Genomic DNA, 56,600 nt, shown 5'->3' with positions numbered 1-56,600 from the left:
GATGGTCGTCGACATCGGCGGCGGCACCACCGAGGTGGCCGTGCTGTCGCTGGGCGGCATCGTCTATTCGCGCTCGGTCCGTGTCGGCGGCGACAAGATGGATGAAGCCATCATCGCCTACATCCGCCGCAACCATAACCTGCTGGTCGGCGAAAGCTCGGCCGAGCACGTGAAGAAGGCGATCGGATCGGCCTGCCCGCCCGATGAGGGCGACGGCGAAACGCTGGAGATCAAGGGCCGGGACCTGATGAACGGCGTGCCGAAGGAACTGATCATCAGCCAGCGCCAGATCGCCGAAAGCCTTGCCGAGCCTGTCGGACAGATCATCGAGGCCTGCAAGGTCGCCCTGGAACATACCGCGCCGGAACTGGCCGCCGACATCGTCGACAAGGGCATCGTCCTGACAGGCGGCGGCGCGCTGCTGGGCAATCTGGACTATGTGCTGCGTCATGCGACGGGCCTGCCGGTTTCCATTGCCGATGAGCCGCTGTCGTGCGTCGCCATGGGCACGGGCCGCGCGCTGGAAGAGATCAAGGCGCTGAAGCGGGTCCTGCTCAACACCGACTGACCCGCGCGCACCGATCCCCGGGGAGGGAAACGATGAAATTCTATGATCTGGCTGCGGGCTCGAACCCGCGCCGCGTGCGCATCTACATGGCCGAGAAGGGCATCGAAATCCCGATGCACCAGATGGACATGATGAAGAACGAGCATCACACGCCCGATTATCTGAAGATCAATCCGTTCGCGAAAATGCCCGCCCTGGAGCTGGACGACGGCACGATTCTGACGGAGTCCGTCGCCATCTGCCGCTATCTTGAGGCCCTGCATCCGGAACCGCCGATGTTCGGGCGTACCGCCCTTGAGGAGGGCCAGGTCGAGATGTGGAACCGCCGCTCCGAGCTGGAGATCGCGATTCCCAGTGCGCAGTGCTTCCAGCACACGAGCGACTTCTGGAAGGACCGCCTGGAACAGATTCCCGCCTGGGGCGAGGCCTGCCGGAGCAAGGTCCTGAAACAGATGGTGATTTTTGACACGCATCTGCAGGGGCGTGAGTTCCTGGCCACCGACGACTACACGGTCGCCGACATCACGCTGCAATGCGGCGTCCTGCTGGGCAAGGGGATCGGTCTCCGGATTCCGGCTGAACTGGAAAACCTCACCGCCTGGTGGAAACGCGTGTCGGCCCGACCGACCGCCCGCGCCTGACCGCCGACCCACAGCAGTCGTCTTAACCTGCGATTTATCAATTCCTGCAACGCTGGCACCCTCAATCCAGCGGAGCGCGTGCATGAGCAGGTTCAACCAGTTCGCCAGACGGCTGAAACAGATCCATCTCCTGTTCCAGCCTCCCGAAGACCTGCGGCGGGAGCACGAACGCTTCGAGATTGCCGCCGCACTGGATATTCTGGACGCCCACGGCCATGAGAAACCGCACATGACAACGGACATCTCACACGGCGGGATCTTCGTCGAACCCCGGATTGCGGGTGAACCCGGCGACAGCATTCATGTGAGTGTCGGCGCGCTGTTGAGGAACGCGAAGGCGGAAATCGTGATTCACCGCGGCGATGGCACGGCGGTCCGGTTTGCGTCACCCGTTCACGGTGCGGCGCTGACCGCATGGCTCGTCAACCATCCCGCGCGGCCACTCAGACACTGATCACGTTCAGGTCTGGGGCGGGCTGACACGGTTGCCGGCAACCTCCGACTGTTTCTTCTTCTGCTGCTTCACTGCGCGACGGGCTGCGCGGTTTTCCCAGCGCTTGCGGCGCGCCTCGCGAAAGCGGGTGATGAAGCGTGCCGACCAGACATAGCCGATCCAGGCCGTGCCGATCGCCCAGGGCAGCGAGCCGAGAAACAGCGGCAGCCCCCAGATGTCGAACAGGGCGAGCGTACCGACCCACAGACCTTCCAGAAAGCCGACGTCCGCGCTGACAACGGCGGTCAGGCGTTCAGTGAAACTGTCCAGCCCGACGGAACCGAGTTCGTCAAAGCGGCCCAGCATCAACTGTCCCGTCAGCAGGAAGACATAGTAGATCGGCCCGATCGTGAACAGATTGGTCACCCAGACCCACGCCATCGCCGCGACCATGTGAAAATGGAACCGGGGCCCCAGCCATTTCGCCAGCCCCCAGATGGCCAGCACGAGGATGAGTTGAATCCCGACGGTCGGGGTGAAGGCAACCGCCAGCCCCACGGCCACGCCGCGTGCCACGAACTCTGGCGGCATCTGGCCGCGCTGCAACGGCACAATAAGTCTGTGGCGCGTCAAACGGCCGAGATTGCCCCAGAACCCCCGTTCGCCGCTGCTCTTCTCGATCGACATGTCTCTCCAGCTGGCCGGTCTCGTGCTCCGCAGGGGCGGATACTAGTCATCCTGATGCGTTGTTACAGTCCCAAGATGATCAAATAATGACGATGACGCACCTGCGGCGACCAGTTCGGCCACAATTGCCTGCCTGTCGGCTTCCGCACCGAAAGACTCGCGAAGGCTGGCCGCGCCCTTCCGCTTGGAGAGCTTCTCGCCGTCTCCCGCAAACAGCAGGTCGTGATGGTGATAACGCGGCGTGGGAAACCCCAGCAACCGCTGCAGGACCACGTGGATATGCGTCGCCTCGAACAGGTCGCGACCGCGCACAATGTCGGTGATGCCCTGCGCATCGTCATCGACGGTGACCGCGAGGTGGTAGCTTGTGGCGATGTCCTTGCGGGCCAGAACGATATCGCCCCAGCCTTCGCCGTCCCATCGCTGGGTTCCGGAAACGGCGTCGTGCCACACGATATCGCCGGTCTGTTCCAGCGCGTAATCCAGCTTCAGACGCCAGGCGGCAGCCTCGCCACGGGCCAGACGCACCGCCGCTTCGGCCGTGGAAAGCGATCGGCAGGTGCCCGGATAGAGCAGCCCGTCGAAGGTGGTGCCGGTGGCCGCCCGCCGGATATCGCCGCGGGTGCAGAAACAGGGGTAGACAAGCCCCCGCCGCCTGAGGCCGTCCAGTACATTCCGGTAGATGTGCAGCCTCTGCGACTGACGCCAGACCGGACCTTCCGCCTGCAGGCCCAGCCAGCGCAAGTCGTCGAGGATGCCCTGTTCGTATTCCGGCCTGCAGCGTGCGGTGTCGATATCCTCGATCCGCAGCAGCACCCTGCCGCCAGCCCGCCGCGCGACATCCCAGACGACAAGCGCAGACAACGCGTGTCCCAGGTGCAGCCAACCGGTCGGTGACGGGGCAAAGCGTGTGATGAAGGACATGTCACCTCGACAGGAATCAGGAGACCGCGATAATAGCGCGATGTCACAGCCCGCGTTCAAATCCGGAGAATCGCCCGAACTGCACGCCAGCCTTGAAGCGCTGTTCAGGGCAGACCCCGATCTGCGGCGCGCGCGCCAAGTCTGCGGTGCCCTGCCGGACCGGCGCAGGCCCGGCGGGTTCGAGGCCCTGACGATGCTGATCATCGAACAGCAGGTGTCGGTTGCCTCGGCGCGCGCGATCTGGGCGCGGCTGATCTCCGGCATCCAGCCCTTCTCGCCCGAGAACGTACTAGCGCACGATCAGGAGACGCTGCGCGGGTTCGGTCTGAGCAAACCCAAGGCGCGGTACTGTCATTGCCTCGCCGAAGCCGTGGTTTCGGGCCCATTGCGTCTCGACGCGCTGGAAACCATGCCCGATGATCAGGTCATGGCCGCCCTGACCGCCGTGACCGGGATCGGACGCTGGACGGCGGAGGTCTACCTGCTGTTCGCCCTGAACCGGCCCGACGTCTTTCCTGCGGGCGACATCGCGCTCCAGGCCGCTGCGCAGGACGTGAAGGGGCTGAAGGCGCGACCGACCGAGCAGCAACTCGTCGACCTGGCCGAGCGCTGGCGACCGCATCGCGGTGTCGCCGCGCAGTTGCTCTGGCGGTATTACGGCGTCACCCGCAACCGGGCCGATCCCGTCTCAATCTGAGGAGAAACAACGTGGCAGCGAAACTGGATGGACCGCGCGTCCCGCCCGCCGGCGGCGGCAAACCGTCGAAACTGATCGTGCTGGTGCACGGCTATGGTGCCGACGGCAACGATCTGATCGCGCTGGCCCCGTACCTGCAGCGCGTCCTGCCCGATGCGGCCTTCGTCGCACCGGACGGGCCGTCCCCCTGTGACATGTCGCCGATGGGCCGACAGTGGTTTCCGATCAATCTGGACGATCCGTCCCGCATGAGCCGCGACCCCGCCGCAGCGCTGGAGCGGTTCGCATCCATGGCCGGTGCCGCCGACGAGGTGGCACCGGTGCTGAACGGCTTCATCGACGACGAACTGGAACGGCACGGGCTGACCGGACAGGACCTCGCGCTGATCGGGTTCAGTCAGGGCACGATGATGTCGCTGCATATCGGACTTCGCCGGTCGCCGGCACCGGCCGCAATCGTCGGTTTTTCCGGCGCGCTGCTGGGGCCGGACCGGCTGGAGACCGAAGCCGTCAATCCCGTGCCCGTCCAGCTGATTCACGGCGATCAGGACGATCTGGTGCCGCCGCTGGCGATGTTCGGTGCCGCCGCAGCCCTGGGCCGCGCCAACGTGCCGGTGAGCTTCCACATCTCGTCGGGCATCGGGCACGGCATCGCCCCCGACGGTATCGAACTCGCCATCCGCCACGTGCAACGCGGGTTTGCCGACCGGCTCGAAGCGGCATCACAGCGGTCCAGCCGCTGGCCCCGGTCCTGAAACCGGTCGAGCAGCTGACATCTTGTGTCATCTGGCTGTCAAAACCACCGGATATGGCATTCATAGCGGTTGCACTTTGATCGCCAGGTGGCGAAACTTCATTCAGCCATCTGATGACCATGGATTCGTTGCGGGAGCCGGAGGCCAAGGGCCGTGTATCTGAGACCGGAGAAATATCCAGCACTGGTACTGAACGCCGATTTCAGGCCGCTCAGCTATTTCCCCCTGTCGGTCTGGCCCTGGCAGGATGCCGTGAAGTCCGCCTATCTGGATCGGGTCAACATCATCCAGTTCTACGACCGTCAGGTCTCCAGCCCCAGTTGCTCGATGCAATTGCCCAGCGTGATCGCGCTGAAGGAATATGTGAAACCGGCACCCTACCCGGCGTTCACCCGGTTCAACCTGTTCCTGCGCGACCGCTTCAGCTGCCAGTATTGCGGGGCGCACGAGGATCTGACCTTCGATCACGTGATCCCGCGCCGGGCCGGCGGGCGAACCACCTGGGAAAACGTCGTCGCCGCCTGCGCCCCCTGCAATATCCGCAAGGGCGGGCGGATGCCGGAACGGGCGGGCATGCACCCTCGCCGCCGGCCGGAGCGGCCGACGGCCCATCAGCTGAACGAGGTCGGGCGGGGTTTCCCGCCGAACCATCTGCACGAAAGCTGGCGCGACTATCTGTATTGGGATATCGAGCTGGAACCGTGAGGCGCTGCCGTATTTTCGCCCGATTCGTGGCCGAGACGGTAGGTTGATTTAGGACTCGCGGGGATCGGCGCAGATCGATAGAAAGCGGGCACGCAACAGGCTGCGCGACTGAGGGGGGACGGGTCGCGCAATCGGTGCAGGGAGTAGGTCAGAGAGTGCGACGTCCATCCAAACCACTGGCAGCCCGCATGGTCAGCCCTTTCGGTCTGATGCTCAACCGGTTCGCCTTCGCCGCGCTGGCGGCCTTCGCGGTGATGCTGCTGGCGGCGGGCGGGTCCGGTTTTTCGGGCGTCGAGCGGGTTCGCACGGCCATTCTGGATGTCGCCGCGCCGGTCCTGAACGTGCTGTCGCGCCCCGTGGGTGCCGTGAACGATACCATCGCCAGCGTCGAGAACGCCTTCAATGTCTATGACGAGAACGCGCGCCTGAGGGAAGAGAACGCCCGCCTGCTTCACTGGCAGGAAGTGGCCCGCCAGATGGAGCGCGACAATGCCCATTACCGCCGCCTGCTGAACGTCAGGTCGCGGTCGAGCATCCGCTACATCACGGCCCGGGTCGTCGCCGAGACCGGCGGTCCGTTCGTGAAGACCCTGATGCTGTCTGCCGGAGAACGCGATGGCGTCGCCCAGCAGCAAGCCGTCCTCAGCGCCCGCGGCCTGGTCGGCCAGGTCACGGAAGTCGGCAACGACGCCGCGCGCATTCTGCTGATCACCGATCTGAACAGCCGGATTCCGGTGCTGGTGGAACAGAGCCGCCGCCGTGCCATCATGGCCGGAGACAACAGTGGGCAGCCGAGGCTGATGTTCATGGAAGCCGAAGCCGAGATCCGGCCGGGCGACCGGATTGTGACATCGGGGCATGGCGGCGTTTTCCCCGCCGGACTGCCCGTCGGCGTCGTCGCGCAGGACGAGGACGGTGCCCTGCGCGTTCGGCCTTTCGTCCAGTGGAGCCGTCTGGAATCGGTCAGCGTATTGCGCTACCGCGCGCCGACGCTGGATCCCGAAATGGGCGGGCTATGACCGGAGACCGCTGGCATCCGTCGCAGCTGCTGATGGCCCTGCCCGGTCTGCTGACGATTGTACTGGTGCTGATGGGTACGGTCCCGATCGGTGCGCCCCTGCTCGGTCCCGCCCTGCCTTCGTTCGGGCTGATCGCCGTGTTCGTCTGGGCGACACACCGGCCCGATCTGCTGCCGCACTGGCTGGCCTTCGGCATCGGCCTGACCCAGGACCTGGTTCTCGGCGGACCGCTCGGCATGAACGCGCTGATTTTCCTGATCGTTCAGGGCATATGCGCCAGCCAGCGCCGCTTCATCGCCGGCAGGCCGTTTCTGCTTGGCTGGCTCGGGTTTGCGATCATAGCCGTCGCGGTGGCGATCGCGCAGTGGGTCATCGCCTGCGCCTATCTGGTGGCGCTCGTCCCGATCGAGGCGTCGCTGATGCAGGCCACCATCACCATCGCCCTGTTTCCACTGATCGCCGCACCGCTGATGTATCTGGCGATCCGGCTGGGCCGCGAGGACGCGGCATGAAGGAGCGCATCGAAAAGGCGCGCTATCCCGTGTTCACGCGCCGCGCCCTGATGCTGGGGGGCCTGAAGGCGGGATTGCTGACGGTACTGGCCGGACGGCTGTACTACCTGCAGGTGGTCGACGCGGACCAGTACAGCATGCTGGCCGATGAGAACCGCATGAACCTGCGGCTGCTTGCGCCCCCGCGCGGGCGCATCCTGGACCGCCGGGGCGTCCCGGTCGCGACCAACCGGCAGAATTTCCGCGTGGTGATCGTGCCGGAACAGGCACAGTCGGTCGAAGCCACGCTGGCCGCCCTGAACGAGATCGTGCCGGTCAGCGCCCATGACCGGGCGCGGGTACTGAAAGAGGCCGCGCGCAAACGCAGCTTCGTGCCGATCTCGGTGGTCGACAACCTGACCTGGGAAGAATTCGCCCGGATCAACGTGCGAAGCCCCGACTTGCCCGGTATCCAGCTGGACGTCGGCGATACCCGCGACTATCCGTTCCGCTCGCACATGGCGCACGTCATCGGCTACGTCGCACCGGTGTCCGAGAAAGACCTGAAGCAGGGCGAAGGCGATCCCCTGCTGGAGCTGCCGGGCTTCCGGATCGGCAAGCGCGGGCTGGAGCGCAGCCAGGAAGCCTCGTTGCGGGGCGCGGCCGGCAACCAGCGTGTCGAGGTCAATGCCTTCGGTCGGGTCATCCGCGAACTGTCGCGCACCGAAGGCCGTCCGGGACAGGACATCGAGACCACGCTGGACGCGCGGCTGCAACGGTTCGCCATGTCGCGCCTTCAGGGCAACAGTGCGGCATCGGTCGTCATGGACGTCTATTCCGGCGACGTGCTGGCCATGGCGTCAACACCCAGTTTCGATCCCAATGCGTTCAATGTCGGCCTGACCACGACGGAATGGAAGCGCCTGACCACGAATCCGAGGAAGCCGCTGACGAACAAGGCCGTGACGGGCCGCTACCCGCCCGGCTCCACCTTCAAGATGGTGGTGGCGCTGGCCGCGCTTGAAAGCGGCATCGTCAATACCTCTCACCGTGTCTTCTGCAACGGCAAGCACCAGCTGGGCAATCACACCTTCCATTGCTGGAAGCGCTGGGGTCATGGCTGGATGAACATGATCGACGCGATCACCGAGAGCTGCGACGTCTATTTCTACGACATCGCCCGCAAGGTCGGAATCGACCGGATCGCCGCCATGTCCGAGAAGTTCGGGCTGGGTCAGCAACTGCTGCCCGATCTGCCGGGCGAGAGCGCCGGTGTCGTGCCGACGAAGCTCTGGAAGGAAGGCGCGATCGGTGAACCGTGGCAGATCGGCGAAACGCTGATCGCGGGCATCGGCCAGGGCTACCTGCTGACCACGCCGCTGCAGCTGGCGACCATGACCGCACGGATCGCCAACGGCCTGCAGGCTGTCATGCCGCAGATCGTCAAGCGCCCGGAGCCGGTGCGTCTGAAGCCGCTGGGCGTGTCCGATGACGCGATGGACGTGATCCGTGAAGGCATGCATCTGGTCGTGCATGGCAAGAAGGGCACCGCGCGCAATTCCAAGATGGAAAACAGGGACTGGGAAATGGCCGGCAAGACCGGCACCGCGCAGGTCCGGCGCATCTCGAAAGCCGAGCGCGAATCCGGTGTGCTGAAGAACGAGGACATTGAATGGCGGACCCGCGATCACGCGCTGTTCGTGGGGTATGCACCGTTCGACGCCCCCCGATACGCCATCTCTGTGCTGGTCGAACACGGCGGCAGCGGATCGACGGCAGCCGCGCCGATCGCGCGCGACATTCTGGAACACACGCTGACGCTGGATCCCTCGAAAGCCGAACTGGCGCAGGCCGGTGCCGCGCAGAACGGGGGTTGAGCGATGTCGATGGCCTATCGCCGCAGCGAATCCCACCTCAGCATCGGCCGCAAGCTCCTGCGGCTCGACTGGGGTCTGGTGCTGCTCATCTCGCTGACAGCCAGCATCGGCTTTGCCATGCTCTACTCCGCCGCCAACGGTTCTCTGGAACCCTGGGCGATGCAGCAGATCAAGCGGTTTGCGATGGGCATGGCCCTGATGCTGGCCATCGCCCTGACCGATATCCGGTTCTGGCTGCGCTGGGCCTATGTCATCTATCTCGCGGCGCTGGGCCTGCTGGTGGGGGTCGAGATCGCCGGCACGACGGGCATGGGCGCGACGCGCTGGATCAATCTGGGCTTCATCAACCTGCAGCCCTCGGAAGTCATGAAGATCGCGCTGGTGCTGGCGCTTGCCCGCTATTTTCATGGCCGGTCGCTCGACGAGGTCGGCCGCATCACCTATCTGATCCCGCCGCTGGCGCTGATGGCCGTACCGACCGCGCTGGTTCTGCGCCAGCCCGACCTCGGCACGGCGCTGCTGCTGGTCGCGGGCAGTGCCGTGGTGCTGTTCCTGGCCGGCGTGCGGCTGTGGAAGTTCGGATTCGCCCTGGCAGGACTGCTCGCTGCCCTGCCCGTGGTCTGGTCCCAGTTGCATGACTATCAGAAGGGCCGCGTGCTGACGTTCCTCAACCCCGAGCGCGATCCGCTGGGTGCCGGTTATCACATCATGCAGTCGAAGATCGCGCTGGGATCGGGCGGAGTCTCGGGCAAGGGCTTTCTGGAAGGCACGCAGAGCCACCTGAACTTCCTGCCGGAAATGCGCACCGACTTCATCTTCACGATGCTGGCCGAGGAATTCGGCATGATCGGTGCCGTGCTGCTGCTCGGCCTCTACGCCCTGATCCTGATCTATGCCTATATCATCGGTTTCCGGTCGCGAAATCAGTTCGGGCGGCTGACGGCCATCGGCATTGCGGCGACCTTCTTCCTGTATGTGTTCATCAATGTCGGGATGGTCACCGGACTGCTGCCGGTGGTCGGCGTGCCGCTGCCGCTGATCTCATACGGCGGCACGGCGATGCTCACACTGATGATCGGCTTCGGCCTGATCCTGTCGGTCTCGATACACCGCCACGTCGATATCGCGCGCAATGACAGTTAGAACTGGATTGAAACGGTCCACAACGCTCAGCATGTCACCCCCGCCGCCGTGCGGGGGGGGCAACGGACGACCCAACGACCGCAGCGCATGTCGGGTAGTCAGGAAGGTCCCCCGGATAAACCGGGGATGACAGTCTGAGAACCGGCGATTCAGCAAAAGATGGGACTGGTTTAATTCTTGGCCTTGCCCTGCGCGATCGCCGCGCTGACCAGTGCGACAGCCTCGTCGGTATCCCATTCGGCCGGACCGACCAGACGGCCGAGTTCCTTGCCCTCGGCGTTCAGGATGACCGTCAGCGGCAGGCCGAATGCCTGAAAGGCGGAGCCAAGGCGGGATGTGGGATCGATGTAGAAGTCCATGCTCTCGACCTCGATTTCGCGGAAGAACGCCTTCGCCTTGTCCGCACCGCCACGGTCCACGGAAATTGCGACAACCTCGAAATCGTCACCGTTCAGTTGCTTCGCCAGGCGGTCGATGGACGGCATCTCCCGGCGGCACGGCGCGCACCACGTCGCCCAGAGGTTGACGAGCACCACCTTGCCCCTGAAGGCCTCGAACCCCAGCTTGTCGCCATCCGCGTTCTGGAAAGTCGCCTCACCGATCTCTTTCGGCGTTTCATGCGCGGTGAAATTCTGTACGTGACCGACCGCAAATTGCGACAGCGGGGGTTCCGCTGAGGCGACTTGCAGACTAAGGATCAGACCCAGGGCAACGGCCCCCAACATACGCAGCATTGTTTCACCAACCTCCCGGAAGCTCATGTCCGACACCAACAACAGCAACACCATGTGGGGCGGCCGTTTCGAAGGCGGCCCGGCCAGGGTGATGGAGAAGATCAACGCCTCGATCGGGTATGACCGGCGCTTCTACACGCAGGACATTCGCGGCTCGATCGCCCATGCCACAATGTTGGCGGACCAGGGCATCCTGACAAGGGACGATCTGGACCGGATCGTCGAGGGGCTGAACACGATTCTGCGAGAAATCGAGGAGGGCCGCTTCAAATTCTCGGCGGCCCTGGAAGACATCCACATGAATGTGGAAAGCCGCTTGCGTGAACTGATCGGGGATGCGGCGGGCCGGATGCATACCGCACGCAGCCGCAACGATCAGGTGGCGACTGATTTCAGGCTGTGGATCCGGGACACGATCGACCGCATCGACGCAATGCTGGTGGAACTGATCGAGGCCCTGCTGGGCCAGGCCGAAGCGCACGCTGAAACCGTCATGCCGGGCTTCACCCATCTGCAGGTCGCCCAGCCGGTGACCCTGGGCCATCACATGATGGCCTATGTCGAGATGGCCGGGCGCGACCGGGACCGCTTTGCCGAAACCCGCCGCCGTCTGAACGAGAGCCCGCTGGGGTCGGCGGCGCTGGCCGGCACGTCCTTCCCCATCGACCGGGAAGCGACGGCCAGGGCGCTGGATTTCGACCGCCCGACGGCAAACAGCCTTGATGCCGTGTCCGACCGCGATTTCGCGCTCGATTTCCTGCACGCATCGACAGTCTGTGCGATGCACCTGTCGCGGCTATCGGAAGAACTGGTCATCTGGTCGTCCGCGCAGTTCGGCTTCGTGAAACTGTCGGACGCCTTCTCGACCGGTTCGTCCATCATGCCGCAGAAGCGCAATCCGGACGCCGCGGAACTGGTGAAGGCCAAGATCGGCCGCGTGATGGGGGCCTATGTCGCGCTGATGACGGTCATGAAGGGCCTGCCCATGGCCTACGGCAAGGACATGCAGGAAGACAAGGAGACCGTCTTCGACGCCGCCGACACGATCGAACTGGCGATCACCGCCATGACCGGCATGGTCGCAGACCTGGAACCCAATGTGGCCGCCTTGCGCGATGCCGCATCGTCAGGTTTCGCGACCGCGACGGATTTCGCCGACTGGCTGGTCCAGAACCTGGACATGCCGTTCCGCGACGCACACCACGCCACCGGTGCCGCGGTCAGGATGGCCGAGGATCGGGGCTGTGATCTGGGCGACCTGCCGCTGAGCGACCTGCAGACCATCGAACCCGGACTGACGGAAGCGGTCTTCGAGGCCCTGACGGTCGAGAAGGCCGTGCACGGGCGCAAGTCTTACGGCGGCACTGCACCGGCGCAGGTGCGCGCGCAGATCGCCCGCTGGAAGGAGAAGCTGGCATGAAGATTTTCGTGACGCTGTTGCTCGTGACGCTGCTGGGCCTGTCCGCCTGCGGCAAGAAGGGCGATCCGAAGCCGCCGGCGAATGCGCCGGACGGCGCCCCGGCACCCGCCGAGCAGATGAAGCCGAAGGCATGAACCATTTCGACTACCGGAACGGTCACCTCCACGTCGAGGAGGTGCCGCTGGCGACCATTGCCGCCGAAGTGGGTACCCCGGCCTATGTCTATTCGGCGGCAACGCTGCGACGGCATTACAAGGTGTTCGCCGGCGCACTGGCGAGTGCAAACCCCGGCGTGAACCATACCATCTGCTATTCCATCAAGGCCAACTCGAATCAGGCCGTGATCAAGGTCCTGGCGGATCTGGGATCGGGGGCGGATGTGGTGTCGGGCGGCGAACTGAAGCGTGCGCTGCTGGCGGGCATCCCGCCGGAGAAGATCGTGTTTTCCGGCGTCGGCAAGACGGCGGCGGAAATGCGGGCCGCGCTGGCGGCGGGCATCAGGCAGTTCAACGTCGAAAGCGAACCTGAACTGGCCGTTCTTGCCGAAGTCGCGCTGAGCATGGGTGTGAAGGCGCCCGTCGCGTTCCGCATCAACCCCGACGTCGACGCCGAAACGCACGCGAAGATCTCGACGGGCAAGGCCGAGAACAAGTTCGGCATTCCCTTCGATCATGCGCGCGAGATCTATCGGCTGGCCGCCGCCCTGCCGTCCATCGAGATCGTCGGCGTCGATGTCCACATCGGGTCGCAACTGACCAACCTTGCCCCCTTCGAAAGCGCTTTCGCCCGTGTCGCCGAACTGACATCGGCGCTGCGCGAGGACGGGCACACGATCCGCAACATCGACCTCGGCGGCGGGCTGGGCATTCCCTATGTGCGCAACGCGCCCTGGCCGCAGCCGGACGCCTATGCCGCCATCGTCAACCGGACCGTCGGGCATCTGGGATGCGACCTGATCTTCGAGCCCGGCCGGATGATCGCGGGCAACGCAGGCATGCTGATGACGTCCGTCATCTACGTGAAACAGGGGACCGACCGCCGCTTCCTGATCCTCGACGCGGCGATGAACGACCTGATCCGGCCGGCCATGTATGACGCCCACCACGAGATCCTGCCGGAAAAGCAGCCCGATGACCGCTCCGGCTGGGATCGCGCCGATCTTGTCGGCCCCGTCTGTGAGACCGGCGACACCTTCGCCAGAGATTGTGAAGTGCCGCAGATGGCATCGGGTGATATTCTCTGTCTGGAAAGTGCGGGAGCCTATGGTGCCGTCATGGCATCGACCTACAACACCCGGCCTCTGATCGCCGAAATTCTGGTGGACGGAGATCGTTTTGCCACCGTTCGCCCGCGCGAGGATGTGGACCAGCTTATCGGCCGGGACCGGCTGCCGCCCTGGATGACGGACGACGAGACAGGGTAGCTCGCACCTGGGCAGTGAATGACAGGAGTTCGGATGGCGCAGCGAAAGCCCGACGGAACGGCAGACCTTCTGCAGAGGAAGGCTCAGTCCCGGCTTTGGCGAAAACGCACCGCGACCCGGCTGTCGATCTCCGTCGAGCGGCTTGTGCCCCTGTTCTGGCCGCCGGCAGCGCTCATCCTGCTGATCGTCGCGCTTTCCGTGACCGGGATATGGACTGCCCTGCCCGGGTGGCTGCATGTGGCCGTCCTGGGGGCGCTTGTGATCGCCGCCGCGGGCCTGCTGGTGCGCGGCATCATCCGGTTCCGGCCGGCCAGCGCAGACGAGGCGACCCGACGGCTGGAGGCATATGGCGTCGATCATCGGCCGCTGACCGCGATGAACGACGATCTGGCGCTCGGTCAGCGCGACCCTGCCGCGGAGGCGCTGTGGCAGGCGCACCGGCGGCGGATGGCCGAACGCATCGAGGCGCTGAGGGTCACGCCGCCGAACCCGGACATGGCCCGCCGGGACCCGTACGCCTATCGGTTCGCGGCGGTCTTTCTGCTGGTCCTCGGCCTGGCGATTGGCAGTACCGATCCTGGCGGCAACCTGATGGCCGCCCTCTCCCCCTCCTTCGATGCCGGAAAGGCCGACGAGACCGTTCTGGAAGCCTGGGTCACGCCCCCCGCCTACACCGGGCGCGCGCCGGTTTTCATCACGGCTGGCGCGACCGAAGATCCGCGGACCATCCAGGTGCCCGTGAACAGCCAGCTTCTGGCCCGTTTCCACGGGTCCGGCGACCCGGTTCTCGCATTCGGCGGGAACAGCCAGCCGTTCGACCGTGTCACGGACCGCGACCTTCAGCTTGAAACCGCCCTCACCGGGTCCGGTCTGCTGGAGATCCGTCGTGGCCGCTCGGTGCTGGGTGCCTGGCAGATCGAGATCGTCCCCGACACCGCACCCACGGTCGAGATCACCGAGGCACCCGAGCCGACGCTGCGCGGCGCGCTCCGGATCGCCTATCACGCGACAGACGATTACGGGCTGACCTTGATCGCCGCGCAGATCACCCGTCTGGACACGGATGAGGCGGTGGAGATCGAACTGCCCCTGCCGGGCCGGCGGCAGACGAAGATCACCGACGTCGTGTTCCGCGACCTGACCGATCACCCCTGGGCAGGGCTGCCGGTCGAACTGAACCTGAAGGTACGGGACGATGCGGACCAGATCGGCGTCAGCGCCCCCGTCGCCATGATCATGCCCTCGCGCAACTTCACGCAGCCGGCGGCCCGGGCCGTTATCGAGCAGCGCCGCAAGCTGATCCAGGATGCGGAGGCCAACCGAAGCTGGGTCGTCCGGGCGCTGGAGGCGCTGCAGATCAATCCCGGCACCTACAACGACGACCTGTCGGCCCATCTGATGCTGTCGCTGGCGAAATCGGAACTGCGGGACAGCGGCGATGACGCGACGATCTCGGAGAATGAACGGCTGCTCTGGCGGGCGGCCCTGCGCATTGAGGAAGGCCAGCTTGCGGTCGCGCTGAACAAGCTGCGCGATGTCCAGGAACGCCTGATGGAGGCCCTCGCCAACGGCGCTTCGGAAGAAGAAATCCAGCAACTGATGGACGAACTGCAGCAGGCCATGAACGAATATCTGGACTCCATGCAGCAGCAGGCCATGGAGCGGATGCAGAACGGCGAGGAACTGCCGAACAGCGATCAGGCGCGGCAGGTCGAGCAGCGGGCCCTGTCCGACCTGATCGACAAGGCCAGGGAACTGTCCCGGTCGGGTGCGCGCGATCAGGCGCGCGAAATGCTGTCGCAGCTTCAGAACATGCTGGAGAACCTGCAGATGGGCACACAGTCGCAGACGTCCCAGTCGGAACAGCAGGCGGACCAGATGATGGACGAACTGGGCCGCATGATGGAACAGCAGCAGCAGCTGATGGATCAGACCTACGAACGGCAGCAGCGCAGCCAGCAGCCCCAGGCACAGCGGCCCTCGCAACGCGACCCCTTCGCCTCTCCACGCCGGAACCGGTTTGGCCGCTCCCCCAACACTGATACGCAGAACCCGTCACGCGGCGGACAGCCCGGGGACACGGCGGACGAGGATCTCGCTGATGCCCAGGAACGCATCCGCCGGCAACTGGGCGAACTGATGCAGCAGCTTGGTGAGAACATGGGCCAGATCCCGGATGAACTCGGTCAGGCCGAGCAGTCCATGCGCGATGCCGAGGGCGCGCTGGGTCAGGGCGACAGGCAGGGTGCCATCGGCAGCCAGTCCGACGCCCTCAGCCAGTTGCGGCGCGGTGCGGAATCGGTGCTTGAGGACATGGCCAACAGGGGTCAGAACCCGGGCGACAACAACGAAGGGGCCAGCCAGGCCGGCATGGATGGCGAGCAGACCGATCCGCTGGGCCGGACGCCGACCGAGAGCTGGGGCGACACGAACGGCGATATCGTGCCCGGCGAGGGCACATTGCAGCAGTCGCGCGAAATCCTCGACGAACTGCGCAAACGTTCGGGCCAGCGCCATCGTCCGCCGCTGGAACTGGACTACATCGAGCGGCTGCTGAAACAGTTCTGACGCAGCAAACTTGCGTTCGCGGAACAAAGCTGCGAGGGTCTGCAACCGTTCGGGAGGAAACCGGACACGCGTCAACCAGAACCCTCAAGGGTGGGGGCGCTTCATAAAAGGACAGTCCAACGTGGCTGTCGCAGGGACGGCAAGAGAGTGAATGCATGAATGAGGCTGCCACGGGCGCCACTGACGGAGATCCGTTCGTCAGTTTTCAGGAAGTTCAGAAGAGTTACGATGGCGAAACGCTCGTCGTCAAAAACCTGAATCTGGACATCGCCAAGGGCGAGTTCCTGACCATGCTCGGCCCGTCGGGCTCGGGCAAGACCACCTGCCTGATGATGCTGGCGGGTTTCGAAACCCCCACGCACGGCAAGGTCATTCTGGACGGCGCACCGCTGAACAACGTGCCGCCGCACAAGCGCGACATCGGCATGGTGTTCCAGAACTACGCGCTGTTTCCGCACATGACGGTCGCCGAGAACCTCGCGTTCCCGCTGCATGTCAGGAAGATGAGCAAGGCCGAGGTCGAGCAGCGCGTGAACCGCGCCCTGGACATGGTCCAGCTTGGCGGCTTCGGTCATCGCCGCCCGGCACAGCTTTCGGGCGGGCAGCAGCAGCGCGTGGCCGTCGCCCGCGCCCTGGTCTTCGATCCGAAACTGGTTCTGATGGATGAGCCGCTGGGTGCACTGGACAAGCAGTTGCGCGAGCAGATGCAGTACGAGATCAAGCACATTCACGACAATCTGGGTGTCACGGTGGTCTACGTCACCCATGACCAGTCGGAAGCGCTGACCATGTCCAACCGGATCGCCGTGTTCAACGACGGCATCATCCAGCAGCTTGCGCCGCCCGACGACCTTTACGAGCGCCCGGACAACGCCTTCGTGGCGCAGTTCATCGGCGAGAACAACAAGCTGACCGGCACCGTCGAAGCCATCGAGAACGGCGTCTGCAAGGTACGCCTGGACAGTGGCGAGATCGCGACCGCCATGTCGATCAGCGATGCGGGCGTCGGCGGACAGACCATGCTTTCCATCCGGCCCGAACGGGTCCGGATCGCCGAGGAAGCCGCGAACTGCGATACGCAGGTCAGCGGCACCGTCGAGGAACTGATCTATCTGGGCGATCACATCCGGACCCGCATTTCCGTCTGCGGCCGCGATGATTTCGTCGTGAAAATACCGAATTCGACCGAGCGGGCCGGACTGACACCCGGCAACACGGTCGCACTGGGCTGGCGCACACGCGACTGCCGGGCACTGGATCGCCCGGACGATCTGTGAGCGCCGACCCTCAACAGTCCGAAACCAAGTAGCGAAAAGAAGGAGGCTAAACATGAAAAAATTAGCACTGACAGCCGCAGCGGCGGCGATGGCGGGCGGTATCGGCTTTGCCGGTACGGCATCCGCCGAAACCGAGCTGGTCATCGTCAGCTGGGGCGGCGCCTATTCCGCCAGCCAGCAGGGCGCCTATCACGACCCCTACATGGCCGCGAATCCTGACGTCAAGATCGTCAACGACGATTCCGCCAACGAGGCCGTGGCCAAGCTGCGCGCGATGAACGAAGCCGGCAACGTGACCTGGGATCTGGTCGACGTGGTTGCCGCGGACGCCATCCGTCTCTGCGACGAAGGCCTGGCCAAGGTCATCGACCACGACAAGGTCCTGGCCCCAGCCCCTGATGGCACGCCCGCATCGGAAGATTTCGGCGATCTGATCGTCTCGGAATGCTTCATCCCGCAGATCGTCTATTCGACGACCTTCGGTTATCGCACCGATCTGGTGAAGAAGACGCCGACCGATGTCTGCGATGTGTTCGACGTCGAAGGCATTCCGGGCAAGCGCGCGCTGGAAAAGAACCCGATCAACAACATGGAGTGGGCTCTGATCTGCGACGGCGTCGATCCGGTTCGCGTCTATGACGTGCTGGGCACGCCCGAAGGCCAGGAACGCGCCCTGAAGAAGCTGGGCACGATCAAGGACCATGTTGTCTGGTGGACCAAGGGTGCACAGACCCCGCAGCTGCTGGCTGACGGCGAAGTCGTGATGGGCTCGACCTACAACGGTCGTCTGTTCTCGGTTATCGAGGAAGAGAAGCAGCCGATCGCGATGCTGTGGGACTGGCAGGTGTTCGACCTGGACGGCTGGATCGTCCCGACGGGCACCAAGAACGAGGCCGCGGTGATGGACTACCTGAAGTTCGCCACGGACACGCAGCGTCTGGCGGATCAGGCCAAGTACATCTCCTACGGTCCGGCCCGCAAGTCGTCGGCTCCGCTGGTCGGCAAGCACGCCGAACTGGGCATCGAGATGGCACCGCACATGCCGACCGATCCGAACAACGCGAAGACCACCCTGCTCTACAACTATGAGTTCTGGGCGGACAATCGTGACGACATCGACGAGCGTTTCCAGGCCTGGCTGCTTCAGTAGGCCCGACGTTCGGTTGAGGATTCCGGGGCGGTGGCAAACCGCCGCCCCGGTTGCCTTCCCGACCGGCAGGCGCACGGAAACGATGCTTCATCCCCGAGCGGCGTGGTTCGCCCTTCCGGCATGCAGCACCTGAGAAACAGAATTTGCACGAACAGTGAGGTCCGGCCATGACCGAAGCCACGGTTGTCGAAGGCGGTCTGGTTACCGCTGACGGACGCCCCCTTCGTGCCAGCCTGAACCGCGCCCTGATGCGCAAGAAGCTGATCGCGGTGGGCATGGTGGTGCCGTTGTTCCTGTTCATCATGGTCACCTTCATGATCCCGATCGGGGACATGCTGCTGCGCTCGGTCGACAACGACATCGTCGCCGAGATCCTGCCCCGCTCGGTCGAGGCGCTGGAGGACTGGGACGAGACCTCGGGCGAACTGCCCGACGAGGCCGTCTTCAAGGCGATGGTCGAGGACCTGGTCGAGGCCAAGGCGGCCCGCGAGAACACCAAGGTCGGGCAGCGCCTGAACTATGAACGTCCCGGTATGTCCAGCCTCTTCCGCGGCTCGGCGCGCAAGGCCGGACGGATCAAGGAAGGCCCCTACAAGGAAGCCCTGATCAAGGCCGACAAGGACTGGGGCAAGGTCGAGACCTGGCAGACGATCAAACAGTTTTCCGGCCCCTACACGGCGGGCTATTTCCTGTCCGCGGTCGATGCCAAGCAGACGCCGGACGGTTCGATCGAATTCGTCGACAGCAACAAGGCCGTCTACGGCAAGCTGTTCCTCAGAACGATCATCCTGTCGACGGTGATCACACTGTTGACCCTGCTGCTCGGGTTTCCGATCGCGCTGCTGATCGCAACCCAGCCGGCGCGCATCGGCAACCTGCTGATCATCTGCGTGCTGCTGCCCTTCTGGACCTCGCTGCTGGTCCGGACCACAAGCTGGATCGCCCTGCTGCAGAAACAGGGGGTGATCAACGATATCCTGGTCTTCATCGGCCTGATCGGCGACGACGGCAGACTGGCCATGATCCACAATGCCACCGGCACCGTGATCGCCATGACGCACATCCTGCTGCCGTTCATGGTGCTGCCGCTCTACAGCGTGATGAAGACCATCCCGCCGACCTACATGCGTGCCGCCACGTCGCTGGGGGCGCATCCCTTCCCGGCATTCTGGAAGGTCTATTTCCCGAACACGATTCCGGGCATCGGCGCGGGCGCGATCCTCGTGTTCATTCTGGCCATCGGCTACTACATCACGCCGGAACTGGTGGGTGGCACCGACGGCACGTTCATCTCGAACCGCATCGCCTACAACATCTCGTCGTCATTGAACTGGGGACTGGCCGCCGCGCTGGGCGTGATCCTGCTGGGCATCGTGCTGGTCTTCTACCTGCTGTACGACAAGATCGTCGGCATCGATAACATGAAGCTGGGCTGAGACGATGGCTGCACTGCAACCCTACGCATCCCCGATCGAGCGCATCTGGTATTACGCCTTCCGCGTGATCTGCGGCATGGTCCTGTTCTTCCTGGTGTTCCCGCTGATCGTGATCATCCCGCTGTCGTTCAACGCGGTGCCGTTCTTCACCTTCACGCCGGAAATGCTGGCGCTGGACCCGGCGGGCTATTCCACCGAGTGGTACCGGGACTTCTTCACCAATCCGAACTGGCTGGGTGCGGTGGAGAATTCGCTGATCATCGCGGTATTCGCGACCATCCTGTCGACCTCGTTCGGCACGCTGGCGGCGCTGGGCCTGTCCCGGCCCGTGATGCCCTATCGCACGCTGATCATGTCGATCCTGATCTCGCCGATGATCGTGCCGCTGATCATCTCGGCGGCGGGCATGTTCTTCTTCTACAGCTCGGTCGGCCTGCAGGGCACGCACATCGGCGTCATCCTGGCCCATGCCGCGCTCGGCACGCCGTTCGTCGTCATCACGGTGACGGCAACGCTTGTAGGCTTCGACAACAATCTGATCCGCGCCTCTGCCAGCCTTGGCGCGACGCCGGTCCGGACCTTCTTCAAGGTGATCGTACCGCTGATCACGCCCGGCGTCATCTCCGGCGCGTTGTTCGCCTTCATCACCTCCTTCGACGAGGTCGTTGTGGTGTTGTTCGTCGGCTCGTTCGACCAGCGCACGATCCCGTGGCAGATGTTCTCCGGAATCCGCGAGCAGATCAGCCCGACCATCCTGGCGGTCGCGACGCTGCTGACCATCTTCTCGATGCTGCTGCTGTTCTCGCTGGAACTGCTCCGCCGCCGCAACGAACGCATGCGCGGCATCCAGCAGACGTAGGAAAAGTCACCGGGGCTTCGGATTCCCGCAACGGATAAACGTCAGGACGTCATTCTCCCCCTCATCAACCTGATGAGGAGAGAGCGATGTTCACGCCATTTGCCCTGAACGATCACATCATGCCCAATGGTGCCGCGGACGAGGACGATGTCCTGAAGACCAAGTCGGCCCTGCGCCAGACCGGAGACTACAAGGTGCCGGACTGGGGTCTGACCAACTGACCCGATCAGCCGATGCACGACGGCCTGAAAGCTTTCCAGGAACGTGAGGGGCTCGACCCCGACGGCTGGATTCGGCCCGGTGGCCCGACCGAGCGGACCCTGAATGCGGCGCTTTTCGAGCAATCCGACGACAGCGGGGACGGATTGGCAGGCACCCGCGTGTCGGCTTCGGTCGGTTCCGGCGGCGCGAACCGCCCGGATGACGTGAAGCGCGCCAAGTCCGCGCTGGGTGGCCTGGGTCTGTACCCGGCACCAGGGCCGCGCGCCCGGACGATGACGCCGAGGACGACCCGGATTTCACCTTCGCTGTCAGCGCCTTCGAGCGCGGATACCGGCTGCCGGTGACCGGCCGGATTGATCCCGGCAGCGCTGCAGCCACGCGACTGGAACGCCTCACCCGTCCCTTCGCGGCCCGGCGTCTGGCACAGAACAATCTGCGTGGCGGCACGAACCCCACCACCGCGCGCGCAGCAACCGTTCCGGCATCGCCCCCGGCCCGTTCGAAGCCTGCGGCCAAGCCAGCGCCCGCTCCGAAGCCAAAGGCAGGAACACCGCACCTGCACAAGTCCTTGAACCCCACCGACTTCGACGACCCCGCCTTCGGCGGCTGGTCACATTCCGACGCCATGCGACGCGGTGTCACCAAGAACGCGTCAGCAAATGCCGACGCGGGTCCGAGGCTCCCTGAGATCAACCTTGAGGCAGATCGGAAAAACAACATCCTGGCCAATGATGCGGCGGTCTTTCGGTTTTGGCATAACCCCTCCGCTCAATCTCGTGCGCCATGGTGGGAGGACCAAGACTTCGGTGCGGAAACTGTCGCGAAACACGCCGCCAAGATTGAGGAATTCGCCGAAAAACATCGGGTAGACCCTGACTTGGTCAAATCAATAATGTTCATGGAAAATGCCAGAGGAAATTTCGCAAACATCAACGAACTGGTCGACTACTTGGGGCTATCGAAATCCAAGGCTCCTATGAATATCAAGCCAACACCCTGGGACGAGTTGATGTCAGATCAGAACGCGGATTTCGATGACGAAGCGACCAATATCGAAGCTGGTGTCATCCTGATAAAACGCATTACTGACCGTCTTGAGAATCCGAGCCCGGCTGCCGTAGCCTCCGTCTGGAATTTCCTCGGTCGCGAAAAGACCAACGACATTGGCGCATATGTCGGTCGCATCTACGCTGAGAAACCATGGAACCGAGAATGACAAGCAACCCGAAGTCGCATGACAGTAAGCATCCGATCAGGTGGCTGCTTGTCGAATTTGGTGTTTCCGCGATTCTTGCGATTTCCCTCGTCGTCTACTGGTTCATTGTTCAGGACGCCGATTTCGAGGATTTCTGTGAGATCGTCTACGATGGCAGCGGTTGGGTGCCGATGTCGGATCAGTACGCACCGGATCTGTACTGCAAGCCGCGCTGGAACTTCACCATCTTCGCCGCGGTCTATTACTTCCTGATCGTCTTTGTGCCGCTGACGCTGACCAGACGGCTGATCCAGTTCGGGTATTGGCAGGTGAGACGCCACTCCTGACGCCGCTGCGCCTTGCCCCAACGGCACCGTGGACAGCCGCCTGACCGGCGCGGTAGTTTTGGCCAATCCGGGGAGGGGTGTCGATGGACCTTTCATTTTCAGCCGAGGAACTGGCTTTTCGCGAGGACGTGCGCGCCTTTCTGGCCGAGCACCTGCCCGACGATCTGGCCGAGAAGGTTCGCAGCCGCCGCGAACTGAAGCGCGACGACTACATGCGCTGGCAGAAGATCCTGCACCAGAAGGGCTGGATCGGCGGCTGGTGGCCGAAAGAGTACGGCGGTCAGGGCTGGAGCCCGGCCGAGCGGCATATCTTCGACGAGGAGTGCCACGAGGCCCATGCGCCGCCCCTGCTGCCGTTCGGTATCCAGATGGTCGGCCCCGTCATCTACACCTTCGGGCGGCCCGACCAGAAAGCGCATTTCCTGCCGCGCATCCTGTCGGGCGAGGACTGGTGGTGCCAGGGCTATTCCGAGCCCGGTTCCGGGTCCGATCTTGCCAGCCTGAAGACCACCGCCGTGCGCGACGGCGACGATTACATCGTCAACGGCCAGAAGATCTGGACCTCGCTGGCGCAATATGCCGACTGGATCTTCTGCCTGGTGCGGACCTCGTCCGAGGGCAAGGCGCAGCAGGGCATCAGCTTCCTGCTGATCGACATGAAGACGCCGGGCATTACCGTGCGCCCTCTGAAGCTGATGGATCAGGCGGCCCATGTGAACGAGGTCTTCTTCGAGGATGTGCGCGTGCCCGTCGCGAACCGCATCGGCGAGGAGAACAAGGGCTGGACCTACGCCAAGTTCCTGCTGGGGAACGAACGCGCAGGCATCGCCGAGGTCGCCTGGAACAAGAAGCTGCTGCAGAAGCTGAAGGATATCGCCTTCGCCACGCAGGCCGACGGCAAACCGCTCATCGAGGACAGCAATTTCTCGACACGGGTTGCGGAGACCGAGGTCAAGCTGACCGCGCTGGAATATTCCAACCTGCGCACGCTGGCCGGCATGCAGGACGGCTCGCCGCCGGGCGGGGAGGCTTCCATGCTGAAATTGATCGGGTCAGAAGTGACGCAATCGATTACCGAATTGACTGTCGAGGCGCTCGGGTACTATGCCGCGCCCTACGACACGCGCGACGATGCGCCCGGCAGCAACTGGACACCGGTCGGTCCCGACCATGCCGAGGGCGTGCTGGCGCAGCATCTTTTCATGCGCGCGATCACCATCGCCGGCGGGTCGAGCGAAATTCAGAAAAACATCATCGCAAAGATGGTGTTGGGACTTTAAGTTGACCGTCGGCGCGTGACGCCGGCACGAGCGGGAGGAAGACACATGGATTTCAATCTTTCTGAAGAGCAGCAGCTCCTGAAAGACAGCGTGGATCGTTTCATTCTGGACGATTACGACTTCGAGAAGCGGCGCAAGATCGCCAATTCCGACGACGGCTATTCCGAGGACAACTGGAAGACCTTCGCCGAGCTGGGCTGGCTGGCCGTGGGCCTGCCGGAGGAATATGGCGGCTTCGGCGGTCCGATCGAAACCATGATCGTGATGGAGGCCATCGGCCGCGGTCTGGTTACCGAACCCTACATGCAGACGGTCGTGCTGGGCGGCGGCTTCATCGCCGAGGCCGGGTCCGAGGACCAGAAGAACGAGATCCTGCCCGCCATCGCCGAGGGCAAGTGCAAGATCAGCTTCGCCTATGCCGAGCCGACCTCGCGCTTCAACCTGGCCGATGTCTCGACGAAGGCCGAGAAATCCGGCGACGGCTGGAAGCTGTCCGGTCACAAGTCGGTGGTCTATGGCGCAGCGAGCGCGGACAAGATCATCGTCTCGGCCCGCACCTCGGGCGGTCAGCGCGACCGTGACGGCATCTCGCTGTTCATCGTCGACAACAACACGAACGGCCTGTCGCGCCGCGACTATCCGACCGCCGACGGCCTGCGCGCCTCGGAAGTGATGCTGGAAGGCGTCGAGGTCGGTGCCGACGCGCTGCTGGGCGAGGAAGGCAAGGCCATGGGCGTGATCGAGAAGGTCACCGACGGCGCGCTGGCCGCGCTGTGCGCCGAGGCCGTCGGCTGCATGGAAGTGCTGAAGGACGAGACCAACGAATACCTGAAGACCCGCAAGCAGTTCGGCGTGCCGATCGGCAAGTTCCAGGTGCTGCAGCACCGCATGGTCGACTGCTTCATCGAACTGGAGCAGTCCCGGTCGATGTCCTACATGGTCACGCTGAAGCTGGACGAAAGCGACGAGGAACGCCGCAAGGCCGCCTCCGCCGCCAAGGCCCAGATCGGCAAGGCCGGCACCTTCGTCGGCGCGCAGTCGGTGCAGATGCACGGCGGCATGGGCATGACCGACGAACTGAAGATCAGCCACTACTACAAGCGGCTGATGCAGATCGACACCATGTTCGGCAACCGCGACTGGCAGCTGAAACAGTTCGCCGCCCTGACGCAGTAATCCACCCGCGACAGAGCGCACGGGATCACGGCCCCGGATCATCCGATCCGGGGCCGTTTTCGTCCGGGCGCAGGACGTTCGGAAACACGTAACGCATAATCCCCCGGTCCTCATGATCGTCTCCATTGGCAACAAAGGAGGCTGCAATGTTTGAACTGGAACTGGAAGACGAGGTCGGACCGGATCGCTCGGTCCGAAAGACGGACACGCGCCGCACGAAGTCAGCGCTATCGGAGCTCGGAAAGTATGGCCGGAGCCCGTCGCAGGCGAGCGGGTTTCCGGACAGCGAAATGTTAGGGTTCGTGGACCGATACATATCCAGCAATCTACCAAGACCTTGGGACTGGATGGGGTGCGGTATCATGTATTCTGGCACCCTTTGGACAAGGATGGAGAGCCTGAAGTGCTTGTGAAGCCGCCGTCGGGTCGACCAATTGAGCGCGGTGGTCATGATCTTCCCTTTGTGGATCGGCTCAACCGGCTTGACCCGCCCTACGAGAACGAGCATGGCCGGGAGGTTCGAATCGAGGTGCCGCCGCAGCCGCACTACAATTCGAACTCGGCGTGGTCGGATATCAACTTGTACCTGCCGAAAAGGGAACGTCAGATATCGGAGCCTGATCGCCGATGAGCAGATCCAGTCTGGTGATCGCAGCAACAATGACGATTTTCGCTGCAGTCTCTGCTTCTGTCCTCTTTCTCTTTGGATCGGATGGCGTCTCACCGAAAAGCCCGACTGTTGATTGTCGGGTTGGTGTCAGAGCTTTCGATCAGGAAGGCAGCCGGACTCCCGAAACTGTAGACACATATTCTGAAATGGCGATCGGCACATCGAACGCTCTTCGGTTCGGGATCAAGACCATCCTGCATGAATGGCAGCCGCGGCGAACCACACTCGACTTCCACGCCCCCTGTCCGGATCGCGTGGAGCGTGCCCGGTGGCTCGCGGATATTCATGCATTCAGAACGTCGGACGACGATCGCATCGTTTTCTATACCGCCGACGAGAGCGACCCTCGAGGTTATCGAGCACATGGGGATGAGCCACGATGAGAATCGTCTTGCTGACTGTCGCCATGATCATTCCAGCCCTGCTGTTCGCGGTCCATCTGTTCACGCTCGACAAATGGACACTCGATCCAGAGGTGTGGCGCGTCGCGGATCCGGTTGTGCAGACGCGGGCCGATTGCATGGTTCAGGTGCGGCAGGATTCGCGGTCCGATGCTTCAGTGTCTGAAGTGCGGCAGCGGTCGGCGGATTTCCGGGCCATGATCGACAGGCTCGCCCACGCCCGCGCGCTGCCCGCCGCCGAGGTTGCCATCGAAGAAGACCCCGCGCTGCTGACCCTGACGCTGATTCATGATTGCCCGAGGCGCGCGGAAGCGGTTCGGTTGATGATCGACTTTCACGCCATCGTCCGTCCGGAAGCACCGGCTTTCACCTTGGTCTCCGAGACGGTGAGCCTGTCCGATACGGCGCACCCCGCTACGGGCCCGGCCTGGCGGGACGGCAGGCGATAGTCAGCCGTTGCTGTAGTTCACGCACACCCGGCGCGTCTCGTCGGTGCTCAGCGGCTCGCCGGTGATGCCGCAGCGGGCCGTGTCCGCCGCTTCGCCGCAACCGCTGCCCCGGGGAATGTGACGGCAACAGGCAGCGCAGACACCGAACAGCGGCGCATCCTTGTTGTCCTGAACCGCCGCAAGCAGACGGCTGAGCCCCTGCACCATGGCGGCGGACGCATCGCCGTCCATCGTGGCGACAGCCTGTTCGATCCGCTTCACCGGGTCGCGCAGGATCAGCGATTCACCCTGCGGCGTCAGATCAATCAGGCACACCCGCTTGTCACGGTCGCTGGGACGGCGCGTCAGCAGGCCCTTGTTCTCCAGCGCGGTGATGGTCTGCGAGACGGTGCCCTTGGTCGCGCACAGGAACTGCGCCACCGCGCCCGGCGTGCGCGAATATCTGTTGGCCCGGCTGAGGAAACGCAACGCTTCCCACTGCGCCGGGTTCAGCCCGTCCACATACTGCAGTTCCCGCGTCAGCCTGCCCAACCGGTCGATCAGCTCGGCGACGCGCGGCCCGGCCTCGCCGAAGCCGGGTCGACCCGCTGCATCGTCAACCAAGTTTTCGTATGGTTTCGACTCGAAATTTTTCACTTGAGGGGCTTTTGCCATACCCATAACGTATCGAGGCGAAACCAATTGTCCAGCGTGACCGTGCACAGCGTGACGGTCGGTCGCGTCTGGCCCCCGGTCTACAGGGATCCTTTCGGGTCTGGCAGGCGGGGACAGGACATACAGAAGGACGGTTGCCATGATACACGACGACAGCATCCACTCCGCCCGGAACGAGCAGCGCTTCATCTCGACCGCCATGTCGATGCCGCTGCTCTCCGCGGATCATGAGCAGGATCTGGCCTTTCGCTGGCGCGACGAGGGCGACGAGCGCGCCCTGCACGAACTGGTCTCGGCCTACATGCGTCTGGTGGTATCGACGGCATCGAAATTCCGCGCCTACGGGTTGGCACGCGCCGATCTGGTGCAGGAAGGCTGTGTGGGCCTGATGCAGGCCGCCGCGCGGTTCGAACCGGAACGGGGCGTGCGTTTCTCGACCTACGCGACCTGGTGGATTCGTTCGTCGATGCAGGAATTCGTGCTGCGCAACTGGTCCATCGTCCGCTCAGGCACCAGCGCCTCTCAGAAGGCCCTGTTCTTCAACCTGCGGCGGCTGCGGGCACAGATCGACGGAGCCGGTGCCACCAGCCTGTCGGAGGATGCGCGGACGCAGATTTCGGAGCGGCTGAAGGTGTCGCAGCGCGAGGTCATCGCCATGTCGGACCGCCTGTCGTCGCGGGACCAGTCGATGAACGTGCCGCTGGGCGAGGAAGGCGGCGACGAATGGGGCGATTTCATGGTGGACGACCGGCCCAGCCCGGAAGACGTCACCATGACCAACCGCGACGGCAGCACGCGCGGACGCTGGCTGCGCGCGGCCCTGGCCGACCTGACCGACCGCGAACGCATGATCGTCACCGAGCGGAAGCTGAACGACGAGAAGGTGACGCTGGAGGAACTGGGCGTGCAGCTTGGCGTGACCAAGGAACGTGTCCGGCAGATCGAGCACAAGGCGCTGCAGAAACTTTCAGATGGGGTCCTGCGCCGCGCGCGCGATGCCGCGGAAGGGCTGGAACGGCTTGCCTCACCGGAAGGTGACGATCTGGCGGCTTGATCGCCGCGCGTCCCGGGCCACGTAATCGCCCGGATAACCAGAACAGGGAATGCAACCATGAGCGAGAAATTCACCCCCGGCGACAAGATGCCCGAATTCACCCTGCCGAAGGTCGGCGGCGGCGAGATCAGGGTCGGCGGCTCCGGCAAATGGCAGATGGCCATCGTCTACCGCGGCAAGCACTGCCCGATCTGCAAGCGCTATCTGAGCGGCATTCCCGACCTGAAGGACAAGCTGGACGAACTGGGCGTCGAAGTCGTCGCCATGTCTGCCGACTCAGAGGATCAGGCCACCGAAATGATGGCGGAAGTCGGTGTGGACGTACCCGTCGGCTATGGCATGGACAAGGCGACCATGCAGAAGCTCGGCCTCTATATCTCGGAACCGCGCCCGAACGAGACCGACCACCAGTTCCCCGAACCGGGCCTGTTCGTGACGAACCCCGACGGTCAGGTGCAGATCTTGGACATTTCCAACGCGCCGTTTGCCCGCCCGGATCTCGCGAGCATCCTGAACGGGATCAGCTTCGTGCAGAACAAGGGCTATCCCATTCGCGGAACGGCTTCCTGATACCCGATAACTGCGCGTTCATCTGACCGCGCGAATGTCCTATCCTCCCTGTCGGTGATCTGACGGGGAGGAACGACCATGAACAATCCGATGGGCCTTGAGGGCCATACCATTCTGGTGACGGGCGCGGCGCAGGGCATTGGCCGAGCGGTGGCGCAGCACGCTGCCGAACTGGGCGCGCGCGTTGCCATCAACGACATGAACGCGGACGGGCTGGCGGAAACATCCGACCTGCTGGGCCGCGACGACACGCTGATCCACGTCGGCTCGGTGGCCGATGCGGGCTTCGTCGAGCAGATGGTGAACGACACCGTCAAGCAGGCCGGCGCGATCCACGGGCTGGTGAACAACGCCGGCATCGTGCGCGCGGCCATGATCCACAAGATGCCGCTGCAGACCTGGCAGGAAGTCATCGACGTCAACCTGACCGGCGTCTACCTGTGCCTGCAGGCGGTGGGCCGTCACATCATCGACCGCCGCAAGGACGGCGACACGGCACCGGGCCGGATCGTCAATGTCTCCTCCATCGCCGGACGGCGTGGCACCATCGGTCAGATCAACTACGGTGCGGCCAAGTCCGGCGTGCTGGGCCTGACCATGAGCGCCGCGCGTGAGTGGGGCCGCCACGACATCAACGTGAATTCGGTGGCCTTCGGTCTGGTCGAAACGCCCATGACCGAAACCATCCGCGGCGAGAAATTCCGCGACCAGTACATGGCCAGCATCCCGCTGGGCCGTTTCTCGACACCCGAAGAGGTCGCGACACCCGTCTGTTTCCTGCTGGGCGGCGGGGCCAGCTACATCACCGGCCAGCACCTGACAATTGATGGTGGTTCGCACATCGGATTCTGATCAGGCTTGGATTAACACCCCGGCCTCGTGCCGGGGCAAGCCTGGCAGGACCGAAACTGGGGAGATACGATCATGACCGCCAAACACATCATCGACATGACCGGCAAGGTCGTTCTGATCACCGGGGGCAGCCGGGGCATGGGGCGCGAGATGGCGCTGGGGTTTGCCGCCGCCGGGGCCGATATCATCGTCGCCAGCCGCAAATATGCGAACTGCGATGCCGTCGCCGAGGAAATCCGGGCCATGGGCCGCCGCGCCCTGCCCTTCGGTGCGCATGTGGCGCAATGGGGCGACTGCGACAGGCTGATAGACGCCGCATACGCGGAATTCGGGCGGGTCGACGTGCTGATCAACAATGCGGGCATGTCGCCGCTGTATGAAAAGCCGACCGACATCACCGAGGAACTCTACGACAAGGTGCTGGACCTGAACCTGAAGGGACCATTCCGCCTCGCCTCGGTGATCGGGGAGCGGATGATGGAGGGCGACGGCGGGTCGATCATCAACATCTCGTCCGTCGCCGCGATCCGTCCGCGCAAGAACGTCATCACCTACGCCGCGGCCAAGGCCGGCCTGAACGCCATGACCGAGGCGCTGGCCGACGCGATGGGTCCGAAGGTGCGGGTGAACTGCATCATGCCGGGTCCGTTCCTGACCGACATTTCCAAGGCCTGGGATCTGCGGGCTTTCGAGGAACGCGCCCAGACCACCATCGCCATGAAACGCGGCGGCCAGCCGGACGAGGTCGTCGCCGCCGCGCTTTATCTGGCGTCGGACCATGCGGGCTACACGACGGGTGCCATCCTGAAGATCGACGGCGGCAGCAGGTAGATACGTCAGACGACGGTAACCGGCTCGACCATCCCGAATTCCGCGATCGGTTCGTAGATCGCGCCTTCGGAACCGAGGAAGCTTTCGAACAGCGTGAAGCCGTCGGCTGCGAATGGCGGCAGGAACAGGCTCGCGTTCTCGATCAGGTATCTGTCCAGCCTGTTCCGGTCGGGATTGCGCATGCGGGCGAGCGTGATGTGGGGATGAAAGCGACGCCGTTCGGGGGCATACCCCGCGCGCTGGGCGATCTGCTCGATCTTCTGGTTCAGATGGGACAGGCCCGGGTCGGCAACCACGTCGGCGTAGAGCATCCGCTGACGCCGCCGCTCCCCGAACAGCCCAAGGCCGTCGATGCGAATCGGCACAGGCGCGACGCGCAACCGGGACAGATCGCCGATCAGGTCCTCGGCCTGCCCCCCGTCCGTCTCGCCGAGGAAGCGCAGGGTGATGTGATAATTGTCCGGCGCGACCCAGCGCGCACCGGGAATGCCGCCGGCCAGCATCGAAAGCCGCTGTGTGACATCTTCGGGCAGCGGAATGCCCACGAACAGTCTCATCGGATCGCTCCGTCAGATTGCGGCGTATCAGAGTATCTTGAGCACATCCTCCGGCGGTCGGCCCACCGCAGCCCGGCCGTTGGCGAGCACGATCGGGCGTTCCATCAGTTTCGGTGTCGCGACCATGGCATTGATCAGAGCACCGTCATCCAGTGCCGCATCATTCAGCCCCTGCTCCTTGTATTCCGGTTCCTTGACCCGCATCAGTTCGCGCGGGGTCCGGTTCAGCTTGGCCAGAATGTCCGCGATTTCGGGCGCGCTGGGCGGCGTCTTCAGATATTCGATGATGGAGGGCTCGATACCCTTCTCGCGCAGCAGTTCCAGCGTCTGGCGCGATTTCGAACAGCGGGGATTGTGGTAGATCGTGACATCCATGGGTCATGCTCCTGTGCTGTTGCCCTGCAATCAGACGCAAAGCGCCGATTCGGTGCAAGCCTGTCGTCCGACTATGGCGAATTCAGGACATCCGCGACCGGTCCGGCCATCCGCTCGGCGATGATCTTCACGCCGTCCGGGTTCGGGTGGATTCCATCCGCCTGGTTCAGTTCGGCCTCCGCCGCAACCCCATCCAGCAGGAACGGATAGAGCGGCACGCCCTCGGCACCGGCGAGTTCAGGATAGATGGCGTTGAACTGCTGGGCGTACTCGGACCCCATGTTGGGCGGGGCGTACATGCCCGCCAGCATGACAGGCACATCGCGGTCCTGAAGCTGTGCCACGATGCCGGCGAGATTGGCACGCGTATCCGCCGGATCGATCCCGCGCAGGCCGTCGTTCGCCCCCAGCGCCACGATCACCAGATCGGGCTGTCCCTGCACCGCCCAGTCCAGCCGCGACAGCCCGCCCGCCGTGGTGTCGCCGGAGACGCCGGCATTCTCGACCGTTGCGGTGATGCCCCTGTCCTCCAGCGCCTTTTCAAGTTGCACCGGCAGTTCCTCACCCGCGTTCAGGCCATAGCCCGCGGTGATGGAATCGCCCAGCATCACCACCCGTTTTGTGTCATCGGCCATGATCGGCTGGGCCATCAGCAGCGTAACCAAAAGCAACAAGACGTTGAACGGGTGCAGGACCCGGCCATATCGGGTTCTGGATCGTATTGAAATTGCCGGAAGTGAATTCATGGGTGACAGCCTGATCAGTCTCAAGAATGTCCATCTGACGCTGGACGGGGCCGCCGGACCGGTGAAGATCCTGAACGGCATTGACCTTGATATAGGGGCTGGCGAGAGCGTTGCCATCCTTGGCCCCTCCGGCTCGGGCAAATCTACCCTGTTGTCGATCGTCGGCGGACTGGAAGGCGTCTCCTCGGGGCAACTCAGTTTCGCGGGCCGCGACATGACCGTCATGGACGAAGACGAACTGGCGCTGTTCCGCCGCGAACATGTCTCGATCGTGTTCCAGTCGTTCCACCTGTTGCCGACCATGACGGCCATCGAGAATGTCGCCGCGCCGATGGAACTGGCGGGCAAGGCCGATCCCTTCCCCCGCGCCGAGAAGGAACTGGCAGCCGTCGGCCTTTCCGAACGCAAGGGCCATTATCCCAGCCAGATGTCCGGCGGCGAGCAGCAGCGCGTGGCGCTCGCACGCGCGCTGGCCATGGACCCGGAACTGATCCTGGCCGACGAGCCGACCGGCAATCTGGACGGCGAGACCGGGCAGATGATCGTCGACCTGATGTTCGGTGCGAACCGCGACCGCGGCGCGACCCTGATGCTGGTCACCCATGACGAGAAACTCGCCCGCCTGTGCCAGCGCATCGTGCGGCTTAAGGACGGCGAGATTGCTTCCCAGGAAGTCACCGACGTCGGGCGCGCCGCCTGATGGGTGCTGCGTTCAGACTGGCCCTCCGGGATCTGCGCGGCGGCCTGGCCGGATTCCGCATCTTCCTGCTTTCGCTCGCGCTGGGCGTGGCCGCCATCGCGGGCGTCGGTTCGCTCACGTCGTCCATCGTCGACGGGCTGAAGGAAAACGGGCGTGTCATTCTGGGCGCGGACGTCGATCTGCGTCTGACCCACCGTCCCGCGACCGAAAGCGAATATGCATGGCTTGTCCAGAACGCCGATGCGGTCGGTACAACGCTGGAAATGCGCACCATCGTCCGCGCGGTCGGCAATGACAACCGCGCGCTGGCCGAACTGAAGGCCGTTGACGATACCTACCCGATCTACGGCACGGTCGACCTGGCCGGCGGCGGCACGCTGGCAGATGCGCTGGCCACCAACGCCGGCCTGCCAGGCGCCGTGGTGGAGGAAGTTCTGGCCAACCGGTTGGACCTGAAGATCGGCGATCAGGTCCGGGTCGGTTCGGCGGATTTCGAATTGCGCGGGTTGATCGAACGCGAACCGGACCGTTCGTCAGGCGGTGCGGTGACGCTGGGCCCGCGCATCATGGTACATGCCGACGCGGTCGACGCGACCGGGCTGGTGCAGGTTGGCAGCCTGATCCACTGGCACTACAAGGTGCAACTGCCGACCGGCGAGCCGGTCGCCGCATTCCGCACGGCGCTGAGCGACGCATTGCCCGATGCGGGCTGGCGCGTCCGGGATCGCGACAATGGAGCACCCGGCATCGCCTCGTTCCTGGAACGGCTCCGCATCTTCCTGACGCTGGTCGGCTTGACCGCGTTGCTGGTGGGCGGCGTCGGCGTCGGCAATGCCGTCAAGGCCCACCTGGATGCCAAGCGCAGCCAGATTGCCGTCCTCAAGGCACTGGGAGCCACCGGTGGCGACATCACCCGCATCTATCTGATCCAGATCATCCTGCTGGCGTTTGCCGGCATCGTTGTCGGCCTGCTGATCGGCGGCAGCGTGCCTTTCCTCGCCGGCAGCCTGCTGGCCGACGCCCTGCCGGCACCGCCCAGTGCCTCCATCTATCCCGGCGTGCTGGGGCTGGCGGTGCTGTTCGGGCTGCTGGTGACACTGACCTTCGCGCTCTGGCCCCTCGGTGTGGCGCGCAGGACCCGCGCCGCCGAACTGTTCCGCGCGGCCATGGGCGAAACCGGCGGACGGCCCGGTCGATGGTTCGTGCTCGGCACGGGAGTTTCGCTGCTGGGCCTGTGCGGGCTGACCCTGTTCAGCTCATCCGAGCCGCAGTTCGCGCTGTGGTTCATTCTGGGTGCGGCGGGCGTGTTCATCGTGCTGCGCCTGGCCGCCATGGGCATCGCGGCCCTGGCGAAACGCGCCATCGGCCCACGGCGCACAGCTTTCCGGATGGCGCTCGCCAACCTGCACCGGCCCGGCGCGCCGACGGCCTCGGTGATGATATCGCTGGGACTGGGCGTCACCCTGCTGGCCGCCATCGCCCAGATCGAAGGCAATGTCACTGGTCAGGTCGACCAGCGCGTCGCCGAGGAGGCCCCCGCCTTCTTCTTCGTCGATATCCAGCCCGACCAGCTAGAGCCATTCCTGGCCATGGCCAACGGCATCGACGGGGTCAGCAATGTGAAGACTGTACCGTCCCTCCGGGGCCGCATCTCCGCCGTCAACGGGGTGCCGGCGTCCGAGGCTGTCGTGGACCCGTCGGAAGCCTGGGTGCTGCGCGGCGATCGCGGTCTGACCTATATGGACACGCCGCCACCGAACAGTCCCATCGTCGAGGGTGAATGGTGGCCTGCCGACTATCAGGGCCCGCCGCTGGTCAGCTTCGAGGATGAGGCGGCGGCCGGGCTGGGCGTCGGCATCGGCGACAGGCTGACCGTCAATGTGCTGGGCCGCGACCTGACCGTTGAGATCGCCAGCCTGCGCAAGATCGACTGGGGCACGTTCCAGATCAACTATCTGCTGATCTTCAGCCCGAATGCGCTGGCAGGTGCACCGCACACCGTCCTGGCGACGGCGGAAGCCACGGATACGGCGGACAAGGCCCTGTTCCGGGCGGTGACCGACACCTTCCCCAACATCACCGTCATCCGGGTGAAGGAAGCGATGGAGCTGTTCGAGAATCTGCTGGGACAGATCTCGACCGCGATCCGCGCCGCATCCGGCGTCACGCTGGTCGCGGGCCTGATTGTGCTGGCGGGCGCCATCGCCGCCGGACATCGCCGTCGCGTCCGGGAATCCGTCATCCTGAAAGTGCTCGGCGCGACCCGTCGGCAAGTGCTGAAGATACAGGCCATCGAGTTCGCGCTGCTGGGCACGGCGACCGGCATCGTCGCTGCCATCGCCGGATCGCTGGCGGCCTGGGCGATCATCGATCTGGTGATGCAGGGCGATTTCAGCGTGCTTCCCGTGCGGCTCGCCGTCGTCATCATCGGTGCCATCGCGCTGACGACAGGTTTCGGCCTGTATGGCGCACACCGCGCTCTGCGCCGCAAACCCGCCGCCGAACTGCGCGAAGCCTGATCAAGGTCGGAGCGATGTCCCCGTCGTTCCAGACGTTCCGGTTTCGGATTTGAACGGCCCAACGCACGGAGAGTCACCCCCGCCTCCGTGCGGGGGCAACGGCCGACCCGGCAAGCGCCGCGCGCGTCAGCTATTCAGGAAGGCCCCCGGATAAACCGGGAATGACAGTCCGGGAGCCGGCGATCCCGTCGAAGACGCGGCGGCCCTAGACGAACCTGTAGGGGCCGCCTTTTTCCAGGGCACGCTTGTAGCCGTCTCGGGACTGCGTGCGCTCCGTGAAGCCTTTCAGGTTCGGGCGTTTCGCCAGGAACCCCTGCAGGTTGGCGATATCGGTCACGAAACTCATGTTGAAATCGGCGGCGGAGATCTCGCTGCCCAGCAGGAAGTCACGCCCTTCCAGCGCGCCCTCCATGTAGTCCAGGTGATTGTCGATCTCGCCCATGATGCGTGGCATCAGCGGCGCAGCGGCATCGCCCAGCCGGCTGGTATAGAGGCTGAGCAGGAACGGCAGCATCGCCGAGCCTTCGACGAAGTGTATCCACTGCAGATAGTCCAGATGCTCCGGGCTGTCCTTGGCGGGCGCGAACCGACCCTCGCCATAGGTATCGGACAGATACTCCAGGATCGCGCCCGTTTCAGCGATGACCCGGCCTTTGTCCTCGATGACCGGCGACTTGCCCAGCGGATGGACCTGCTTCAGTTCCGGCGGCGCGAGATTGGTCTCGGGATCGCGCTGATAGGTCTTGATCTCATAGTCGATGCCGAGCTCCTCCAGAAACCAGAGCACACGGTGCGAGCGGGAATGTTCGAGATGATGAAGAAGGACCATGGTTGCGCTCCGGCATTTTTCCGTTTCAGGTACGCGGGAGCATAGTTGAGATCGCCGCGCGCGCGACCGCAAAACACGTCTCCCGAAGGAGCGATACATGAAAGCAGCCGTCTGTCGCGCCTTCGGGCAGCCCCTCTCGATCGAAGAGGTGGAGGTTGCGCCGCCCGGCCCCGGCGAAATCCGCGTGAAGATGGCCGCCTGCGCCATCTGCCACAGCGATATTTTCTTCGCCGACGGAGCCTGGGGCGGCGACCTGCCGGCGGTCTACGGTCACGAGGCTGCGGGGATCGTCGAGACCGTCGGCGACGGGGTTTCAGGCCTCGCGGTGGGCGATCACGTCGTGGTCACGCTGATCCGGTCGTGCGGCCAATGCCCCTCCTGCGCCGTCGGCATGCAGGTGACCTGCGACGCGCAGTTTCCGCTGGACACCGCCTCGCCGATCCGGACCACCGCCGGAGAGCCGCTGGGCCACGGGCTGCGCACGGGCGCGTTCGCCGAGTATGTCACCGTCGATCACAGTCAGGCCGTCGCAATCCCGAAAGAGATACCGCTGGATGCCGCCTCGCTGCTGGCGTGCGGTGTGATCACCGGGTTCGGCGCGGTCGCCAACACCGCACGGATCGAGGCCGGATCGACGGTCGCGGTGATCGGTGCGGGCGGCGTCGGCCTGAACAGCGTGCAGGGTGCGGCGCTGAACGGTGCGTCGCTGATCGTGGCCATCGACATCGCCGACGACAAGCTGGCAGCGGCGAAGACCTTCGGTGCCACCCACACGCTGAACAGCCGCAGCGATGACCTGAAGACGGCCATCGCCGATCTGACGGCGGGCAAGGGCGTCGATTACGTATTTGCAACCGTCGGCGTGAAGCAGGCCATCGCGCAGTGTTTCGATATCGCGGCCCCGGGCGGCGCCATCGTGCTGGTCGGCATGCCGCCCAGCGGCGATCTGATCGATCTGGATCCCGGCACCGTCGCGGCGCTGAACCAGCGTATACTCGGCTCCAAGATGGGCACTGCCCGCATTCAGGTCGATATCCCCTATCTGATTACCCTGTATCAGCAGGGTCGCCTGAAGCTGGATGAACTGATCACCGGGCGATACCCGCTGGACCGGATCAACGAAGCGTTCGATTCCGTCCGGCGGGGCGAAGCGCTGCGCAATGTCATCGTGTTCTGATTTGGCTACGAACAACCTTCCCCCCTCAGGGGGAAGGAGAAGAAAAGTCGCTCACTGTCTAAGGTCAGGCGTCACCCATGAAACTCCAGTCCCTCAAGACCTTCGTCGTCGGCAACCCGCCACCGCGCAAGGGCGGTCGGTATTTCATCTTCGTCAAGCTGACCACCGCCTGCGGGATCGAAGGCGTTGGCGAAATCTACACCGCCACTTTTGGGCCGAAGGTTGTGGAGCAGATGGCCGCCGATCTGTTCCAGCGCACGTTCGAGGGACAGGATCCGCATGACATCGAGCGCATGTGGCGCAGGGCCTATGGCGCTGGTTTTTCGCACCGTCCCGACGTGACCATGGCCGGCGTCCTGAGCGGATTGGAGATGGCCTGCTGGGACATCATCGGCAAGGCCGCCGACCAGCCCGTCTACAACCTGCTGGGCGGCAAGGCGTGGGAGCGGCTCCGCAGTTACACCTACATCTATCCGTCTGAAGGCGACGTCTACCCGGACCCGGCGCTGACGCAGAAGACCGTCTACGACGATCCCTACATGGCCGCCGAGCGCGCGGCGGCATATCTGGCCATGGGCTTCACGGCGCTGAAGTTCGACCCGGCGGGACCCTATACGGACTATGACGGCCATCAGCCGGACATTGCGGTGCTGGATCGCTCGGAAGCGTTCTGCAAGCACATCCGCGAGGCCGTCGGAAACAGGGCGGACCTGCTGTTCGGCACGCACGGACAGTTCACTGTCTCGGGGGCCAAGCGCCTGGCACGGCGGATCGAGGCCTACGATCCGCTCTGGTTCGAGGAACCCATCCCGCCCGATCATCCGGAGCTGATGGCGGAGGTGGCGCGCTATACGTCCGTGCCGATCGCCACGGGCGAGCGGCTGGCGACGAAGTTCGAGTTCGCGCGCGTCATCGAGACCGGCGCAGCGTCGATCCTGCAACCCAATCTGGGGCGGGTCGGCGGCATCCTGGAAGCGAAGAAGATCGCCGGGATGGCCGAGGCACATCAGGTCCAGATCGCGCCGCACCTGTATTGCGGCCCGGTGGTCGCCGCGGCCAACATCCAGCTGGCGACCTGCTCACCCAACTTCCTGGTGCTGGAGAGCATCGAGCGGTTCGACGGCTTCTTCAGCGATCTGGTGAAGGGCGGCATCCGCTGGGAGGACGGCCATGTCATTCCACCAACCGCGCCCGGTCTGGGGATCGAACTGGATGAAGCAGTCGCCCGGGCGCATCCCTATGTGGGCGATGAACTGCATCTGGAGATGACGCCCGGCGGCGTGACATTTGGACAGCAATAGTCGCAATCATGATAAAGAAACGCTAGGTTCGTGATCAGTGAATTGCGGTTTCCGGGGAGGGAAAGATGAGCGCGCACGGTGAACATTTCGACGGGCTGGAGCTCCGCTCCGCGGATGAGCGCGAGAAGGACCTGATGGCAGCGCTGCCCAATCAGGTCGCCCACGCGAAGCAGCACGCCGATTTCTTTAGCGACCTGTACAAGGACATCGACCCGCAGGAGATCAACAGCCGGGAAGCCCTGCGCGAGCTGCCGGTGATCCGCAAGCCCGAGGTCGCCGAAGCCCAACAGAAGAACCCGCCCTTCGGCGGACTCAACGCCGTCAAGGTGACGGACATGGCGCACATCTTCATGTCGCCGGGCCCGATCTTCGAACCCGACGGACCGGGCACGGATCACTGGCGTTACGCACGCGCGCTCTGGGCCGCCGGATTCCGCTCGGGCGATATCGTCCACAACACGCTGTCGTACCATCTCACCCCGGCGGGCATGCTGATCGAGACCGGCTGCCGGGCCATCGGCTGCGCGGTGTTCCCGGGCGGTGTCGGCAATACGGAAATGCAGGTCGATGCCATCGAAAAGCTGAAGCCCACGGCCTACGCGGGCACGCCGTCGTTCCTGCGCATCCTGCTGGAGAAGGCCGACGAACTGGGTCGGGACTCATCGTCGTTCCGGAAGGCCTCCGTCGGCGCGGAACCCCTGCCGCCATCGCTACGCCAGTGGTTCGAGGATCGCGGCATCCAGACCACACAGGGCTATGGCACGGCAGACGTCGGGCTGATCGCCTATGAATCGATCCCCGTCGAGGGCATGATCGTCGATGAAAACCTCATCCTGGAAATCTGCCGGCCCGGCACCGGCGACCCGGTCGAGGAAGGCGAGGTCGGCGAGATCGTCGTCACCACCTTCAATTCGATCTACCCGCTGATCCGCTACGGCACCGGCGACATGACCGCCGTGCTGCCCGGCGAAAGCCCCTGCGGGCGCACCAACACACGCATCAAGGGCTGGATGGGCCGTGCGGACCAGTCGGCCAAGGTGCGCGGCATGTTCGTGCACGCCAAGCTGGTCGGCGAGATCCTGGCGCGGCACGACGGCATCGACAAGGCGCGGATCGTCATCACCAATCCCGACAATCGCGATCAGATGGTGTTGAAGGCCGAAGCGAAGTCGGGCGATGGCGCACTGAAGGACGCACTTGCCAAGTCGGTGCAGACGGTGACCAAGTTGCGCGGCGAGGTCGAGATCGTCGAGCCGGGCAGCCTGCCGAACGACGGCATCGTGGTCGAGGATGCACGCACGTTTGACTAGGCGGTGCAGGGGAATTGATTGAGATCCTCGCTTTCTCAGGTGGATCATGCCCGCTTTACGCGGGCATCCGGCGAACCTTTGAACTTGCGGCGAAGCCGTTCCGGATCCCCGCGCAAGGCGGGGATGAACCGCTGCGTATCCGCCATTCCCGTATCATTCCGGCGATATCTGAATTCACGATGCCGACGCAGGTTCGCCCGTGAGCGCGTCGGTCAAGCTCGCCATCTGCGTCCCGTCCGGCGACATGGTGCACATGGACTTCGCGACGTCGCTGGGCGTGATGCTGGCCCGGCTGGCGGCGCAGCGGGTGCAGAGTTCGCTCTACAACATACGCACGACGATCCTGTCGCAGGGCCGCCAGACGCTGGTGAACCAGGCACTGGCCGCCGACGCGACGCATCTGCTGTTCCTCGACAGCGACATGAGTTTCCCGCCGGACACCGCCATGCGGCTGCTGTCCCACAATCTGGACATCGTCGGCATCGCCGCCGCGATGCGCCGTGAGAACAGCCTGCTTCCCTCCGCGCTGAAACGCTGGGGAGAACGAGTCTCGCTGACGCCCGACGACGGTCTGGTGGAGGTCGATTATCTCGGTTTCGGCGGCATCCTGATCCGCCGGGCGGTCTTCAAGGCCATCGACAAGCCATGGTTCCCGATCAGCTTTCGCGAGACCCACCCGGAAAAGGGCGATATCTGGATCGGCGAGGACTACGGTTTCTGCGAGAAGGCGCGCGCCGCCGGATACCGCATCCATGTCGATGCCGGCCTGTCGTTCCGGTTCGGCCACATGGGACAGCGCCGGTTCAGGCTATCTGATGCGAGAAACTAGGTTCGTAGCTTAAAAGTCACATACTTGGCCGACCAATATCAATAGAGGTGACATTTCCATCAATATCATAAACGTCAATTGTGTAAGTGTCGGCTGGGAGATTGGCAAAAACCAAACTTGCAAAGAAAGTTCTATTTGATTGCCATATTTCGTAATTGTCAATACATGCGCTAACTGTGCATTTTTGCAGAACCTCCCCATTATGGATGTCAAAATGGCCGCGTAAACTTACATATCCACCAAATTTGGATTGCTGAAGTTCGGATGCCGATATTTCCTTAATCCACACGTGATTTTTTTTGAGTACAAGAGAGCTTGTAGTAAGCAAATTTAGCGATTTCAATTCCGGCCAAATAGAAATATTCACCGCCAAATTCTCACTATCAAGATAAACACCCCAAACATCGTACTTCCACGATGAAAAATCACCTGCCCCTCCCTTCCAGTACTGCGCGTGCTTTGCCTTCAGATCAGGTCGTTTGATAGCACAGGTTGTGTTAGCCGCATTTTTCTCATCGCCAGAAATTTCAGTTCCATCAACGTCCAAGATGAGTGCCGATCCACTTGATAGATCGGCAGCTTTTTGAAAACACGAGTCGATATCGCTTGATAATTTATCGAAAGCAACGGACAGTCTTTTCTTTTCGGCCAAAAATCTGAGGCGCATGTCTTCATTCTTGAATTCGAGTCGATTTAAATCATAAAGAGATTGCAGGTGCTCCATGCGCGCCCAAAGCTCATTTATGGTAAAAGCCCAGCGGCGAGCCACATCAATTTTTGAATACAACCCAACATAAGAACCAGCTTTTTGAATATCGTGCTCGGGAAATTCAATTGACATCTCTGCCAGTCTGAACGACTGAAGTTGAGCATTAGAATAGTTTCCGAGTGAGGAACGCCCTTCAGCTATTGCCTTTTTGACTCCCGCCAAATCACCCGGTGAAACCTTCATCAATTGTGAGACCAGACTGTCGGGCGAAGTTGAAAGTGGCACACCGTTCAAATAAATATCGGTTGTGACAGTGACACTAGAGTCAATTTTCCGGATCTCGTTCTCTAAATCGACCGAAATACTCCCCTCATACGATTCGCTTTCGAACATACCGTCCAGCGCTGCCTTCACCGACAAACTAGATTTTCGGTCATTCGAGGAAAATCTATAGAGAATTGTCATGGAGTGGGCCTTAGTGACTTCGGTGACAAAATGTGATCCGCACCTCTCATTAAAATTATCGCTATTGGAAGTATCTATGGCGGCATTTCCCAAACTATTTAGTTCAAGTGATTTAACACCTTGCGGAGCATACCGATATCCCGCATCAACGTAGACATACACCGTCCTACCGCCCTCAAAACTGCTCCTAACTGAGTTGTAATTCGTGCCTAGTGAAAACTTCGAAACCCCCAGTCTACTTTTAGCTGATGCCACTATGTCTATGTTCTGCGAGCTGCTCAATTCGAATAATGAAGTAGCGAACCCCATTCGTGCGAACTCGCTGCCAGTAGTAGGAGGCGTCTCCGGAATTGCATTGATACATGAGCGAACGCGTGGAGGCCTGGATGGAAACAACGGATCAATAGAGTCTCCAAGCTGCAATCCACTGCCCAATCTATTGTAAAGGGCCTTTACATCGACCTCTTGCGCGATCGCATAATCACTAAAAAGCTGAAAACCTAATATCGCTACTATCGTCAAGGTAAATCGTTTCATCACTTTATCCCCAAATCCCGATCCGCATCTCACGGTTCAACAAGCTCGATAGTTTGTCAACGTTTTAGAAAGACCACAGCGGATATTGCCCGTTAGTTTTCTCCACTTCGCCACTTTTTTATTCAAATTTTCAGGGCACTTAGGCTGAATCGGAGAGACGACCTCGGTCCTTCCCGACGGCGGCTGACTCCTCAACGCTCAGGGGACGGCTGGGCAACCAGGCGTACCCGTTCTCGCACAGTATGACGCATTCCCGCGTCCCGTGCGGCTTGTTCATGGGTGCCTGCAGGCCTACCGATTCGTGACTGTGTGCTTCGGCCCGCGCCCATGCCGCATCCGGATCGGTATCGTAGAGCCTGAATTCAACACCCCCGCCGCGCGGGCCCGTTTCCGGCAACAGCGAAGGCAGGGGATGGCTGTGATAGGTGTGATCACCGTGGATCTGGAAGACCTGAGCACCATAGGTCATGATCGCGAAATCGCCGGAAACCCTGTACGCCTGCATCCCGAAGACATCGGAAAGAAAGGCGGCCAGCCCCTCGACATCACGGGTCAGGATGTTCAGCCCGATCCCTTTCAGCGACCGCCCGAAATCCGCCGCGCCGACATTCTCGTAGTCCATATGCACACTCCCTTGCCGGGCCGTTGAAAAGGCATCGGCAGCTCCATTCTCAACCGCTCGATGCGCAAAAGTCACGACCGTTCGAACAGATGCGCCCGCGCCGGCGGCGGCGGGAGGCTCAGCAAGGCGTATGTATCGCCGCGACCAGCATCCGGTTCTTGAGGACCGCGAGTCGATGTCGCCAGTATGCCTGATCCGGGTTGCCAGCGATGCGCGCAAGCTCCGGGCCGATGCGCGCTTCGAACCGGTCCCAGGACGCCAGGACACCCGGCAGGTCCCGGCGGCGGGCGGACCACAGATCGTCGCCCTCCTTCTCCTCGAACCCCTGTATCTCGGCTGCGAGGCGCTGTTCCAGAGCCGCCTGGCGCGCAAGCACCCGTTCCGCCTGTTCGCCGGGGACCGGCTCGGGGTACATCACCGAGCTGCGGGTCCAGACCACAAAGCGATCCGCGTGGAACGAGACGGACTGCAGTTCCCACATCGCCCTGCCACTGCCGTCATGGCATTCCAGCCCGCTGACGAAATCCCGGGCAAAATCGAGGAAAATCCCGGCCAGCCTGTCGCGGTCCTCGGGTTCTGACTCTGCAGGGCGCACCCTCGCAAGCCACATCCGCTCGGACATCTGCACGCGCAGCATCTCCTGCTCCCGGCTGGCGCAGTACGTCATCCCGTACCCGCTTGTGACGAAATCGCAAATCGAGAACGGTCGCCGTGAGGCAACGATGAAATCCGCGTGCCGCGCACGGACGGCATACTCGGTTTCAGCGGGCGCGAAGCCCCCGAGACAGACCAGATTGAGGACCAGCCCGTCCTGATCGCGGGCGGCGAAATCCCCGATGCTGGCACGCTCGGCCAGTTCCCAGAGGTGGTAGAACGCTCCAGTCTCTGCGGTGACGCGCGCGTATTCATCCGTCAGATCATTGTCGGCCAGAAAGACATCCAGGTCGAAGGCGGGCGCATCGGCACAAAGCACCGATGGTTCATCGACCATGGTCGTTGCGTGCCCCTTGCCCCCGGCGGTCAGCGATGTCTCGTGCGCCGCGCTCTCAGGCGCAAGCGTCATCTGTCCCATGAAACACGCGACCGCGATCGCCCACACGCATCCGGGCCGCATCAGGCCGCCAGCACCAGTTCGCCGATCTGCGCCAGTTCGCGTTCATCGCTGGCCCAGACCATCAGGCCGGTAACGGGGCTTTCGTCCCAGGCGGCCAGCTTGTCGCGGATGCGTTCGGGCGGGCCGATCAGGCTGATCTCGTCGGCCAGACTGTCGGGAACGGCGGCGACGGCCTCACGCTTCTTGCCGTCCAGGAACAGGTCCTGGATTTTCTTCGCGGCATCCTCGTAGCCCATGCGCGCCACCAACTGGTTGTGGAAATTCTTGTCGCGGCTGCCCATGCCGCCGACATAGAGCGCCAGATTTTCCTTCACCTTGGCCAGCCCGCCCTCGACGTCGTCGGTGATCTGCAGACGGACGGGGCAGAATATCTCGAACCCCGGTTTCAGGTTCGCTTCCTGCTCGGCATAGACCTTCGGGCCGGTGGGCGAATAGTAGAGCGGATACCAGCCGTCGCAGATTTCGGTCGCCATCTTCACGTTCTTCGGCCCTTCGGCACCGAGGAAGATCGGCAGGTCCGACCGCAGCGGATGCACGATGGATTTCAGCGGCTTGCCCATGCCCCACGATCCCGGCGCATCTTCCGGGTACGGCAGCGTGTAGTGCGCCGACTGGTGCTGCACCGGCTCGTCGCGCGCCAGCACCTGGCGGATGATGTCGATACAGGCGCGGGTCCGCGACAGTGGCTTGGAGAAGCCTTGCCCGTACCAGCCCTCGACCACCTGCGGCCCGCTGACGCCCAGACCCAGGATCATCCGCCCGTTCGACAGGTGATCCAGCGTCATGGCGTGCATGGCCAGCGACGTCGGTGTCCGGGCGCTGATCTGCGCGATGGCGGTGCCCAGCTTGATCTTGCTCGTCTGCGCCCCGACCCAGGCCAGCGGCGTCAGCGCATCCGACCCCCAGGCTTCGGCGGTGAAGAACCCGTAATAGCCCAGCCGCTCGGCAAGCTGCGCCATCTCGACGAAATTCTGCGGCGGGTGGGCGGACCAGTAACCGGCCATCAGATTGAGTTTCAGTGTCATCACGTTCTCCCCTGCGTCTGCGGTCATGGTGCACGGGAACGGGGGCGAGAAAAAGACCCTGCGGTCGACACACATCTTGAAGATGCGACGGCGGATGCGCAGACTTTGGGGATGTCACCTGCACGACCCTATTCCCGCGCCGAACGCGTCGCCGATGCCGCGATCCACATCATCGGACTGGCGTTCGCCATCGGAGCCGCGATCTCCCTCGCCATCCTGGTGCTGCCGAACGGCGGCTGGCTGAAGCCATTGGCCGTTGCGACATACCTGGGCGGCCTGTTCGCGATGATCGGGTGCTCGGCGCTGTACAACCTGAGCCCGGAGGGGCGCTGGAAGGCCCGGTTTCGACGGCTGGATCATGCGGCGATCTTCGTCATGATCGCGGGCACCTACACGCCCTTCACACTGGTGGCCATCGGCGGTGTCTGGGGAATTGGCCTCTTCGCCTTCGTGTGGTCGGTCGCCATCGCCGGTGTCGCGCTGAAGCTGTTCTGGCCAGGCCGGATGGAGAAGCTCTCGATCCTCGCCTATCTGGCGATGGGCTGGTCGATCCTGGCGGCGATTCAGCCCCTGATCGAACACGTCTCGACGGCAGCCATCATCCTGCTGGCCGTCGGCGGACTGCTCTACAGCCTCGGCGTCATCTTCCACTTCTGGGAGCGCCTGAAGTTCCAGAACGCGGTCTGGCACGGGTTCGTCGTCGCGGCGGCGTCCTGCCACTTCGCTGCCGTCGTCGTGGACGTAGCTTAGGCTCCATCGCCAGATTTTCCGTCTTCGGACTTGATCCGAAGACCTCCCACGGATCATCCTGAGGCGCTGATCAGACGCATATGCGTGAGGCCCTCGGATCAAGTCCGAGGGCAAAAATGTGCGACAATCATTTCGTCATCCCCGTTTCTGCACTGCAGAACACGGGGATCGGGTTCAGGAAATGGCTGGTTCAGCCCGATCCCCGAGTGGCTGCGCCATCGGGGATGACGGTTCCAGAATTGTTACCCCGGCACGAACGTGTTCAGGCCGTCGGCGTGGGTCACGCGGCCTTTCGCGCCCAGGTGATCGACCTTCTCCATCTCCAGCAGCAGATCCGGATCGGAAGGCGTGTTGGCAATGAAACGGCTGCCGTCGCCCAGCCGCCCGAACACGATCGAATAGCTCGGTCCCTTGCGGTCGTGCAGCACGGCGTAGGTCTCGACCTCGGCATCGCCCTCCGCGATCTCGACCACCTGCGGTCCCTTGTCCGCGTCGATCTTCGCCTGATAGGTCTTCGGATCGACCGGCGCGAAGGGCTGTTCCGGCATATCGGTCGAGTAGATTCCCGCCGACTGCTTCGTGACGTAGTTGCCGTTGGCCGTGACCATGCCATAGCTGCCGGGCCTGCCGCGCACCCTGTCCATCATCTCGGCAATCGAGTGCGTGACATAGTTGTTCCCCGGCCCTCCGAAGTACGGCAGACCGCCGGTGACCGTGAGACCGCGCGGGTCGTCCTCCGGAATGCCCATCTCTTCGCAGGCGATCTGAACCGCAGACGGGAAACAACTGTACAGATCGAGGAAATCCATCTGGTCGATGGACTTGCCGGCCATCTTGGTGGCCTCGTGGCTGACATGCCGCATCGCAGGTGACGAGTGGAAGTTGATCCGCTCGGACAGGTACCAGTGATCGTAGGCATCGCCGCAGCCGTGCAGGAACACCCACTTCTCGCGCGGGATGCCCAGGGCTTTCGCCTTCGCCACTGACATAAGGATGACCGCCGCCGACTGGTCGATGAAGGCGTTGGAATTCATCAGCTTGGTGTAGGGGAAGCCGATGAAGGGGTTCTTTTCCGAGACCGTAGCGATCTGTTCGGCGCTGTAGCCTTCGCGCCGGTCGGCCAGCGGATTGTCCGCCGCCACCTTCGCAAAGCCTTCGAACAGGCGGCCCATGGTCATCATGTGCTCGTCAATGCTCTCGCCCTTGTGGCCCCGTATGGCGTTCTCGATCATCGGATAGGCGAAGATCGCACCCGCCATGCGATGCCGGTCTTCCATGTCGTTCCAGCCGCGTTTGTCGACGCCCCAGGCTTCCGCCTCACCGCCCGGATCCTCGGACCAGTCCAGATCGATCCCCGCACGCTGTGCCGCCTTCTGGGTGGCCAGCGCCTCGCCACCGACCACCATGGCGGCTTCCAGTTCGCCGCGCGTGATCATCTCGAACATGCGGTTGATCGACCATTGCGGCATGTTTCCGCCGGGATGGGTGTAGACCAGCCGCTTGGCGTTCGTCGCGCCCAACCGGTTGGCCAGAGACTTCGGCGGGTTCCTGTACTGACCGAACGGACAGACGAAGCGCCAGCTTGTGTCGGAAAAGGCCCGGATCTGGACGATGGTGTCCAGCGCCTCCAGCACCTTCGCCGCATCGCCTGCGTCCTTCGCGGCCTCCCGCGCGGCAGCCGCCGTCAGATCCATGGGCGACATGGCCGCGCGCGGATCGGGTTCGCGCTGCGTCACCTGGCCGGAGCCCACCAGTACCGGAATGCGTGTCTCGTCCATCATGTCCTCCCCTGAACTGGCTGCATGGTCGCGTGAAGCGGCCCTGCAATCAACGGTCTTGGCAGCATGGCACCGCTTCGCGAAACTGGCGTCAGGGGAGAATCTGCCGATGACCATTATCGATCCCGGCCTGCTGAAGGTGCAGGCCGACGCGCCCGACTGGTACCACGCCGCGATGCGGCAGGCGGGCGAAGAGCGCTTTGCCGACGTTCAGGACTGTGCAGTGCATTACCTGTACTGGCCGTCGGAAGGCACGGCGCAGGGCAACCTGCTGCTGGTACACGGCGGCGGCGGACACGCCCATTGGTGGAGCTTCATCGGGCCGATCCTGGCGCGCGGCTACAACGTCGCGGCGATCAGCCTGTCCGGCATGGGCGACAGCGGTACGCGCGAGCATTATGACGCCGACGTCCGCGTCGCCGATCTGCGCGGCGTCATCGCCGATGCGTTCGCCGGGGGCCTGCCGACCTTCATCTGCGGCCACAGCTTCGGCGGTTTCATGACCAGCCGCTTCGGTCAGTTGCATGGCGACGAGGTCGCCGGGATCATCGTGGCGGATTCACCCTTCCGGCCGCCCCACTTGCGCGACACCGACCAGAAACGCCGCCCGCGCATGGGCAACAAGCGGTACTACGCGACCTTCGACGAAGCCTGGCAGCGGTTCCGCCTGATGCCGGAACAGCCCTGCGCCAATGATTTTCTGGTCGAACACATCGCGCGGCATTCCCTGAAACAGGAGCCGGAAGGCTGGTGCTGGAAATGGGATGGCGGGGCCATGAACAACCGCCGTTTCGGCGAACCGTTCCACGACTATCTGGCAGCCGCAACCTGCCGCAAGGCCTACATCTTCGGCGAGAAGAGCTTCTTCAACGAACCCGACACGCTGGCCTATGCCTCGGAACTGGTCGGCGGCCACGTCGTCGGCGTGCCCGAAGCCTACCACCACATCATGCTGGACCAGCCCCTCGCCTTCGTCGCCGCGATCAGGGGCGTATTGGCCGGGTGGCGACAGGCATAATATTCTTGCTTTGTTCCGAAATCTGAACGAGCCTGTTTCAGAACAGCATTGCGCTTGAAAGGAGATTCTTGTGGGTCACACGATTACTTTCATCCTCGTACCACCTGGCCAGCCGTACTCGCACAAAATCACTGAAGAAGGATTCGATATTTATTCAGTGATATCGGATTATTCTGAAGGGCCGCATCTCCACGGGCATGACTATGAAGAATTGCTCTTGACCAATTCGGCACCTCCGGAAGTTCCTGAAGACGAAATGCTGCGTTGGAAGATGACGCAAAGACAGGTGCGCCTGGAGTTTCGCCTCGAAGACGAAGCCCTGAGTGCAGAACTGGGCCCGGAAACCTCGCTTGAACGGCTGGCGGATCTGCGCAACGAACGCGCGGTGTTTCACGGTGAGCGGTACTGGGTCGAGGGCGAGTATGTCTGCGCGGAATCGCCGATCAACCCAAACCCTCGGTACGACTGGGGAGGCCTGGGTGGTCAGTTCGCAAGCGACTTCGCCGATCCTCCACCCTGGGAGCGGGAGATCGTCACGGAACTTTGCAGCAGATGCAAAGGCAAGGGCGAGATTCCCGGCAAGACCTATCTGCTGCCACGCCCCTTGCGCCTTACCAAGGAGGCCAGGAACGATCCCGGCAATCCAAGGACTTGCGCGATTTGCATGGGCGAAGGGAGCTTCTCGTATCCAGAGCGTCTGAAAGACGTGCCGGATCAGCAAATGATCAAGACAATCCCGGACGTGCTTGCCCGGATCGAGTGGAGCGAATCATGCTGGCCATCTTCACTCGTCGATCTGAACGGCGTGTGGCATGGACCGCCGGCAAACTATATCTACGGTGTCCCAGAGGAAGAGACCCCGGAAGAGATTCTGGAGAATAGTGTGTTGAAATTTCTCAGAGAAGCGCCTGAGGGAACACGGGTTGCCGTGGCGGACATGCATTACGCATAAGCTCGACCGAATGCCCGTCGGTCACCGCCGTCAGCGTCCGCTGGGTCGCCGCCGCCGGATCTGGGTCAGCAGGGCTGCGCCGCCGATCAGGTTGCCGGCGATGACGACGCCGAACGGCACGGCGTAGGTGCCGGACAGTTCGATCAGGCCCCAGATCAGCGGCGGGGCGAGCATCCAGCCGAGCGAGGCGAAGGCGTAGGCGCGGCCGTTCATCTCGCCGACCTGCCCGACGGGCGCCCTGAGCGAGACGGCGGTCATGAAGATCGGCGACCAGGAATTGCCCGACAGCCCCGCCAGCAGCGCGATGGCATACATCAGCAGCTTCGGCGTATCCGGCGTAAGGGACAGCGCCCCGAAGATCGCGACGGAGGCCCCGACCGCCAGAATGGCCAGCGTGATCTCGGGCGAGCGGATCCAGTCGGAGAACATGCCCGCAAGGGGGCGTCCGGCGATGGCGGCCACCTGGATGATGGCGAAGAACACGCCGGCCTCGATCGGCGACATGCCGACGCCCTCAAGCAGGTAGATGTAGGTGAAGGTGAACAGCGACGTGTGCGAGGTCGCAAAGGCAATCGCCGTCCAGCCCAGAAGCTGCATGTCCTTTGGCAGCATGAAGCGCTGCAGGGCCCGCCGCAGCCCGAACGGCGTCGAGGATTTCGCCGGGGCATCGTCCGGTCTGATTCTGAACACCGGTGCGAACAGCAGGGTTCCCAGTGCCGCGATCGCAACAACGATGGCCATCGTGTAGACGCCCGCCTGCCAGCCCACCGCCAGCATGGTGGCGGGCAGCAGATAGCCCGCGGTTGTCCCGGCCAGCGAAACCCCTGACTGGCGAATGGACATGAACAGCCCGACCCGGTGACGCGGCGTCTTGGCCGACACCATTGTCACGTTGGCGGGGCCATAGGGTCCGTAGAAGACGCCGTACATGAAGGCCGCGAACATGACCATCGACCAGGTTCCGGCCAGCGCCAGCATCGCCGACAGTCCCATGCCCACCAGACAGATCAGCATGGCCGGCACACTGCCGAAACGGCGCATCATGGCCCCGCAGAACGGGCTGGCCAGGCTGGTGCCGAGAAAGATGAAAGAGAACGCCAGTCCGAAATCGCGCTCGTCCAGCCCGGTTTCCGCGGCCAGACCCGGCGCGAGAAGCGTAAAGCCGATAAATCCGAACGCCGCCGCGCTTTGCGTCAGGAACGCTGCAGCGAGTGCCTGCAGACTGGCGGCATTGACAGTTTCGGGAACTTCGGACGGGACGGTCAGGGCGGGCTCTCATGTCTGCAGTCCGGGAAAGACTACCCAAACCGATGCATGCCGAAACCCGTAAAGAATGCAGGACACCTTCACACGAGCGGACGCCACCGACGGTGCTGGCCGGTCAGGTACCCGTCAAAAGCGGGGCTGGCGTCGACTCGTCGGCCATCAGGCCGTGAATTTTTGCGACCAGCAGGTTGATGTCCAGCGGCTTGGACAGATAGTCGTCCATGCCGGCGGCCAGACAGTCCTCCCGGTCGCCATGCTGTGCATGCGCCGTCAGGCCGATGATCGGTGTCCGGCGCCAGTCGTTCTCCTGCTCCAGCGTGCGGATGGCTCTGGTCGCCGCGTGCCCGCCCATGACGGGCATGGAAACATCCATCAGCACCAGGTCCGGTCTCTCCTGTATCAGACTGGCGACGGCCTCTTCCCCGTTCGACGCCATCACCGCGCGGCACCCCGCGATCTCCAGAATGCCGAGCACCAGTTCCTGGTTCACAGGATTGTCCTCGGCGACCAGTACCAGTGGCATGCCGTCTTCGCGATCGCGCCCGGTGCCGGTCCCGCCCGTGGCCCGGTCGGCGGCGGGTTCCGATCCGGTTGCGTCGTCAGGGGGTGGCATATCCGCCGCCGCCTTGACCGTCGCGGGTGCCGTGCTGCTCATGATCGAGACGAGCTGATCGTACAAGGTCGATGCGTTGGCGGGTTTGACCAGATGTCCCTGGACTCCCAGGTCCAGAAACTGCCCGCCGCCCTCGGGATACTCGACGGACGTCAGCATCAGCACCGGAATTTCCGACAGGCTTTCGGCGGCCTTCAGGGACCGCACCATGCCTGCCCCGTCCATGCCGGGCATGTTGTAGTCCAGAATGATCAGATCGCAGGTCTCACCGTCCGCCGCCATGCGCGCCAGTTCGCCGAGCGCTCTCAGCGCCGACGGTTCCGCCTGCCCGATCAGCCCCCATGCGCCGAGCTGTTCCATCAGGATTTCGCGGTTGACCGCATTGTCATCGACAACCAGTACGCGCTTGCCCTTCACATCGACCGGCACGATCCGGCGTTCGCTGGTCACATCATCGACCGGCAGGTCGAGCGTCACCGTGAAGGTGCTGCCTTCACCCTCGACGGACTGAAGGGCCACCGTGCCACCCATCTTCGTCACCAGCATGCTGACGATGGCCAGCCCCAGACCGGTCCCGTCATGGTTCCGGGTGGAACTGCCGTCGACCTGGACGAACTTGTCGAAGACATGGTCCGTCTGGTCTTCCGGTATGCCGATACCGGTATCGACGACCTTCAGAACGAGGGCGGCCTTCGCCGCGCCGTCACCGGCCTGATGCACGGTCGCCGAAGCGTCGATCAGAACATGACCGGCGTCGGTGAACTTGACGGCGTTCCCGACGAGGTTGGTCAGAATCTGCCGGATCCGGCCCGCATCGCCGACCATGCTGCGCGGCATGTCGGGGTCGACCCGGACGACGATCTCGATGTTCTTCTCTTCGGCACGGGCAGACATCAGCAGCGCGACATCGTTGACCGCATCGGCCATACGGAACGGTTCGTGACACAACTGCAGCTGGCCGGCGTCGATCTTGGAGAAGTCCAGAATGTCGTTGATGATTGTCAGCAGCGCGTTGCCCGAACTGGTCACCGTGTCGGCATAGCGTTTCTGGCGCGCATCCAGGTCCGTCTGCTGCAACAGTTCGGACATGCCCATCATGCCGTTCAGCGGGGTTCGTATCTCGTGACTCATGTTGGCCAGAAATTCGGATTTCGCATGATCCGCCCGCTGTGCCCGTTGGCTCTCCAGCGCCAGATCGGCGTTCTTCCGGCGCAGCGAGCGCAGCAGCAGGGCAATTCCGACCGCCGGAAACAGCAGCAGGACAAAGATCACCAGACCGATCAGAATGCCGAAATTGGTGAATTTCGCCCTGTTGATCGCGACCGCCTTGGTCTGATCCACGTAGACCTCGACAACGGCCACGACGTCGCCGTTGCGCACGACAGGAACATAGCTCTCGGCGTAGAAGTCGGGACGATCCGGCTGCGTCTTCCCGTCCTCGAATTTCGTCAGCGGGGTTCGGCTTGCCACCACATCGGCAGCCGTCTGGCTGAACGCACGCCGTTCGGCGCGCAGCGATCCCCCGCCGGGCGCGAGGTTTTCGGAAACCAGACGCAGGCGCCCGTCAGGCGAAAAGAGCTTGAAACGGAACACACCGTTGAAGGACCGGATCATGTCGAGCAGATCGCGTTCACTCTCGCTGAGGTATCCGCCCTGGGCGATCTCCCCGAGATTGGGCAGACGATCGGAGATGTAGTTCGCCCAGTCCAGCGAGATCCGTTCCGCCTGCTCTGCCGCAAGCCGGTCGGCCGTGCTCTTGACGATCAGATAGCTCGCACCGACGGACAGGATCGCGAGAACCAGCAGCCCGGCGAATATCTGCGCCGTACTTTCAAGAAACCGTTCCAGTATCCGCATCCGACCGAATCCACCTTACCGTACCTACCAGATCGCTGACGCGCAGGCGACGCGCCGACCCATGCTCTGGCAAGTTGACCCAGAAAGGTTAATCCTGCGTTTAGCTGTCCTGCGCCTGTCAGGGATTGCACCGCGCCGCGCGATTGGCGAGAGTCGCCGCCGGGGAGACGCTGAAACATGAAAAAACTTCTGATCGCCAATCGTGGTGAGATCGCCGTGCGCATCATCCAGACCGCCGCCGAACAGGGCTGGACGACCGTCGCCATCCATTCGACCGACGATGCCGAAAATCTGCACGTCCTGCGCGCCGACGAAGCGGTATCTCTGGCGCAGAAGGGGGTGGCGGCCTATCTGGACATCGAAAGCATCGTCGCGATCGCCAGAGACACCGGTGCCACAGCGGTCCACCCCGGATACGGTTTTCTGGCCGAGAACGCCGCCTTCGCGCAGGCTGTGACGGATGCCGGAATAACCTTTGTCGGCCCGACGCCGGATGTGCTGGACACGTTCGGCGACAAGGCCAAGGCGCGGGCGCTGGCCGGATCCAACAATGTCCCGACCGTGTCCGGTACGACCGGCTCCGCCTCGCTCAAGGAAGCGAAGGCGTTCCTGAAAGATCTCGGACCTGACGGCGCGGTGATGATCAAGGCCGTCGCCGGCGGCGGCGGACGCGGCATGCGCATCGTGCGGGCCGGCGAAGATATCGATGCGGCCTACGAACGCTGCCAGTCCGAAGCCAGGCAGGCCTTCGGCAGCGGCGACGTCTATGTCGAAGGTCTGATGCGGCCCGCCCGCCACATCGAGGTCCAGGTTCTGGGCGATGGCACGGGCGCGGTCACCCATTTCGGCGACAGGGAATGCTCCATCCAGCGGCGCAATCAGAAGATCGTCGAGGTCGCCCCCGCGCCGGACCTGGATCCGGCGGTACGCGATGCCATGACGCAGGCGGCCCTGCGGCTGGCCCGCGCCGTCAACTACCGCGGCCTCGGCACGTTCGAATTCCTGGTCGATGCGTCCGAAGATGCACCCGCCTCCGGCTATGCGTTCATCGAGGCGAACGCCCGCATTCAGGTCGAGCACACCGTGACGGAAGAGGTCTTCGACACGGATCTGGTCGCCCTGCAACTGGGCGTGGCCGAGGGCCGGTCGCTCGGCGATCTGGGCGTGGACGACGATTCACGGCGGCCAAACGGCTTTGCGATCCAGTTGCGTGTGAACATGGAGAAGATGACGGCAAGCGGCGACGTCATGCCATCCGGAGGCACGCTGACGGCGTTCGATCCGCCGACCGGCCGCGGCATTCGTATCGATACGTTCGGCTATGCCGGGTTCCGGACCAGCCCGGCCTTCGATTCGCTGCTGGCCAAGTTGATCGTGCACAGCCCGTCGACCAGTTACGCCGATGCCGTGAGCCGGGCCTATCGGGCCCTCTGTGCGTTCCGGATCGAGGGTGTCTCGACCAATGCCGGCTTTCTGCAGAACCTCCTGCGGGATCCGGACTTCATCGCCAACAGGGTGGATACCGGGTTCCTTGAATCGCGCCTGACGACGCTCGTCGAACCCGGCGATCACCCGAAACTCTATCGCGACCTGCCGTCCGTCCAGGCGGCGCGCAAGGGGGCCGGTGCACGGCTGCAGAGTTCAGATCCGCTGGCCGTGCTCGACTTCGGCAAGCAGACCGGCGGCGGCGATGGCAGCGCTGGCGACGACGAAGCGCCGGACGGGGCGCGCACCGTCCCCGCGCCGATGCAGGGCACCATCATTTCGGTCAGTGTCGATGAAGGTGCCGAGGTCCGGGCGGGACAGCCGTTGCTGGTGATGGATTCCATGAAGATGGAACACATCATCGAAGCGCCGTTCAGCGGCATCGTGCGCCAGATGGTCGTCGGAGAGGCCGACACCGTCTATGAAGGCGACGCGCTGGCCTATGTCGAACCCGCCGAGGTGGCCGCCGCAGCCACCGTGGCAGAGGAAAACGTCGATCTGGATGAACTGCGTCCCGATCTGGCGGAAACCCTGCAGCGACAGGCCATCACGCAGGACGAGGCCCGTCCCAGGGCCGTCGAGAAGCGCCGCAAGACCGGCCAGCGTACGGCGCGCGAGAACCTGGCCGACCTGCTGGATGAGGGAAGCTGGGTCGAATATGGCTCTCTGGCCGTTGCCGCCCAGCGTACCCGGCGCAGCATGGAAGACCTGATTGAAAACACGCCCGCAGACGGCATGCTGGCCGGACTGGGCCACGTGAACGGCGACCGGTTCACCGAGGACAGGAGCCGCGTCGCCGTCCTCTGTTACGACTACACCGTGCTGGCGGGCACGCAGGGCATGGTCAACCACAAGAAGAAGGACCGCCTGCTGCAGCAGACCATCCGCTACAAGCTGCCGCTGATCGTCTTCTCGGAAGGTGGCGGCGGACGCCCCGGCGATGTCGATGTCGGACAGGTCGGCGGCCTGGACCTGCACACCTTCGAGATGTTCGGCAAGATGAGCGGCCTCGCCCCCATCGTCGGCATCAATTCCGGCTACTGCTTCGCGGGCAATGCCGCGCTGCTCGGTTGCTGCGATGTGATCATCGCGACCGAGAATTCCAACATCGGCATGGGCGGTCCGGCCATGATCGAGGGCGGCGGACTGGGCGTGTTCAGCCCCAAGGAAGTCGGCCCCATGTCCGATCAGGTGCCCTCCGGCGTGGTGGATATCGCCGTGAAGGACGAGGCGGAGGCCGTCGCCACAGCCAAGAAATACCTGTCCTATTTCCAGGGGCCGGTCGATGGCTGGACCTGCGACGACCAGCGCAAGCTGCGCCGGGTCATCCCCGAGAACCGCAAGCGGCTCTACGACATGCGCGAGGTGATCGAACTGATCGCGGACACGGATTCGGTACTGGAACTGCGCAAGGGCTTCGGGCTGGGCATGGTGACGTCGCTGATCCGTGTCGAGGGCCGTCCCATCGGTGTCGTGGCGAACAACCCGAGCCATCTGTCAGGTGCCATCGACAGCCCCGGTTCGGACAAGGCCGCACGGTTCATGAAACTCTGCGATG

The 56,600-nt window shown here is 63.5% G+C and carries 55 protein-coding genes (2 of these 55 only partly in view); 40 read left to right on the top strand and 15 right to left on the bottom strand.

Features of this window, described 5'->3' with window-relative positions:
- The 3 genes from ACN0X7_RS16390 to ACN0X7_RS16380 form a co-directional block, all read left to right on the top strand.
- Positions 1 to 568, top strand: the 3' portion of a protein-coding gene (locus ACN0X7_RS16390) for a rod shape-determining protein (RefSeq protein ID WP_417519211.1). 473 nt of this gene lie to the left of the window's left edge; 568 of the gene's 1,041 nt are visible here — the last part of the coding sequence; its start codon lies off the left edge, out of view; it ends in the stop codon at positions 566 to 568.
- A gap of 32 nt (positions 569 to 600) precedes the next feature.
- On the top strand, positions 601 to 1,209 hold the full coding sequence (locus ACN0X7_RS16385; RefSeq protein WP_417519209.1) for a glutathione S-transferase family protein: 609 nt from the start codon (positions 601 to 603) through the stop codon (positions 1,207 to 1,209).
- An 82-nt stretch (positions 1,210 to 1,291) separates the two neighbouring features.
- A complete protein-coding gene (locus tag ACN0X7_RS16380; protein ID WP_417519207.1) occupies positions 1,292 to 1,663 on the top strand; it encodes a PilZ domain-containing protein in 372 nt (123 codons plus the stop codon).
- Between the two features lie 6 nt (positions 1,664 to 1,669).
- Here the strand turns inward: ACN0X7_RS16380 and ACN0X7_RS16375 are convergent, their stop codons facing one another.
- On the bottom strand, positions 1,670 to 2,329 hold the full coding sequence (locus tag ACN0X7_RS16375; protein WP_417519206.1) for a DUF2062 domain-containing protein: 660 nt from the start codon (positions 2,327 to 2,329) through the stop codon (positions 1,670 to 1,672).
- A gap of 42 nt (positions 2,330 to 2,371) precedes the next feature.
- Positions 2,372 to 3,253 (bottom strand): tRNA glutamyl-Q(34) synthetase GluQRS, encoded by an 882-nt coding sequence (gluQRS, locus tag ACN0X7_RS16370; RefSeq protein WP_417519204.1) that lies wholly within the window; start codon positions 3,251 to 3,253, stop codon positions 2,372 to 2,374.
- A gap of 40 nt (positions 3,254 to 3,293) precedes the next feature.
- Between gluQRS and ACN0X7_RS16365 the strand changes: the two genes are divergently transcribed.
- From ACN0X7_RS16365 to rodA, 7 genes are all read left to right on the top strand, one after another.
- On the top strand, positions 3,294 to 3,950 hold the full coding sequence (locus ACN0X7_RS16365; protein WP_417519202.1) for a DNA-3-methyladenine glycosylase family protein: 657 nt from the start codon (positions 3,294 to 3,296) through the stop codon (positions 3,948 to 3,950).
- A gap of 11 nt (positions 3,951 to 3,961) precedes the next feature.
- Entirely contained in the window at positions 3,962 to 4,705 is a 744-nt protein-coding gene (locus ACN0X7_RS16360; protein WP_417519200.1) for an alpha/beta hydrolase, read from the top strand.
- A gap of 153 nt (positions 4,706 to 4,858) precedes the next feature.
- Entirely contained in the window at positions 4,859 to 5,410 is a 552-nt protein-coding gene (locus ACN0X7_RS16355) for an HNH endonuclease (protein ID WP_417519198.1), read from the top strand.
- 188 nt (positions 5,411 to 5,598) lie between these two features.
- Positions 5,599 to 6,429 carry a rod shape-determining protein MreC gene (gene mreC, locus ACN0X7_RS16350; protein WP_417519196.1) on the top strand — a complete coding sequence of 277 codons (831 nt, stop codon included), beginning with the start codon at positions 5,599 to 5,601 and terminating at the stop codon, positions 6,427 to 6,429.
- Positions 6,426 to 6,941 carry a rod shape-determining protein MreD gene (mreD, locus tag ACN0X7_RS16345; protein WP_417519195.1) on the top strand — a complete coding sequence of 172 codons (516 nt, stop codon included), beginning with the start codon at positions 6,426 to 6,428 and terminating at the stop codon, positions 6,939 to 6,941. Before mreC ends, mreD begins: the two co-directional genes overlap by 4 nt.
- On the top strand, positions 6,938 to 8,797 hold the full coding sequence (gene mrdA / locus ACN0X7_RS16340) for a penicillin-binding protein 2 (protein WP_417519194.1): 1,860 nt from the start codon (positions 6,938 to 6,940) through the stop codon (positions 8,795 to 8,797). Before mreD ends, mrdA begins: the two co-directional genes overlap by 4 nt.
- Before the next feature lie 9 nt (positions 8,798 to 8,806).
- Positions 8,807 to 9,940 (top strand): rod shape-determining protein RodA, encoded by a 1,134-nt coding sequence (gene rodA / locus ACN0X7_RS16335; protein WP_417519192.1) that lies wholly within the window; start codon positions 8,807 to 8,809, stop codon positions 9,938 to 9,940.
- A gap of 170 nt (positions 9,941 to 10,110) precedes the next feature.
- On the opposite strand, the gene ACN0X7_RS16330 is transcribed toward rodA, so the two are convergent.
- Entirely contained in the window at positions 10,111 to 10,674 is a 564-nt protein-coding gene (locus ACN0X7_RS16330; protein ID WP_417519190.1) for a TlpA family protein disulfide reductase, read from the bottom strand.
- Positions 10,675 to 10,699: 25 nt separating this feature from the next.
- Between ACN0X7_RS16330 and argH the strand changes: the two genes are divergently transcribed.
- From argH to ACN0X7_RS16250, 16 genes are all read left to right on the top strand, one after another.
- Positions 10,700 to 12,094 (top strand): argininosuccinate lyase, encoded by a 1,395-nt coding sequence (gene argH, locus ACN0X7_RS16325; RefSeq protein WP_417519188.1) that lies wholly within the window; start codon positions 10,700 to 10,702, stop codon positions 12,092 to 12,094.
- Positions 12,091 to 12,228, top strand: coding sequence for an LPS translocon maturation chaperone LptM (gene lptM, locus ACN0X7_RS16320; RefSeq protein ID WP_417519186.1), 138 nt, complete (start codon positions 12,091 to 12,093; stop codon positions 12,226 to 12,228). The genes argH and lptM overlap by 4 nt, the downstream gene beginning before the upstream one ends.
- Positions 12,225 to 13,517, top strand: coding sequence for a diaminopimelate decarboxylase (gene lysA / locus ACN0X7_RS16315; protein ID WP_417519184.1), 1,293 nt, complete (start codon positions 12,225 to 12,227; stop codon positions 13,515 to 13,517). Before lptM ends, lysA begins: the two co-directional genes overlap by 4 nt.
- A 33-nt stretch (positions 13,518 to 13,550) precedes the next feature.
- Positions 13,551 to 16,085 carry a TIGR02302 family protein gene (locus ACN0X7_RS16310; protein WP_417519182.1) on the top strand — a complete coding sequence of 845 codons (2,535 nt, stop codon included), beginning with the start codon at positions 13,551 to 13,553 and terminating at the stop codon, positions 16,083 to 16,085.
- Between the two features lie 155 nt (positions 16,086 to 16,240).
- Positions 16,241 to 17,362, top strand: a complete 1,122-nt coding sequence (locus ACN0X7_RS16305) for an ABC transporter ATP-binding protein (protein ID WP_417519180.1) — start codon at positions 16,241 to 16,243, stop codon at positions 17,360 to 17,362.
- A gap of 52 nt (positions 17,363 to 17,414) precedes the next feature.
- Entirely contained in the window at positions 17,415 to 18,512 is a 1,098-nt protein-coding gene (locus ACN0X7_RS16300; protein ID WP_417519178.1) for an ABC transporter substrate-binding protein, read from the top strand.
- A 167-nt stretch (positions 18,513 to 18,679) separates the two neighbouring features.
- On the top strand, positions 18,680 to 19,948 hold the full coding sequence (locus ACN0X7_RS16295) for an ABC transporter permease (RefSeq protein ID WP_417519176.1): 1,269 nt from the start codon (positions 18,680 to 18,682) through the stop codon (positions 19,946 to 19,948).
- A 4-nt stretch (positions 19,949 to 19,952) separates the two neighbouring features.
- The gene (locus tag ACN0X7_RS16290) at positions 19,953 to 20,807 is read left to right on the top strand and encodes an ABC transporter permease (protein WP_417519174.1); all 855 of its coding nucleotides are present in this window, start codon (positions 19,953 to 19,955) and stop codon (positions 20,805 to 20,807) included.
- Positions 20,808 to 20,893: 86 nt separating this feature from the next.
- On the top strand, positions 20,894 to 21,028 hold the full coding sequence (locus ACN0X7_RS16285; protein WP_417519172.1) for a hypothetical protein: 135 nt from the start codon (positions 20,894 to 20,896) through the stop codon (positions 21,026 to 21,028).
- Positions 21,029 to 21,040: 12 nt separating this feature from the next.
- Positions 21,041 to 21,373: a hypothetical protein gene (locus tag ACN0X7_RS16280; protein ID WP_417519170.1), complete on the top strand. Its 333-nt coding sequence runs from the start codon at positions 21,041 to 21,043 to the stop codon at positions 21,371 to 21,373.
- Complete coding sequence (locus tag ACN0X7_RS16275) at positions 21,370 to 22,245, top strand: hypothetical protein (RefSeq protein ID WP_417519168.1); 876 nt, start codon at positions 21,370 to 21,372, stop codon at positions 22,243 to 22,245. Before ACN0X7_RS16280 ends, ACN0X7_RS16275 begins: the two co-directional genes overlap by 4 nt.
- A complete protein-coding gene (locus ACN0X7_RS16270) occupies positions 22,242 to 22,571 on the top strand; it encodes a hypothetical protein (RefSeq protein ID WP_417519166.1) in 330 nt (109 codons plus the stop codon). The genes ACN0X7_RS16275 and ACN0X7_RS16270 overlap by 4 nt, the downstream gene beginning before the upstream one ends.
- A gap of 83 nt (positions 22,572 to 22,654) precedes the next feature.
- Positions 22,655 to 23,851 (top strand): acyl-CoA dehydrogenase family protein, encoded by a 1,197-nt coding sequence (locus tag ACN0X7_RS16265; protein ID WP_417519164.1) that lies wholly within the window; start codon positions 22,655 to 22,657, stop codon positions 23,849 to 23,851.
- A 45-nt stretch (positions 23,852 to 23,896) separates the two neighbouring features.
- The gene (locus ACN0X7_RS16260) at positions 23,897 to 25,027 is read left to right on the top strand and encodes an acyl-CoA dehydrogenase family protein (protein WP_417519162.1); all 1,131 of its coding nucleotides are present in this window, start codon (positions 23,897 to 23,899) and stop codon (positions 25,025 to 25,027) included.
- Between the two features lie 627 nt (positions 25,028 to 25,654).
- Positions 25,655 to 26,080, top strand: a complete 426-nt coding sequence (locus tag ACN0X7_RS16255) for a hypothetical protein (protein ID WP_417519160.1) — start codon at positions 25,655 to 25,657, stop codon at positions 26,078 to 26,080.
- 8 nt (positions 26,081 to 26,088) lie between these two features.
- Positions 26,089 to 26,547, top strand: coding sequence for a hypothetical protein (locus ACN0X7_RS16250; RefSeq protein ID WP_417519158.1), 459 nt, complete (start codon positions 26,089 to 26,091; stop codon positions 26,545 to 26,547).
- Here the strand turns inward: ACN0X7_RS16250 and ACN0X7_RS16245 are convergent, their stop codons facing one another.
- Complete coding sequence (locus ACN0X7_RS16245) at positions 26,548 to 27,150, bottom strand: MarR family winged helix-turn-helix transcriptional regulator (RefSeq protein ID WP_417519156.1); 603 nt, start codon at positions 27,148 to 27,150, stop codon at positions 26,548 to 26,550.
- 190 nt (positions 27,151 to 27,340) lie between these two features.
- On the opposite strand from ACN0X7_RS16245, the gene ACN0X7_RS16240 reads away from it, so the two are divergent.
- The 4 genes from ACN0X7_RS16240 to ACN0X7_RS16225 all read left to right on the top strand — a co-directional run bounded on the left by ACN0X7_RS16240 (position 27,341) and on the right by ACN0X7_RS16225 (position 30,508).
- Entirely contained in the window at positions 27,341 to 28,255 is a 915-nt protein-coding gene (locus ACN0X7_RS16240; RefSeq protein WP_417519154.1) for an RNA polymerase factor sigma-32, read from the top strand.
- 57 nt (positions 28,256 to 28,312) lie between these two features.
- Positions 28,313 to 28,825 (top strand): peroxiredoxin-like family protein, encoded by a 513-nt coding sequence (locus ACN0X7_RS16235; protein ID WP_417519152.1) that lies wholly within the window; start codon positions 28,313 to 28,315, stop codon positions 28,823 to 28,825.
- Positions 28,826 to 28,903: 78 nt separating this feature from the next.
- A complete protein-coding gene (locus tag ACN0X7_RS16230) occupies positions 28,904 to 29,677 on the top strand; it encodes an SDR family NAD(P)-dependent oxidoreductase (protein WP_417519150.1) in 774 nt (257 codons plus the stop codon).
- Positions 29,678 to 29,749: 72 nt separating this feature from the next.
- Positions 29,750 to 30,508 (top strand): SDR family NAD(P)-dependent oxidoreductase, encoded by a 759-nt coding sequence (locus tag ACN0X7_RS16225; protein WP_417519148.1) that lies wholly within the window; start codon positions 29,750 to 29,752, stop codon positions 30,506 to 30,508.
- 5 nt (positions 30,509 to 30,513) lie between these two features.
- On the opposite strand, the gene thpR is transcribed toward ACN0X7_RS16225, so the two are convergent.
- The 3 genes from thpR to ACN0X7_RS16210 all read right to left on the bottom strand — a co-directional run bounded on the left by thpR (position 30,514) and on the right by ACN0X7_RS16210 (position 32,090).
- A complete protein-coding gene (thpR, locus tag ACN0X7_RS16220; RefSeq protein ID WP_417519146.1) occupies positions 30,514 to 31,065 on the bottom strand; it encodes an RNA 2',3'-cyclic phosphodiesterase in 552 nt (183 codons plus the stop codon).
- A 27-nt stretch (positions 31,066 to 31,092) separates the two neighbouring features.
- Positions 31,093 to 31,440: an arsenate reductase (glutaredoxin) gene (gene arsC, locus ACN0X7_RS16215; protein WP_417519144.1), complete on the bottom strand. Its 348-nt coding sequence runs from the start codon at positions 31,438 to 31,440 to the stop codon at positions 31,093 to 31,095.
- 71 nt (positions 31,441 to 31,511) lie between these two features.
- A complete protein-coding gene (locus tag ACN0X7_RS16210) occupies positions 31,512 to 32,090 on the bottom strand; it encodes an arylesterase (protein ID WP_417519142.1) in 579 nt (192 codons plus the stop codon).
- Positions 32,091 to 32,184: 94 nt separating this feature from the next.
- Between ACN0X7_RS16210 and ACN0X7_RS16205 the strand changes: the two genes are divergently transcribed.
- Entirely contained in the window at positions 32,185 to 32,886 is a 702-nt protein-coding gene (locus ACN0X7_RS16205; RefSeq protein ID WP_417519140.1) for an ABC transporter ATP-binding protein, read from the top strand.
- Positions 32,886 to 35,405, top strand: a complete 2,520-nt coding sequence (locus ACN0X7_RS16200; RefSeq protein ID WP_417519138.1) for an ABC transporter permease — start codon at positions 32,886 to 32,888, stop codon at positions 35,403 to 35,405. Before ACN0X7_RS16205 ends, ACN0X7_RS16200 begins: the two co-directional genes overlap by 1 nt.
- A 205-nt stretch (positions 35,406 to 35,610) precedes the next feature.
- On the opposite strand, the gene ACN0X7_RS16195 is transcribed toward ACN0X7_RS16200, so the two are convergent.
- Entirely contained in the window at positions 35,611 to 36,234 is a 624-nt protein-coding gene (locus tag ACN0X7_RS16195; protein WP_417519136.1) for a glutathione S-transferase family protein, read from the bottom strand.
- 97 nt (positions 36,235 to 36,331) lie between these two features.
- Between ACN0X7_RS16195 and ACN0X7_RS16190 the strand changes: the two genes are divergently transcribed.
- The 4 genes from ACN0X7_RS16190 to ACN0X7_RS16175 all read left to right on the top strand — a co-directional run bounded on the left by ACN0X7_RS16190 (position 36,332) and on the right by ACN0X7_RS16175 (position 40,851).
- Entirely contained in the window at positions 36,332 to 37,411 is a 1,080-nt protein-coding gene (locus tag ACN0X7_RS16190; RefSeq protein WP_417519135.1) for a Zn-dependent alcohol dehydrogenase, read from the top strand.
- A gap of 77 nt (positions 37,412 to 37,488) precedes the next feature.
- Positions 37,489 to 38,712 carry a mandelate racemase/muconate lactonizing enzyme family protein gene (locus tag ACN0X7_RS16185; RefSeq protein ID WP_417519133.1) on the top strand — a complete coding sequence of 408 codons (1,224 nt, stop codon included), beginning with the start codon at positions 37,489 to 37,491 and terminating at the stop codon, positions 38,710 to 38,712.
- Positions 38,713 to 38,777: 65 nt separating this feature from the next.
- Complete coding sequence (locus tag ACN0X7_RS16180) at positions 38,778 to 40,022, top strand: phenylacetate--CoA ligase family protein (RefSeq protein ID WP_417519131.1); 1,245 nt, start codon at positions 38,778 to 38,780, stop codon at positions 40,020 to 40,022.
- A gap of 199 nt (positions 40,023 to 40,221) precedes the next feature.
- Entirely contained in the window at positions 40,222 to 40,851 is a 630-nt protein-coding gene (locus ACN0X7_RS16175) for a hypothetical protein (RefSeq protein WP_417519130.1), read from the top strand.
- A 16-nt stretch (positions 40,852 to 40,867) separates the two neighbouring features.
- Here the strand turns inward: ACN0X7_RS16175 and ACN0X7_RS16170 are convergent, their stop codons facing one another.
- The 4 genes from ACN0X7_RS16170 to ACN0X7_RS16155 form a co-directional block, all read right to left on the bottom strand.
- The gene (locus ACN0X7_RS16170; RefSeq protein WP_417519129.1) at positions 40,868 to 42,562 is read right to left on the bottom strand and encodes a hypothetical protein; all 1,695 of its coding nucleotides are present in this window, start codon (positions 42,560 to 42,562) and stop codon (positions 40,868 to 40,870) included.
- A gap of 139 nt (positions 42,563 to 42,701) precedes the next feature.
- The gene (locus tag ACN0X7_RS16165) at positions 42,702 to 43,184 is read right to left on the bottom strand and encodes a VOC family protein (RefSeq protein WP_417519128.1); all 483 of its coding nucleotides are present in this window, start codon (positions 43,182 to 43,184) and stop codon (positions 42,702 to 42,704) included.
- Between the two features lie 118 nt (positions 43,185 to 43,302).
- Positions 43,303 to 44,256 carry a hypothetical protein gene (locus tag ACN0X7_RS16160; protein WP_417519127.1) on the bottom strand — a complete coding sequence of 318 codons (954 nt, stop codon included), beginning with the start codon at positions 44,254 to 44,256 and terminating at the stop codon, positions 43,303 to 43,305.
- 41 nt (positions 44,257 to 44,297) lie between these two features.
- On the bottom strand, positions 44,298 to 45,317 hold the full coding sequence (locus ACN0X7_RS16155; protein ID WP_417519233.1) for an LLM class F420-dependent oxidoreductase: 1,020 nt from the start codon (positions 45,315 to 45,317) through the stop codon (positions 44,298 to 44,300).
- A 117-nt stretch (positions 45,318 to 45,434) separates the two neighbouring features.
- Between ACN0X7_RS16155 and trhA the strand changes: the two genes are divergently transcribed.
- A complete protein-coding gene (gene trhA / locus ACN0X7_RS16150; protein ID WP_417519125.1) occupies positions 45,435 to 46,073 on the top strand; it encodes a PAQR family membrane homeostasis protein TrhA in 639 nt (212 codons plus the stop codon).
- A gap of 242 nt (positions 46,074 to 46,315) precedes the next feature.
- On the opposite strand, the gene ACN0X7_RS16145 is transcribed toward trhA, so the two are convergent.
- A complete protein-coding gene (locus ACN0X7_RS16145) occupies positions 46,316 to 47,851 on the bottom strand; it encodes an acetyl-CoA acetyltransferase (RefSeq protein WP_417519124.1) in 1,536 nt (511 codons plus the stop codon).
- A gap of 109 nt (positions 47,852 to 47,960) precedes the next feature.
- Here ACN0X7_RS16145 and ACN0X7_RS16140 point away from each other — a divergent pair, with 109 nt between their 5' ends.
- Positions 47,961 to 48,869: an alpha/beta fold hydrolase gene (locus ACN0X7_RS16140; RefSeq protein WP_417519122.1), complete on the top strand. Its 909-nt coding sequence runs from the start codon at positions 47,961 to 47,963 to the stop codon at positions 48,867 to 48,869.
- 70 nt (positions 48,870 to 48,939) lie between these two features.
- The gene (locus tag ACN0X7_RS16135; protein WP_417519121.1) at positions 48,940 to 49,821 is read left to right on the top strand and encodes a hypothetical protein; all 882 of its coding nucleotides are present in this window, start codon (positions 48,940 to 48,942) and stop codon (positions 49,819 to 49,821) included.
- Between the two features lie 30 nt (positions 49,822 to 49,851).
- On the opposite strand, the gene ACN0X7_RS16130 is transcribed toward ACN0X7_RS16135, so the two are convergent.
- Positions 49,852 to 51,018 (bottom strand): MFS transporter, encoded by a 1,167-nt coding sequence (locus tag ACN0X7_RS16130; protein ID WP_417519231.1) that lies wholly within the window; start codon positions 51,016 to 51,018, stop codon positions 49,852 to 49,854.
- Positions 51,019 to 51,202: 184 nt separating this feature from the next.
- The gene (locus tag ACN0X7_RS16125) at positions 51,203 to 53,557 is read right to left on the bottom strand and encodes a response regulator (RefSeq protein WP_417519120.1); all 2,355 of its coding nucleotides are present in this window, start codon (positions 53,555 to 53,557) and stop codon (positions 51,203 to 51,205) included.
- Between the two features lie 177 nt (positions 53,558 to 53,734).
- On the opposite strand from ACN0X7_RS16125, the gene ACN0X7_RS16120 reads away from it, so the two are divergent.
- A protein-coding gene (locus ACN0X7_RS16120; RefSeq protein WP_417519119.1) for a carboxyl transferase domain-containing protein crosses the window boundary here: on the top strand, positions 53,735 to 56,600 show its 5' portion. The gene runs 506 nt beyond the window's last position; only the first 2,866 of its 3,372 coding nucleotides appear in the window; its start codon is at positions 53,735 to 53,737; the stop codon falls past the right edge of the window.

Source organism: Minwuia sp., from assembly GCF_048263705.1.
Lineage (GTDB): Bacteria > Pseudomonadota > Alphaproteobacteria > Minwuiales > Minwuiaceae > Minwuia.
Note: the sequence above shows the minus strand (reverse complement) of the source record. Positions and strands in the feature narration are given on the sequence as shown.

Excerpts from the sequence above, each read along its gene's own strand:
- ACN0X7_RS16240 (WP_417519154.1), top strand. The coding sequence starts at position 27,341 with ATGATACACGACGACAGCATCCACTCCGCCCGGAACGAGCAGCGCTTC.
- ACN0X7_RS16300 (WP_417519178.1), top strand. The coding sequence starts at position 17,415 with ATGAAAAAATTAGCACTGACAGCCGCAGCGGCGGCGATGGCGGGCGGT.
- ACN0X7_RS16170 (WP_417519129.1), bottom strand. The coding sequence starts at position 42,562 with ATGAAACGATTTACCTTGACGATAGTAGCGATATTAGGTTTTCAGCTT.
- ACN0X7_RS16200 (WP_417519138.1), top strand. The coding sequence starts at position 32,886 with ATGGGTGCTGCGTTCAGACTGGCCCTCCGGGATCTGCGCGGCGGCCTG.
- ACN0X7_RS16270 (WP_417519166.1), top strand. The coding sequence starts at position 22,242 with ATGACAAGCAACCCGAAGTCGCATGACAGTAAGCATCCGATCAGGTGG.
- rodA (WP_417519192.1), top strand. The coding sequence starts at position 8,807 with ATGGCCTATCGCCGCAGCGAATCCCACCTCAGCATCGGCCGCAAGCTC.
- ACN0X7_RS16180 (WP_417519131.1), top strand. The coding sequence starts at position 38,778 with ATGAGCGCGCACGGTGAACATTTCGACGGGCTGGAGCTCCGCTCCGCG.
- argH (WP_417519188.1), top strand. The coding sequence starts at position 10,700 with ATGTCCGACACCAACAACAGCAACACCATGTGGGGCGGCCGTTTCGAA.
- ACN0X7_RS16185 (WP_417519133.1), top strand. The coding sequence starts at position 37,489 with ATGAAACTCCAGTCCCTCAAGACCTTCGTCGTCGGCAACCCGCCACCG.
- ACN0X7_RS16140 (WP_417519122.1), top strand. The coding sequence starts at position 47,961 with ATGACCATTATCGATCCCGGCCTGCTGAAGGTGCAGGCCGACGCGCCC.
- mrdA (WP_417519194.1), top strand. The coding sequence starts at position 6,938 with ATGAAGGAGCGCATCGAAAAGGCGCGCTATCCCGTGTTCACGCGCCGC.
- ACN0X7_RS16330 (WP_417519190.1), bottom strand. The coding sequence starts at position 10,674 with ATGCTGCGTATGTTGGGGGCCGTTGCCCTGGGTCTGATCCTTAGTCTG.
- ACN0X7_RS16205 (WP_417519140.1), top strand. The coding sequence starts at position 32,185 with ATGGGTGACAGCCTGATCAGTCTCAAGAATGTCCATCTGACGCTGGAC.
- thpR (WP_417519146.1), bottom strand. The coding sequence starts at position 31,065 with ATGAGACTGTTCGTGGGCATTCCGCTGCCCGAAGATGTCACACAGCGG.
- ACN0X7_RS16165 (WP_417519128.1), bottom strand. The coding sequence starts at position 43,184 with ATGGACTACGAGAATGTCGGCGCGGCGGATTTCGGGCGGTCGCTGAAA.
- ACN0X7_RS16295 (WP_417519176.1), top strand. The coding sequence starts at position 18,680 with ATGACCGAAGCCACGGTTGTCGAAGGCGGTCTGGTTACCGCTGACGGA.
- gluQRS (WP_417519204.1), bottom strand. The coding sequence starts at position 3,253 with ATGTCCTTCATCACACGCTTTGCCCCGTCACCGACCGGTTGGCTGCAC.
- ACN0X7_RS16260 (WP_417519162.1), top strand. The coding sequence starts at position 23,897 with ATGGATTTCAATCTTTCTGAAGAGCAGCAGCTCCTGAAAGACAGCGTG.
- ACN0X7_RS16210 (WP_417519142.1), bottom strand. The coding sequence starts at position 32,090 with ATGGCCCAGCCGATCATGGCCGATGACACAAAACGGGTGGTGATGCTG.
- ACN0X7_RS16385 (WP_417519209.1), top strand. The coding sequence starts at position 601 with ATGAAATTCTATGATCTGGCTGCGGGCTCGAACCCGCGCCGCGTGCGC.
- ACN0X7_RS16255 (WP_417519160.1), top strand. The coding sequence starts at position 25,655 with ATGAGCAGATCCAGTCTGGTGATCGCAGCAACAATGACGATTTTCGCT.
- ACN0X7_RS16195 (WP_417519136.1), bottom strand. The coding sequence starts at position 36,234 with ATGGTCCTTCTTCATCATCTCGAACATTCCCGCTCGCACCGTGTGCTC.
- ACN0X7_RS16365 (WP_417519202.1), top strand. The coding sequence starts at position 3,294 with ATGTCACAGCCCGCGTTCAAATCCGGAGAATCGCCCGAACTGCACGCC.
- ACN0X7_RS16235 (WP_417519152.1), top strand. The coding sequence starts at position 28,313 with ATGAGCGAGAAATTCACCCCCGGCGACAAGATGCCCGAATTCACCCTG.
- trhA (WP_417519125.1), top strand. The coding sequence starts at position 45,435 with ATGTCACCTGCACGACCCTATTCCCGCGCCGAACGCGTCGCCGATGCC.
- mreD (WP_417519195.1), top strand. The coding sequence starts at position 6,426 with ATGACCGGAGACCGCTGGCATCCGTCGCAGCTGCTGATGGCCCTGCCC.
- ACN0X7_RS16380 (WP_417519207.1), top strand. The coding sequence starts at position 1,292 with ATGAGCAGGTTCAACCAGTTCGCCAGACGGCTGAAACAGATCCATCTC.
- mreC (WP_417519196.1), top strand. The coding sequence starts at position 5,599 with ATGGTCAGCCCTTTCGGTCTGATGCTCAACCGGTTCGCCTTCGCCGCG.
- lptM (WP_417519186.1), top strand. The coding sequence starts at position 12,091 with ATGAAGATTTTCGTGACGCTGTTGCTCGTGACGCTGCTGGGCCTGTCC.
- ACN0X7_RS16265 (WP_417519164.1), top strand. The coding sequence starts at position 22,655 with ATGGACCTTTCATTTTCAGCCGAGGAACTGGCTTTTCGCGAGGACGTG.
- ACN0X7_RS16230 (WP_417519150.1), top strand. The coding sequence starts at position 28,904 with ATGAACAATCCGATGGGCCTTGAGGGCCATACCATTCTGGTGACGGGC.
- ACN0X7_RS16190 (WP_417519135.1), top strand. The coding sequence starts at position 36,332 with ATGAAAGCAGCCGTCTGTCGCGCCTTCGGGCAGCCCCTCTCGATCGAA.
- ACN0X7_RS16280 (WP_417519170.1), top strand. The coding sequence starts at position 21,041 with ATGCACGACGGCCTGAAAGCTTTCCAGGAACGTGAGGGGCTCGACCCC.
- ACN0X7_RS16125 (WP_417519120.1), bottom strand. The coding sequence starts at position 53,557 with ATGCGGATACTGGAACGGTTTCTTGAAAGTACGGCGCAGATATTCGCC.
- ACN0X7_RS16160 (WP_417519127.1), bottom strand. The coding sequence starts at position 44,256 with ATGGGACAGATGACGCTTGCGCCTGAGAGCGCGGCGCACGAGACATCG.
- ACN0X7_RS16310 (WP_417519182.1), top strand. The coding sequence starts at position 13,551 with ATGGCGCAGCGAAAGCCCGACGGAACGGCAGACCTTCTGCAGAGGAAG.
- ACN0X7_RS16290 (WP_417519174.1), top strand. The coding sequence starts at position 19,953 with ATGGCTGCACTGCAACCCTACGCATCCCCGATCGAGCGCATCTGGTAT.
- ACN0X7_RS16225 (WP_417519148.1), top strand. The coding sequence starts at position 29,750 with ATGACCGCCAAACACATCATCGACATGACCGGCAAGGTCGTTCTGATC.
- ACN0X7_RS16285 (WP_417519172.1), top strand. The coding sequence starts at position 20,894 with ATGTTCACGCCATTTGCCCTGAACGATCACATCATGCCCAATGGTGCC.
- ACN0X7_RS16145 (WP_417519124.1), bottom strand. The coding sequence starts at position 47,851 with ATGGACGAGACACGCATTCCGGTACTGGTGGGCTCCGGCCAGGTGACG.
- arsC (WP_417519144.1), bottom strand. The coding sequence starts at position 31,440 with ATGGATGTCACGATCTACCACAATCCCCGCTGTTCGAAATCGCGCCAG.
- lysA (WP_417519184.1), top strand. The coding sequence starts at position 12,225 with ATGAACCATTTCGACTACCGGAACGGTCACCTCCACGTCGAGGAGGTG.
- ACN0X7_RS16305 (WP_417519180.1), top strand. The coding sequence starts at position 16,241 with ATGAATGAGGCTGCCACGGGCGCCACTGACGGAGATCCGTTCGTCAGT.
- ACN0X7_RS16375 (WP_417519206.1), bottom strand. The coding sequence starts at position 2,329 with ATGTCGATCGAGAAGAGCAGCGGCGAACGGGGGTTCTGGGGCAATCTC.